This window comes from Stenotrophomonas sp. SMYL8 (genome assembly GCF_036320065.1).
Classification (GTDB): domain Bacteria; phylum Pseudomonadota; class Gammaproteobacteria; order Xanthomonadales; family Xanthomonadaceae; genus Stenotrophomonas; species Stenotrophomonas maltophilia_A.
Genome location: NZ_JAWIRR010000016.1, coordinates 1 through 55,499, shown reverse-complemented (window position 1 = coordinate 55,499; position 55,499 = coordinate 1). Strand labels below are relative to the sequence as shown.

General features: G+C 65.1%; 55 protein-coding genes and 2 pseudogenes (1 of these 57 running past the window's edge). 30 read left to right on the top strand and 27 right to left on the bottom strand.

The window, feature by feature from the left end; all coding sequences use genetic code 11:
* From V3B25_RS13815 to V3B25_RS13785, 7 genes are all read left to right on the top strand, one after another.
* Positions 1-324 carry the 3' end of an AAA family ATPase gene (locus V3B25_RS13815; protein WP_197599787.1) on the top strand. 1,257 nt of this gene lie to the left of the window's left edge, so only the last 324 of its 1,581 coding nucleotides appear in the window; its start codon lies beyond the left edge, outside the window; the stop codon is at positions 322-324.
* Positions 302-1,390 (top strand): UvrD-helicase domain-containing protein, encoded by a 1,089-nt coding sequence (locus V3B25_RS13810; protein WP_197599786.1) that lies wholly within the window; start codon positions 302-304, stop codon positions 1,388-1,390. Before V3B25_RS13815 ends, V3B25_RS13810 begins: the two co-directional genes overlap by 23 nt.
* Positions 1,391-1,513: 123 nt before the next feature.
* Positions 1,514-1,861, top strand: a complete 348-nt coding sequence (locus V3B25_RS13805) for a metalloregulator ArsR/SmtB family transcription factor (protein WP_099484974.1) — start codon at positions 1,514-1,516, stop codon at positions 1,859-1,861.
* Positions 1,858-2,388 (top strand): arsenate reductase ArsC, encoded by a 531-nt coding sequence (locus tag V3B25_RS13800; RefSeq protein ID WP_197599785.1) that lies wholly within the window; start codon positions 1,858-1,860, stop codon positions 2,386-2,388. The genes V3B25_RS13805 and V3B25_RS13800 overlap by 4 nt, the downstream gene beginning before the upstream one ends.
* A gap of 7 nt (positions 2,389-2,395) precedes the next feature.
* Positions 2,396-2,809 (top strand): arsenate reductase (glutaredoxin), encoded by a 414-nt coding sequence (gene arsC, locus V3B25_RS13795; protein WP_338322621.1) that lies wholly within the window; start codon positions 2,396-2,398, stop codon positions 2,807-2,809.
* Positions 2,806-3,531, top strand: a complete 726-nt coding sequence (gene arsH / locus V3B25_RS13790) for an arsenical resistance protein ArsH (RefSeq protein WP_005411450.1) — start codon at positions 2,806-2,808, stop codon at positions 3,529-3,531. The genes arsC and arsH overlap by 4 nt, the downstream gene beginning before the upstream one ends.
* A gap of 18 nt (positions 3,532-3,549) precedes the next feature.
* The gene (locus V3B25_RS13785) at positions 3,550-4,854 is read left to right on the top strand and encodes an arsenic transporter (protein WP_329810826.1); all 1,305 of its coding nucleotides are present in this window, start codon (positions 3,550-3,552) and stop codon (positions 4,852-4,854) included.
* 30 nt (positions 4,855-4,884) lie between these two features.
* Here V3B25_RS13785 and V3B25_RS13780 read toward each other — a convergent pair whose 3' ends face one another.
* The 5 genes and pseudogenes from V3B25_RS13780 to V3B25_RS13760 all read right to left on the bottom strand — a co-directional run bounded on the left by V3B25_RS13780 (position 4,885) and on the right by V3B25_RS13760 (position 11,408).
* Positions 4,885-5,163 (bottom strand): hypothetical protein, encoded by a 279-nt coding sequence (locus tag V3B25_RS13780; protein ID WP_109337117.1) that lies wholly within the window; start codon positions 5,161-5,163, stop codon positions 4,885-4,887.
* Entirely contained in the window at positions 5,160-8,357 is a 3,198-nt protein-coding gene (locus tag V3B25_RS13775; protein ID WP_197599784.1) for a CusA/CzcA family heavy metal efflux RND transporter, read from the bottom strand. The genes V3B25_RS13780 and V3B25_RS13775 overlap by 4 nt, the downstream gene beginning before the upstream one ends.
* An 8-nt stretch (positions 8,358-8,365) precedes the next feature.
* Positions 8,366-9,172, bottom strand: a pseudogene (locus V3B25_RS13770) (efflux RND transporter periplasmic adaptor subunit); the annotation flags it as partial.
* A 137-nt stretch (positions 9,173-9,309) separates the two neighbouring features.
* Positions 9,310-10,533, bottom strand: a complete 1,224-nt coding sequence (locus V3B25_RS13765; RefSeq protein WP_329810847.1) for a TolC family protein — start codon at positions 10,531-10,533, stop codon at positions 9,310-9,312.
* A 257-nt stretch (positions 10,534-10,790) separates the two neighbouring features.
* On the bottom strand, positions 10,791-11,408 hold the full coding sequence (locus V3B25_RS13760) for a cation diffusion facilitator family transporter (RefSeq protein ID WP_114618997.1): 618 nt from the start codon (positions 11,406-11,408) through the stop codon (positions 10,791-10,793).
* 104 nt (positions 11,409-11,512) lie between these two features.
* On the opposite strand from V3B25_RS13760, the gene V3B25_RS13755 reads away from it, so the two are divergent.
* Complete coding sequence (locus V3B25_RS13755; RefSeq protein WP_197599781.1) at positions 11,513-11,947, top strand: helix-turn-helix domain-containing protein; 435 nt, start codon at positions 11,513-11,515, stop codon at positions 11,945-11,947.
* Positions 11,948-11,998: 51 nt separating this feature from the next.
* Here the strand turns inward: V3B25_RS13755 and V3B25_RS13750 are convergent, their stop codons facing one another.
* Positions 11,999-12,463 (bottom strand): protein-tyrosine phosphatase family protein, encoded by a 465-nt coding sequence (locus V3B25_RS13750; RefSeq protein ID WP_231347569.1) that lies wholly within the window; start codon positions 12,461-12,463, stop codon positions 11,999-12,001.
* A 399-nt stretch (positions 12,464-12,862) separates the two neighbouring features.
* On the opposite strand from V3B25_RS13750, the gene V3B25_RS13745 reads away from it, so the two are divergent.
* A complete protein-coding gene (locus tag V3B25_RS13745; RefSeq protein WP_329810827.1) occupies positions 12,863-13,822 on the top strand; it encodes an NIF family HAD-type phosphatase in 960 nt (319 codons plus the stop codon).
* 155 nt (positions 13,823-13,977) lie between these two features.
* On the opposite strand, the gene V3B25_RS13740 is transcribed toward V3B25_RS13745, so the two are convergent.
* On the bottom strand, positions 13,978-14,247 hold the full coding sequence (locus V3B25_RS13740) for a helix-turn-helix transcriptional regulator (RefSeq protein WP_197599779.1): 270 nt from the start codon (positions 14,245-14,247) through the stop codon (positions 13,978-13,980).
* Between the two features lie 2,419 nt (positions 14,248-16,666).
* Here V3B25_RS13740 and V3B25_RS13735 point away from each other — a divergent pair.
* Genes V3B25_RS13735 through V3B25_RS13720 form a run of 4 tightly spaced genes read left to right on the top strand, consistent with a single transcriptional unit; the run spans position 16,667 to position 20,609 of the window.
* Positions 16,667-17,563, top strand: coding sequence for a TIM barrel protein (locus tag V3B25_RS13735; RefSeq protein ID WP_049422742.1), 897 nt, complete (start codon positions 16,667-16,669; stop codon positions 17,561-17,563).
* Between the two features lie 27 nt (positions 17,564-17,590).
* Positions 17,591-19,276 (top strand): GMC family oxidoreductase, encoded by a 1,686-nt coding sequence (locus V3B25_RS13730; RefSeq protein WP_049422743.1) that lies wholly within the window; start codon positions 17,591-17,593, stop codon positions 19,274-19,276.
* Positions 19,276-19,851: a gluconate 2-dehydrogenase subunit 3 family protein gene (locus tag V3B25_RS13725; protein WP_049422744.1), complete on the top strand. Its 576-nt coding sequence runs from the start codon at positions 19,276-19,278 to the stop codon at positions 19,849-19,851. The genes V3B25_RS13730 and V3B25_RS13725 overlap by 1 nt, the downstream gene beginning before the upstream one ends.
* A gap of 14 nt (positions 19,852-19,865) precedes the next feature.
* Positions 19,866-20,609, top strand: a complete 744-nt coding sequence (locus V3B25_RS13720) for a DUF1080 domain-containing protein (RefSeq protein ID WP_232528269.1) — start codon at positions 19,866-19,868, stop codon at positions 20,607-20,609.
* A gap of 30 nt (positions 20,610-20,639) precedes the next feature.
* Here the strand turns inward: V3B25_RS13720 and V3B25_RS13715 are convergent, their stop codons facing one another.
* The 5 genes and pseudogenes from V3B25_RS13715 to V3B25_RS13695 all read right to left on the bottom strand — a co-directional run bounded on the left by V3B25_RS13715 (position 20,640) and on the right by V3B25_RS13695 (position 25,272).
* The gene (locus V3B25_RS13715; RefSeq protein WP_049422746.1) at positions 20,640-20,936 is read right to left on the bottom strand and encodes a cytochrome c; all 297 of its coding nucleotides are present in this window, start codon (positions 20,934-20,936) and stop codon (positions 20,640-20,642) included.
* Positions 20,937-20,954: 18 nt separating this feature from the next.
* Positions 20,955-21,818 carry a sugar phosphate isomerase/epimerase gene (locus V3B25_RS13710; protein ID WP_329810828.1) on the bottom strand — a complete coding sequence of 288 codons (864 nt, stop codon included), beginning with the start codon at positions 21,816-21,818 and terminating at the stop codon, positions 20,955-20,957.
* A gap of 19 nt (positions 21,819-21,837) precedes the next feature.
* On the bottom strand, positions 21,838-22,962 hold the full coding sequence (locus tag V3B25_RS13705) for a Gfo/Idh/MocA family oxidoreductase (RefSeq protein ID WP_329810829.1): 1,125 nt from the start codon (positions 22,960-22,962) through the stop codon (positions 21,838-21,840).
* Positions 22,963-22,974: 12 nt separating this feature from the next.
* Positions 22,975-24,192: pseudogene (locus V3B25_RS13700) on the bottom strand (nucleoside permease).
* Positions 24,193-24,219: 27 nt separating this feature from the next.
* Positions 24,220-25,272: a sugar phosphate isomerase/epimerase family protein gene (locus V3B25_RS13695; protein WP_329810830.1), complete on the bottom strand. Its 1,053-nt coding sequence runs from the start codon at positions 25,270-25,272 to the stop codon at positions 24,220-24,222.
* Positions 25,273-25,367: 95 nt separating this feature from the next.
* Between V3B25_RS13695 and V3B25_RS13690 the strand changes: the two genes are divergently transcribed.
* The gene (locus V3B25_RS13690) at positions 25,368-26,375 is read left to right on the top strand and encodes a LacI family DNA-binding transcriptional regulator (RefSeq protein ID WP_049422751.1); all 1,008 of its coding nucleotides are present in this window, start codon (positions 25,368-25,370) and stop codon (positions 26,373-26,375) included.
* 104 nt (positions 26,376-26,479) lie between these two features.
* Positions 26,480-27,532 (top strand): sensor domain-containing diguanylate cyclase, encoded by a 1,053-nt coding sequence (locus V3B25_RS13685; protein ID WP_049398863.1) that lies wholly within the window; start codon positions 26,480-26,482, stop codon positions 27,530-27,532.
* Here the strand turns inward: V3B25_RS13685 and V3B25_RS13680 are convergent.
* Positions 27,520-28,251 (bottom strand): LysR substrate-binding domain-containing protein, encoded by a 732-nt coding sequence (locus V3B25_RS13680; RefSeq protein ID WP_204373793.1) that lies wholly within the window; start codon positions 28,249-28,251, stop codon positions 27,520-27,522. The genes V3B25_RS13685 and V3B25_RS13680 overlap by 13 nt on opposite strands.
* A gap of 271 nt (positions 28,252-28,522) precedes the next feature.
* Here V3B25_RS13680 and V3B25_RS13675 point away from each other — a divergent pair, with 271 nt between their 5' ends.
* From V3B25_RS13675 to V3B25_RS13655, 5 genes are all read left to right on the top strand, one after another.
* The gene (locus tag V3B25_RS13675) at positions 28,523-29,371 is read left to right on the top strand and encodes an isocitrate lyase/PEP mutase family protein (RefSeq protein WP_049398866.1); all 849 of its coding nucleotides are present in this window, start codon (positions 28,523-28,525) and stop codon (positions 29,369-29,371) included.
* Between the two features lie 135 nt (positions 29,372-29,506).
* A complete protein-coding gene (locus V3B25_RS13670; protein ID WP_012510371.1) occupies positions 29,507-30,532 on the top strand; it encodes an AI-2E family transporter in 1,026 nt (341 codons plus the stop codon).
* Between the two features lie 162 nt (positions 30,533-30,694).
* Positions 30,695-32,437 (top strand): GGDEF domain-containing protein, encoded by a 1,743-nt coding sequence (locus tag V3B25_RS13665; RefSeq protein ID WP_032127635.1) that lies wholly within the window; start codon positions 30,695-30,697, stop codon positions 32,435-32,437.
* A 72-nt stretch (positions 32,438-32,509) separates the two neighbouring features.
* On the top strand, positions 32,510-32,947 hold the full coding sequence (locus V3B25_RS13660; RefSeq protein WP_329810831.1) for a hypothetical protein: 438 nt from the start codon (positions 32,510-32,512) through the stop codon (positions 32,945-32,947).
* Between the two features lie 14 nt (positions 32,948-32,961).
* A complete protein-coding gene (locus V3B25_RS13655) occupies positions 32,962-33,462 on the top strand; it encodes a GNAT family N-acetyltransferase (protein ID WP_329810832.1) in 501 nt (166 codons plus the stop codon).
* A 3-nt stretch (positions 33,463-33,465) separates the two neighbouring features.
* On the opposite strand, the gene V3B25_RS13650 is transcribed toward V3B25_RS13655, so the two are convergent.
* The gene (locus V3B25_RS13650; protein WP_032127633.1) at positions 33,466-34,440 is read right to left on the bottom strand and encodes a LysR family transcriptional regulator; all 975 of its coding nucleotides are present in this window, start codon (positions 34,438-34,440) and stop codon (positions 33,466-33,468) included.
* A gap of 173 nt (positions 34,441-34,613) precedes the next feature.
* Between V3B25_RS13650 and V3B25_RS13645 the strand changes: the two genes are divergently transcribed.
* Positions 34,614-35,537 (top strand): alpha/beta hydrolase, encoded by a 924-nt coding sequence (locus tag V3B25_RS13645; RefSeq protein WP_329810833.1) that lies wholly within the window; start codon positions 34,614-34,616, stop codon positions 35,535-35,537.
* 36 nt (positions 35,538-35,573) lie between these two features.
* Here the strand turns inward: V3B25_RS13645 and V3B25_RS13640 are convergent, their stop codons facing one another.
* Positions 35,574-36,968 (bottom strand): DUF2867 domain-containing protein, encoded by a 1,395-nt coding sequence (locus V3B25_RS13640; RefSeq protein ID WP_329810834.1) that lies wholly within the window; start codon positions 36,966-36,968, stop codon positions 35,574-35,576.
* A gap of 24 nt (positions 36,969-36,992) precedes the next feature.
* Complete coding sequence (locus V3B25_RS13635; protein ID WP_004147836.1) at positions 36,993-37,304, bottom strand: metalloregulator ArsR/SmtB family transcription factor; 312 nt, start codon at positions 37,302-37,304, stop codon at positions 36,993-36,995.
* A 129-nt stretch (positions 37,305-37,433) separates the two neighbouring features.
* Here V3B25_RS13635 and V3B25_RS13630 point away from each other — a divergent pair, with 129 nt between their 5' ends.
* The 8 genes from V3B25_RS13630 (at position 37,434) to V3B25_RS13595 (ending at position 44,622) form a co-directional block, all read left to right on the top strand.
* The gene (locus tag V3B25_RS13630) at positions 37,434-38,015 is read left to right on the top strand and encodes a hypothetical protein (RefSeq protein WP_049398870.1); all 582 of its coding nucleotides are present in this window, start codon (positions 37,434-37,436) and stop codon (positions 38,013-38,015) included.
* 182 nt (positions 38,016-38,197) lie between these two features.
* A complete protein-coding gene (locus V3B25_RS13625) occupies positions 38,198-38,665 on the top strand; it encodes a DUF2975 domain-containing protein (protein ID WP_032127655.1) in 468 nt (155 codons plus the stop codon).
* Complete coding sequence (locus V3B25_RS13620; RefSeq protein ID WP_032127628.1) at positions 38,665-38,889, top strand: helix-turn-helix transcriptional regulator; 225 nt, start codon at positions 38,665-38,667, stop codon at positions 38,887-38,889. Before V3B25_RS13625 ends, V3B25_RS13620 begins: the two co-directional genes overlap by 1 nt.
* Positions 38,890-38,932: 43 nt before the next feature.
* Entirely contained in the window at positions 38,933-40,471 is a 1,539-nt protein-coding gene (locus V3B25_RS13615) for a TerC family protein (RefSeq protein ID WP_329810835.1), read from the top strand.
* A gap of 134 nt (positions 40,472-40,605) precedes the next feature.
* Complete coding sequence (locus V3B25_RS13610; RefSeq protein WP_329810836.1) at positions 40,606-41,742, top strand: metallophosphoesterase; 1,137 nt, start codon at positions 40,606-40,608, stop codon at positions 41,740-41,742.
* 41 nt (positions 41,743-41,783) lie between these two features.
* Positions 41,784-42,173 (top strand): hypothetical protein, encoded by a 390-nt coding sequence (locus tag V3B25_RS13605; protein WP_329810837.1) that lies wholly within the window; start codon positions 41,784-41,786, stop codon positions 42,171-42,173.
* Between the two features lie 97 nt (positions 42,174-42,270).
* Positions 42,271-43,284, top strand: a complete 1,014-nt coding sequence (locus V3B25_RS13600) for a hypothetical protein (RefSeq protein ID WP_329810838.1) — start codon at positions 42,271-42,273, stop codon at positions 43,282-43,284.
* Between the two features lie 78 nt (positions 43,285-43,362).
* Entirely contained in the window at positions 43,363-44,622 is a 1,260-nt protein-coding gene (locus V3B25_RS13595) for an MFS transporter (protein WP_049422767.1), read from the top strand.
* A gap of 4 nt (positions 44,623-44,626) precedes the next feature.
* Here the strand turns inward: V3B25_RS13595 and V3B25_RS13590 are convergent, their stop codons facing one another.
* Positions 44,627-45,574, bottom strand: a complete 948-nt coding sequence (locus V3B25_RS13590; RefSeq protein ID WP_329810839.1) for a nucleoside hydrolase — start codon at positions 45,572-45,574, stop codon at positions 44,627-44,629.
* Positions 45,575-45,725: 151 nt separating this feature from the next.
* Here V3B25_RS13590 and V3B25_RS13585 point away from each other — a divergent pair, with 151 nt between their 5' ends.
* Entirely contained in the window at positions 45,726-46,058 is a 333-nt protein-coding gene (locus V3B25_RS13585) for a hypothetical protein (RefSeq protein ID WP_049422768.1), read from the top strand.
* Between the two features lie 148 nt (positions 46,059-46,206).
* Here the strand turns inward: V3B25_RS13585 and V3B25_RS13580 are convergent, their stop codons facing one another.
* From V3B25_RS13580 to V3B25_RS13535, 10 genes are all read right to left on the bottom strand, one after another.
* Entirely contained in the window at positions 46,207-46,926 is a 720-nt protein-coding gene (locus V3B25_RS13580) for a GntR family transcriptional regulator (RefSeq protein ID WP_012510388.1), read from the bottom strand.
* Positions 46,927-47,031: 105 nt separating this feature from the next.
* Positions 47,032-48,399 carry an SLC13 family permease gene (locus tag V3B25_RS13575; RefSeq protein WP_032127621.1) on the bottom strand — a complete coding sequence of 456 codons (1,368 nt, stop codon included), beginning with the start codon at positions 48,397-48,399 and terminating at the stop codon, positions 47,032-47,034.
* Positions 48,400-48,503: 104 nt separating this feature from the next.
* On the bottom strand, positions 48,504-49,424 hold the full coding sequence (gene mdcH, locus V3B25_RS13570; RefSeq protein WP_329810852.1) for a malonate decarboxylase subunit epsilon: 921 nt from the start codon (positions 49,422-49,424) through the stop codon (positions 48,504-48,506).
* On the bottom strand, positions 49,421-50,278 hold the full coding sequence (mdcB, locus tag V3B25_RS13565; protein ID WP_329810851.1) for a triphosphoribosyl-dephospho-CoA synthase MdcB: 858 nt from the start codon (positions 50,276-50,278) through the stop codon (positions 49,421-49,423). Before mdcB ends, mdcH begins: the two co-directional genes overlap by 4 nt.
* The gene (mdcG, locus tag V3B25_RS13560; RefSeq protein ID WP_329810850.1) at positions 50,275-50,916 is read right to left on the bottom strand and encodes a malonate decarboxylase holo-[acyl-carrier-protein] synthase; all 642 of its coding nucleotides are present in this window, start codon (positions 50,914-50,916) and stop codon (positions 50,275-50,277) included. Before mdcG ends, mdcB begins: the two co-directional genes overlap by 4 nt.
* Positions 50,909-51,613 carry a biotin-independent malonate decarboxylase subunit gamma gene (gene mdcE, locus V3B25_RS13555; RefSeq protein ID WP_329810853.1) on the bottom strand — a complete coding sequence of 235 codons (705 nt, stop codon included), beginning with the start codon at positions 51,611-51,613 and terminating at the stop codon, positions 50,909-50,911. Before mdcE ends, mdcG begins: the two co-directional genes overlap by 8 nt.
* A 2-nt stretch (positions 51,614-51,615) precedes the next feature.
* Positions 51,616-52,524: a biotin-independent malonate decarboxylase subunit beta gene (locus tag V3B25_RS13550; protein ID WP_329810849.1), complete on the bottom strand. Its 909-nt coding sequence runs from the start codon at positions 52,522-52,524 to the stop codon at positions 51,616-51,618.
* Complete coding sequence (gene mdcC, locus V3B25_RS13545; RefSeq protein WP_049398883.1) at positions 52,521-52,841, bottom strand: malonate decarboxylase acyl carrier protein; 321 nt, start codon at positions 52,839-52,841, stop codon at positions 52,521-52,523. The genes V3B25_RS13550 and mdcC overlap by 4 nt, the downstream gene beginning before the upstream one ends.
* A gap of 10 nt (positions 52,842-52,851) precedes the next feature.
* On the bottom strand, positions 52,852-54,495 hold the full coding sequence (gene mdcA, locus V3B25_RS13540; protein WP_100437532.1) for a malonate decarboxylase subunit alpha: 1,644 nt from the start codon (positions 54,493-54,495) through the stop codon (positions 52,852-52,854).
* Between the two features lie 222 nt (positions 54,496-54,717).
* On the bottom strand, positions 54,718-55,499 hold a 782-nt coding region (locus V3B25_RS13535), incomplete at its 5' end, for a TonB-dependent receptor (RefSeq protein ID WP_329810848.1).

Sequence of the window (55,499 nt, the reverse complement as noted above, 5' to 3'; positions counted from 1 at the left end):
TTCTTGCAGATTGCGGAGCGCCTGCGTATTCAGGCCAGAGTCGTCACCGACAACGATGGTGATATCGCGCTGGTGCAAGAGCGATATGCCGACTTCCCCAATGCCATCTACTACGATTCTGACGAGAGCGCCCCATCGTTGGAAGATCAACTCATTAAAGCCAACTCATTGGACGAGCTGAACACCGTGCTGGTCAAGTCATTCGCCGACGAGGTGGCGTTGCTCAAGTACATGAAAGGTCACAAGACCGATACGGCCCTAGCCATTTTCAACAGCCCTCATTCAATCAGGTTCCCGGACTATGTCCAGCGTGCTATCGCCTAACCGGGTACTGCTATCGGCAGCCGGCTCTGGCAAGACCACCTTGCTGGTCCGCCAGGCCTTGGAGCGACCACAGCGCCGCATCGCTATGCTCACCTATACCTTGGAGAATCTCGAAGAAATTCGGCGCTCATTCGAGGCCCATGCCGGCGCGGTTCCCGCGAATGTTACGTTGTATAGCTGGTACGGATTTCTGCTACGCGAGTGTATTCGACCTTATCAGGCTGCACTGTGCCGCGAGCCACGGGTTGAATCGATTCAGTTCGTTGAAGGACGGACTAACAACCGGGCACCCCGCTCGCAGACTTCCCGCCACTATCTGGCAGGCGACAGGATGTACTCGGATCGGGCCTCCGATTTCGCCGTTCGTTGCGATGAGCTAACTCATGGTCAGGTCATCTCGCGCTTGGCGGACATGTACGACGAAGTGTACGTCGATGAAGTGCAGGACTTGGCTGGCTACGACCTAGATCTGATCGAGCGCCTGTTGAGGAGCCCGATCGGCATTACCCTGGTGGGCGACACTCGCCAAGCGACCTACGCCACCAACTACGCGCCTCGGTATAGCCAGTTCCGCGGACCGAACTTGGCGACCTTATTCCAGCTTTGGGAGTCGCACGGCTTGTGCCAGATCGATCACCGCCTCACAAGTTTGCGGTGCGTGCAGGCGCTATGTGATCTGGCCGACGCGCTCTATCCACAGATGCCTCGGACTCGATCAGGGAATGATCAGGTGACGGGTCACGATGGCATCTACCTTGTCGCGCCCCATCATGTGACCGCATACATGCAGGAATTTGCCCCGACCGTGCTGCGGCATGACCGACGGCAGGCGTGCGACGGCCTACCAGCGATGAACTTCGGTCAGTCCAAGGGACGCACCTACGGCCGGGTCCTCATCTTCCCTAATGGGCCTTTGACGCAGTACCTGCGCACTGCAGATGCGTCACGCATTACGGCGCCACCTAAGTATTACGTGGCCTTTACCCGGGCGAGGCAGAGTGTGGCGTTTGTGTATAACGGCACGTGCGCGCTTCTGGGCCACCAGCTCTATACGCCTCAATCCTAAACGCCTTAGCGGAGCGGTAGCTCGCAGGACTCGCAGCAGACCTCGATTCCGGACAGGTACGTCCGGAGATGGGATCGCCGGCCAGACACTTGCATCCTACAAGAATAGTTGTAGGATCTAGGCATGAAAGATGATTCCGCCGTCCTCGCACTCTCTGCGCTCGCCCAGTCTGATCGCCTAGCTGCATTCAGGATGCTGGTTCGTGCTGGCCCGGATGGCATGCCCTCCGGCGAAATTGCGGAAGCTCTCGCGATCGCGCCACCACGCATGAGCTTTCACCTCTCGACCCTGGAGCGAGCTGGCCTGCTGCGCTCGTGGCGAGACGGGCGGCGCGTGCTGTACGCCGCTAGCTATGAGCACATGCGCCAACTGCTCGCGTTTCTGACTGAGGACTGCTGCTCCGGGACTCCCGAGATTTGCGGTGACCTCTTCAAACTCGCCCGCCCATGTACCTCGGAGACCTGCGGATGAGCCTTACTCAGCCCTTCAACGTCCTGTTCCTATGCACGGGCAATTCTGCGCGATCGATACTGGCGGAAAGCGCCCTGCGGAGTATTGGCGATGGCCGTTTCAACGCGTTCTCTGCCGGCAGTCACCCCAAGGGCGAGGTCCACCCGCTGGCGATTGAGACGCTGTACGAGGCCAACTACCCGGTCGAAGGCCTGCGGTCCAAAGCATGGGAGGAGTTTGCCGCGGCAAGTGCCCCCCGCATGGATTTTGTCTTCACTGTCTGCGACCACGCTGCTGGCGAGGCGTGCCCAATGTGGCCCGGGCGACCATTGACGGGGCATTGGGGTATCGAGGATCCCATCCGCGAAGCTCACGGGGAAATGTGGCAACGCGCCGCCTTCCGAAAGGCGCTGATGTACCTGGAAAACCGCATCCGAGCCTTCGTCGCGCTGCCACTCCATACGCTGTCTCGAGCAGCATTGACAGCGCAAGTCTGCGCAATCGGCCAGCTCGAAGGCACTTCGTTCTCCCGACCAGACGTTGCTTGAGGGATCCATCATGACACTAACGATCTATCATAATCCGGCCTGCGGCACGTCCAGAAACGTTCTGGAAATGATGCGCCAGTCGGGCGAAGACCCGCAGGTCATCGAGTACCTGCAGTCACCGCCGACGCGCGAGAGACTTGTCGAACTAATTGCCGCAATGGGCATCACGCCTCGCGACCTCCTGCGCAAGAAGGGAACGCCATACGAGGAGTTGGGCCTGGACAACCCTGGCCTCACCGACGACCAGCTGGTGGACGCGATGATGGCTCATCCCATTCTCATCAACCGTCCAATCGTGGTCTCCGACCGTGGCGTTGCATTGTGCCGACCGTCTGAGAAAGTGCTCGCACTGCTGGCGAACCCCGTGTCTTCCTTTACCAAGGAAGATGGCGAGATCGTTACAACCGGGACGTCACCGTGATTGATCGCATTGCGGCAGATCTGCCAAACATCGACCCCACACAACTTGCGCCGATCGACGTAGACGCCCTCATCGGGCTTGGCGACCCGATCCATCCACCGCGGATGCTCATCCTCTACGGCTCACTGCGTGAACGCTCCTTTTCCCGCCTGCTCGCAGAGGAGGTCGGTCGGCTTCTACGCTGGTACGGCTGCGATGTGCGTATCTTCGATCCGCACGACTTGCCATTGCCCGACGGCGCGTCTCCCGATCATCCTAAGGTGAGCGAACTTCGCGAGCTCGCGTACTGGTCCGAGGGCATGGTCTGGGTCAGCCCTGAGCGTCACGGCGCCATGACCGCCATTATGAAGGCTCAGATCGATTGGATACCTCTGGCCGACGGTGCCAAGCGACCGACACAGGGCAAGACTCTGGCCGTCATGCAGGTTTCCGGCGGCTCGCAGAGCTTCAATGCAGTAAACCAGCTACGTGTCCTTGGCCGATGGATGCGAATGGTCACCATCCCGAACCAGTCGTCCGTGGCCAAAGCCTTCCAGGAGTTCGATGAGGCCGGGCGCATGAAGCCATCGGCCTACTACCAGCGTGTCGTTGACGTATGCGAGGAGCTAGTGAAGTTCACCTGGCTCGTACGAGGACGCGCAGCCTATCTCGTTGATCGCTATTCCGAGCGCGTTGAGAGCGCCGATGAGCTTTCCAAGCGCGTCAATCAGCGCTCTATCTGACTTCCAACGGTGGGTTACATGCTTGCTCTCGCGATTTTTATCGTCACTCTTGTTTTCGTGATCTGGCAACCTCGCGGGCTTGGCATAGGCTGGTCGGCACTCGCCGGTGCCGCCGTTGCTTTAGCCACTGGGGTTGTTGGGTGGAACGATGTTGGAACGGTGTGGGGAATTGTCTGGGATGCAACGTTCACCTTCGTCGCTCTTATCATCATCTCTCTCATTCTCGACGCAGCCGGTTTCTTCGCGTGGGCCGCCCTGCATGTGGCCCGTTGGGGCGGCGGCAATGGTCGGAAGCTTTTTCCGCTCATTGTCCTGCTGGGAGCTGCAATTGCTGCAGTGTTTGCCAACGACGGCGCGGCTCTTCTGCTGACTCCGATTGTTCTTGCGATCCTGTTGCGCTTGAATTTCCCGCCTGCCGGCGCGCTGGCATTTACGGTCGCCTGCGGATTTATCGCCGATACCGCCAGCCTTCCGCTCATTGTCTCCAACTTGGTCAACATCGTTACAGCGAACTTCTTTGACGTGTCCTTTGGGCGCTACGCCGCGATCATGGTGCCGGTGAACCTGGTATCGGTCGGAGCTACTTTGATCGTCCTATGGCTCTGGTTCCGGCGCGACATCCCCAGTAGGTATCCAGTCGAGGATCTAGAAGCGCCCCGCGACGCGATACGCGACGTGGCAGTTTTTCGCGCAGCGCTGCCTCTTCTAGTACTGCTACTGATTGCGTACTTCGTAACCGGGCCGCTCGGCGTTCCTATTGCTTTGGTGACGGGTGCAGCTGCACTAGTGCTGATGGGTATTGCAGGCCGCTGGGCGACTGGAGGCCGGGGCGCCACAATGGCTGTGACCAAGATCCTGTGTGACGCACCCTGGCAGATCGTGCTGTTCTCGATCGGCATGTATCTAGTCGTCTACGGACTGGGTAATGCCTGGCTGACTGACGCGGCGAGTGCAATCCTAGAGTGGTTGGCAACGCAGGGTAGCTTCGTGGCAACGATTGGTACGGGCTTTGCGGTCGCTGCTCTCGCTTCCATTATGAACAATATGCCTGCGACACTGGTCGGTGCGCTTGCTATCGATGGGGCGAACGTATCGACGGCCACTCGCGAGCTGATGATCTACGCCAACGTCGTGGGCAACGACCTTGGTCCCAAGCTGACCCCAATTGGGTCGCTAGCGACCCTGCTGTGGTTGCATGTCCTTGCCGGAAAAGGCCAACGGATTACGTGGGGGCAGTACATGAAGGTAGGGCTCATCCTGACGCCCCCCGTCCTGCTGACCACGCTCATCGCGCTTTGGATTTGGCTGCCGTTTACACGATAACTGCGTAGGCACTCAGGAGAGTCGCAGCGATCACAATTTCTTCAATGGCGCCGTCGTGGGTGGCGGCGGCGCCGGCCCAGGGTCGTTGAAAGAAAGCACTGCCTGCTCGATGCCGAATTGATCGAAAAGTACGCGGGCGATCACAGCGTGGACCACGTCAAGGTCCGCCGAGGGGGCAGCGACAGTGATCGTGGCCACAATCGCGCGGCCAGTTGCCGGGCCTGGGACCAGCCGCAGGCCGTCTACTGCTTTCACGCTCGGGTCCGTGAACATCGCTGCCCGGACCTCTTCCAAATTGATCTCGTTCATGAGGTTGAGGGCTCTTGGATAGCGCCATCGCCACGACTGCCGCGGTCGCGATGTAGCCAGCGGTACAGCACCGGCAGGACCAACAGCGTCAGCGCGGTCGAGGACACGATACCGCCGATTACGACCGTGGCCAGCGGCCTCTGTACTTCAGAACCAGCGCCTACGTTCAAAGCCATCGGCAGGAAACCAAGGGAAGCCACCAGGGCAGTCATCAAGACCGGTCGTAGTCGCCCCAGGGCGCCATCCCGGACAGCATCTTCGAGGGCGTCGCCTTGCTCACGCAGTCGGCGGATGAAGGCAATCATGACCAAGCCATTGAGTACTGCCACGCCCGAAAGCGCAATGAAGCCTACGCCCGCAGAGATTGACAGCGGAATTCCGCGTAGAGCCAAGGCGATTACGCCACCAGTCAATGCCAAGGGAACGCCACTGAACACGATGGCGGCATCCTTGGCCGAGCCGAAGGCCATGAACAGCAGGGCGAAGATCAGCGCCAATGTGACCGGGACAACCACCGCCAAGCGCTGGCTGGCCGAGATCAGCTGCTCGAACGTGCCGCCATAATCGATCCAGTACCCCTCTGGAAGCGGTACATCCTGGCCGATGCGGGTACGCAGATCGCCAACGAATCCGCCAAGATCACGCTCACGCACGTTGGCGGTGATCACCACTCGACGCTTGCCGTTCTCACGATTGATCTGGTTGGGCCCGCGCTCTACCTGTATCTTCGCCACTTCTCGTAGTGGAACAGTGCGAGGCCCACCGTTGGCACCAGCGGCTACACGGCTGGACTCATCGATACTGGTGCTCTCCGGCAGTGGAATGGGCAGGTCCGCAAGCACAGCCGGGTCTTGCCGCAGCGATTCGGGCAAACGCACCACCAGGTCGAATCGGCGGTCGCCCTCGATCAGCTGGCCAGCGACGCTACCGCCGATGGCGGTTGCCACCGTGTCCTGCACGTCACCCGGATTCAATCCATACCGCGCCAATGCCGCTGGATCTGGCGTGATGGTGAGCAGTGGTAGGCCAGTAACCTGCTCGGCCTTGACGTCTTCGGCGCCGGGGACCCCGCGCAGGACGCGCTCGACCCGGCTGGCCAGGCGGGTCAGCTGGTCAAGATTGTCGCCGTAGACCTTGACCGCAACGTCCGAGCGAACGCCGGAGATCAATTCGTTGGTGCGCATCTGGATGGGCTGAGTGAACTCGTAGTTGCTACCCGGGATCTCCTTGGCCGCCGCCTCCAGCTCTTCCACCAGCTCGGCCTTGGGTTTGCGCGGGTCGGGCCATTGGTCGCGGGGCTTGAGCATCAGAAAGGTATCGGCCATGGAGGGGGGCATCGGGTCGGTGGCCACTTCGGCGGTGCCGATCTTGGAGAAGATGTTGGCCACCTCCGGGAACTGGGCCAAGCGCTTCTCCAGCGTTTCCTGCATCGCCACCGACTGCTCCAGACTGGTGCCGGGGATACGCATGGGCTGCAAGGTGATGTCGCCTTCATCCAAGCTCGGCACGAACTCCGAGCCCAAACGGGTGGCCAGCACGCCACACCCCACCACCAGCACGGCCGCGCCTGTCAGCACTACGACCCGCCGCCGCAGCGCCCACTCCAGCAGCGGCGTGTAGCGGGCACGTGACCAGCGCATCAAGCGGTTGTCGTGCTCGGCCACACGGCCGCGCAGGAAGGTGGCAATGGCCGCCGGTACGAAGGTCAGCGACAGCACCATGGCACCGGTCAGGGCCAAGACCACCGTGATCGCCATTGGGTGGAACATTTTTCCTTCCACCCCGGACAGCGCGAAGATCGGCAGGTAGACCGCCGCGATGATGCCTAGACCAAACAGACTGGGGCGAATCACCTCAGCCGTGGCCGAGGCGGTCAGATCAAAGCGCTCTTCGTCGTTGAGCTGGCGGCCCAGTGCGTGCTGCGCCTCCCCAAACCGGCGCAGACAGTTCTCGATGATGATCACCGCCCCATCCACGATCAGGCCAAAGTCCAGGGCGCCCAAGCTCATCAGGTTACCCGACACGCCGCCACGCACCATGCCGATAATGGTGAACAGCATTGCCAACGGGATCACTGCCGCGGTGATCAACGAAGCGCGCACATTGCCCAGCAGCAGGAACAGCACCACCACCACCAGCAGCGCGCCTTCGATCAGGTTCTTGGACACCGTGCCAATGGTGCGATCCACCAGCGCGGTGCGGTCATAGACGGCCTTTGCATGTACGCCAGCGGGCAAGCTGGCGTTGGCGGCGTCCAGCTTGGCCGCGGCTGCCTGGGAGACTTCCCGGCTGTTTGCGCCGAACAGCATGAAGGCGGTACCGACCACGACCTCATGGCCATTCTGGGTCGCCGCACCCGTGCGCAGCTCCTTGCCTTCGCCTACGCTAGCGACGTCGCGGACGCGAATGGGCACGCCATCGCGCCGGTCCAGCACGATGTTCCCAATCGCGTCCAGATTGGCCAGCTGGCCGGGCACGCGCACCAGAAATTGCTGGCCGTTGCGCTCGATGTAGCCGGCGCCGATGTTCTGGTTATTGCGCATGACCGCTGCGACCACATCGTTCAGCGTAAAGCCCAGTGCCACTAACTGGGCCGGATCCGGGGTGATGTGGATCTGCCGCTCAAAGCCACCGATTGTGTTGACCTCGGTCACTCCAGGCGTGGTGCGCAGCTGCGGCCGGATCACCCAGTCCTGCAGGGTGCGCAGGTCCGTGGCGGTATACGGGGTGCCGTCGGGCTTGCGGGCGTTGGGCTCAGCCTCCACGGTGTACATGAAGATCTCGCCCAGGCCGGTAGAGATGGGACCCATCTCCGGGTCCAACCCTTCGGGCAGCTGAGATGCGATCTGCTGTAGCCTTTCGGCGACCTGCTGGCGGGCAAAGTACAGGTCGGTGCCGTCTTTGAAGACGACAGTGACCTGGGAGAGTCCGTAGCGCGACAGCGAGCGGCTGTAGTCCAGCTTTGGTAGCCCGGCCATGGCCGTTTCAATGACGAAGGTCACTCGCTGCTCGGCCTCCAGCGGCGAGTAACCCGGGGCCTGGGTGTTGATCTGGACCTGGACGTTGGTGATGTCGGGCGTGGCGTCAATGGACAGGTGACGGTAGCTCCACACGCCCAGTGCGACTAGCGCAGCGGTGAGCACCAGCGTCAGCCAGCGGTGGCGGATGGACAGACCAATGAGGCGTTCGAGCATGGCGGGCCTCATTCCTCTTCCACAGTGGATTTTTCGATGTCGGCCTTGATCAGGAAGCTTTGGGCCACCACCACTCGTTCACCCGCCTTGAGCCCTTCCAGCACTTCGGCGCGTTCGGCGTCACGGCGCCCCAGCTTGATCGGCCGGGTGTGGTACGTCTCGCCCTGCTGCACGTAGACAACGTCCTGGTCCTGTGCGGTCTGCAGGGCGGTGATCGGAACCACCAGCGACGCCGATTGGCGATCCACGGTGACCCGCGCCTTGACCGCTGAACCCGGCCGCCACAGCCCATCGGTGTTAGCTACGGTTGCGCGGGCAATAGTGCTTTGGCTGGCAGTGGCGGTGCCGGGCAGGACGCGCTCCAATGTGGTCTGCGCCGTGACGCCATCACTCAAGCGGGTGACCGTCACCGGCACGCCGGCACCGATGTGCTGGGCGTCGGCGCCGAAGATGTGCAGGTCCACCCACAGCGTGGACAGGTCAGCTACCTCGAACAGCGGGGCGCCCTCAGGCGCCGACATGCCCACGGCGGCCGTACGCGCCATGACCACGCCATTGATCGGCGCGGTAACGGTGTAGGTGGTCAGGCTGAGGTTGCTCTCCACTGTCGCGAGCACCTGGCCGGTGCGTACCTGGTCACCCACGCCCACTCGCACGGAACGGACCGGTCCGGGGAAGCGTGCAGTGACCTGCGCGATGCGCCCATCGATTGGGGTCAACAGCCCTTGTACCTCATGCTCATCGGCAATCTCACCGGGTCCAGCCGGCGCGACCTGGATTCCCGCCGCCTGCGCAGCTTTGGCCGAGATCTCGGTTTCCAGCGGCGCTTCCTCGTGCTCGCCGTGCTCTTCGCCCTCAGCGGCGTGGCCTCCTTCGGATGCTTCGTTGGGGGTCGACGCGTTGCAGGCCGCCAGCATCAGAGCCATGCCCAGTGCGGTCCAGGAAAAGCGATTCATGGGGTCTCTCCAGTGGAAGCGGCAGCCGGCGGCGTGACAAGCGCCTGGCCGGTCAGTCGTTGAATTTCGATCAGGGCGCGCTGCGCATCCAAGGCGACGTCCAGCTGTTGCTGGGCCATGGCGGTACGTTCGGACTGCAACTGTGCCCATTCCAGGTAACTGATCGCCCCAGCACGATAGGCACGCTCAGCGGCCTGCTCGGCTCGGGCCAGCTTCGGCAACACGTCGTCGTGCAGGCGCGCCACCTCGGCCTGTGCCACGGTGTAGCGGCCATGGGCTTCGACCAGCGTGGAGTACAGCGACAGGCCCTTGGCCTCGCGCTCGATCGTCAGGACCTGCAGCTCGGCTTCGCCGGCTCGAATCTCTGGCTGTGCGCGGCTGCGGCTGCCCAGCGGCATGGATAAGCTGGCGACCAGCGCGGTGTCATCGGTCTCCTGTAGTCGGCGCACTCCGAGCTGCCAGGACAGGTCCGGTGAGGCCGCTGAACGCGCCAGCTGCAGGCGTGCCTGCGCGATCCGGCGGGCGTCGGCAAACTGCGCCAATTCCGGAGTCCGTTCCAACTCATCGGCCAGCGTCTGCATGGAGGCGATCGCCGGCAGGGCCATCGGATCGGCCGGGACCACTTCGAAGGTGGGAGTACGTTCGCCCCACAAAGCAGCCAGATGCTGACGAGCAGCGAGTCGCTGTTGCTCGGCCCGATCACGCTTCAGCTCGGCCCGCGCAAGCGCTGCCTGCGCGGTGAGCAGCACCGACTCGGGTGAGGCGCCGGCCTGCAGGCGCTGCCTGGCGGCCACCACGGTTCGCTGGCGCTGGCCAACATCGATGTCCGCTAGGCTTCGTTGCCGGTCGGCACCAACGACAGCCAAATAGCGCTGCGCCGTCTCGGCTAGCAAGTCCAGGCGCCCGGTCTCGCGCTGCACGGCCAGCGCATCAATCCGGCTTTGTGCCAAGGTACGGCGGGCGTCGAGCTTGCCGCCGCGCTCCAGCACCGAACTCAGGCTCAAGGTTAGCTCGGCGCTGTCCAAGCCACCGGCCGCGCCGGTGCCCAGCGCGTTTTCGACCTCGGCACCGAGCGTCCACGGTGGACGCTGCATCGCCTTATCTCGCTCGGCAGCGAGGACAGTGGCTCGCGCATCGACCAGACGCAGCTCCGGATGGGTTTGGGCTACGCGTGCAAAGGCATCGTCCAAGGTCATCAATTCGGCCGCCACCGCAGGCATCGCTACTGCGCCCGTTAACAGCAACGCGGCCAAGGCCGCCCATCGCACAGACATGGAAGTACTCCGAAGGTTCTTGAGATCACAGGGATCGGCCTGCGCCTACATGCGTCACCCGGCAATTGGCGGTCGAAAGGGCGCGACCTGATGCTCATACGCATCTGTACGCGTTTCGGCCTCGATTTCAGGCAAATCCCGGCCGACAGCCAATTTCGCCAGCAGCAATCAGCGCAGGGAAAATCCCAGTTGGCCGCCCGCGGTCATGCAGGGGTCTTGCGCGCGTCGGCGCGTGCCCGGCGCGCGTCGCCCAATATTTCAAAGGCTTCCTTCATCACGTAGAGGCCGATAAAGGCACCGATTACGAAATCTGGATATGGACTGGCCAGCCACCACACCAGTAGGCCAGCCAGGATCACGCCCACGTTGGCTACCACATCGGCTCGGGTGAAAAGCCACGTTGCCCGCAGATGTACTTCGCCAGACTTCAGTGGCGCCAGCATGCGAAGGACCGCGAGATTGACCACTAGCGACAATAGAGCCGTACCGATCATCCACCCGCTTACCGGTTCAGCCCCGTGGAGTACGCGGCGGCCGACCTCGACCAGCACGCCAACGCCCAGAATCAGCAGCACGCTACCGCTAACCCAAGCAGCGTTGGCCTTGAAGCGCGCCGTCCGACCGATAGCGACCAACCCAATGGCGTAGGCCGTGGCGTCGGAGAGCATGTCCAGTGCGTCGGCAAGCAAGCCGGTGGAATGGGCGATCCAGCCGGCAATGCCGCCAATCACCGCCATTGCAGCGTTCAGTGCCAGAGCGATCCACAGCACGCGCCGTTCCTGCGCGTTCTTTGCCTCGTGGTGGCAGCCGCAATCACTCATCGGATCTTCTCCATCGCAGGGGAGCCGGGCCGGCGCGGTCCGCTGGCATGGCAGGGTCCATGAGGGTAAAGTCCGTAGCTACTACGGAGTCAAGCCTACTACGAATGAAAATCAGTGACGCCGCCGCCGCCAGCGGGTGCCATCTGGAGACGATCCGCTACTACGAGCGCATCGGCTTGCTCCCGAGGCCGGGACGATCAGGCAATGGTTACCGGGTCTACGGATTGCCGGACATTGAGCGCCTGCGCTTCATTGCCCGCGGTCGGGACTTGGGTTTCAGCCTGGAAGAGGTCCGTAGCCTGCTGCAGCTGGCCGGCGACGAGGGCCTGTCGTGCGTGGATGTGGATCGTCTGGCCCGCAGCCACTTGTCCGACATTCGCGCCCGGATGGCAGACTTGCAACGTATGGCCAACGAGCTGGAACGGGTAATCGCCAGTTGTCACGGCGGACAGCGAGCTGAGTGCACCATCCTGTCGACGCTGCGCCGGCCGGCTTCCGAGGACTCCCTACGTACGGAATCGAGCAAGAGCGCTACCTAGGCGCCCGCGGTCCAAAACCTATGCCTTTCGCAGTCCGACCGGTCGACGGTGTCAGTTGCCTGTAGCTTGGCTGCCCGGACCTGGACTCCAGGCGCGTATGAAGTCCTCCTGCTCACGCGTCTCGATCGCACCCGTCCTGACCTGACGAACCATGCTCATGGCCTGCTCACCTGTGGCAGCCGTGCCTGTTTCTAAAAGCAACAAGCACGCTACGGTGCCAGCTCGTCCTAGCCCGCCCTTACAATGAACAACTGCGCGGCTTCCGCGCAACAATTCACGACTGAGTGCTGGACCCAGCTCGCGCCATGCCTCCAAGAAAGAACTGTTCGGCGCTGCGCCGTCTACGATTGGAAGTCCGTACCATTTGATTCCCTGCGCCATCGCCCGCTTTGGCAGCGCGGCAATCCTAAGCTCATCGAACTCCCATGGCTCAATCAGGGAGATCAAGTACCCCGCGCCCCACTGGCGAATCGCGCAAAGATCCACGTCAATGTCACGACTCCATGGCCCCGTCATCGCGGCCTCCTGAAACTTCCCTGGCGCGAAAGTTACACCTACTGCGCCGCCACTGACTCCGACAGGGATCGTGGCGATATGCAGAGGATGTGTGTGACTGGTTCTGAACATTGTCGATCCCTCATCGCGGCAACAAAGAGAGCCGCAGCGCAGCGGCGACCACCCATGGCTCCTATGCCGATCCTTGAGCTAAACATTCCAGCCGACCAAGTGGTGCCGCCCTGCCGAGCAGCACAGCAAAGGTGATCCTTTTGTCAGTTGCAGGCAACAAGTACCAGTAGGCTCACGCTGCATGCGTACCAGTAGGCTCACGCTGCATGTGCACCAGTAGGCTCACGTGTTGGACAGCGAGAGTGTCCAGGAGCAAGGTGTACACACGCTCCTCGCTAGAGACAACACATGAAGCCGAGCATTCTGGCATTGGACCTCGAAGGGACACTCATTTCCAATGCGATAAGCCAGATTCCAAGACCCGGCCTCTGTCGGTTCTTGGAGGACGTCCGATCGCACTTCAGTCAGCTCATGATGTTTACGACTGTGCCGGAAGAGCGCTTTCGCAGCATTGCCGATTTGTTGGTTCGTGAAGGAAGCGCGCCTCCGTGGTTCGCGAGCCTTGAATACATCCATTGGACGGGCAGCACGAAGGATCTACGGCTAGCCACACCAAAATTAGGCGCGGCCTTGCTGCTTGATGATCATCGCCCCTATGTACACCCAGGACAGGAGCATCTGTGGGTTCAGATACCTCTGTTTGCGTCTCCCTACCCGTCAGAGGACGAGGGATTAGCGATCGCGCTTCGACTCCTGCTCGATCGCATCCACGCAACGGGCAATTTCACTGAAGCATCTCTCCAAGTACAGCTAAAGCCACAGGCAGAAGCAACGGGCGCACCACGGCGTTCCGACGCCTGCTCATCGGCCCAGAAGATCCTGTCCGACGCCGCCGTCAGGCGAGATGAACTTGCCGCACAGTGGCATAGCGCCGCCGAAGTCAGTTCACAGCTCGGCCCGTCATTGACCAGTGGTAGCGGCCTAGCCGGTCAGCTGCGCAGAGCCGGCCAGCTACTCGGGGTCTATGTAACGAAGCCTGTGCCCGGCTATCGCTACCCAGACTGGCAGTTTGGTGAAAATGGCGAACCCGTTGAATATTTGGCAGAAATCCTGTCAGTACTGCGTGCACTCGATCATTTCGAGATCGAGCCGGACAGGCTATTTCGCAGCACCGGATGGAGTGAGGCAGAGTGGTTTCTCTCACCGCACGCTCTGCTCAACGGCATGCCACCTGCCGAAGCCCTGACCTCTGATCCAGCTCGCGTGCTGCGGGCAGCCCGTACCGAGTTCGGGCAAGAGGACTCATAGCGTCCCCGTCAATCGACTTCGCTCAATGCACCCAAATCGCAGCTTGGAGACCGATCAATGGCAAGCGTTACGCCGGAATCGTAATAGTGATCAACTGACCACCAGCAACAGAAGGAGCAGTTCGCCCCTGATAACCGGGCGTTGGCCATCGCGCCTTAGCGAACTGGAGGGACGCGCATCGCCCTCCACTCTGACATCAAAAGCGAGCTTGCCTCTGCAGCACTCATGCCAAGGGCCGAGGTGAGCCTGAGGTACTCGAGCAAGTCCAATCTCCGGGCACCGGCCTCAATGGAAGAGATAGTTTGCTGCGGCCAATCCAAGTGCGAGGCAAGCGATACTTGGCTAATTCCCATAGCCTCCCGTCTCGCCCGAAGCTGCTCAACGAGACGCCGGTATGCTTCTTGGTAGATCGTCTTGGTTGCCATTCCGCCCGCTCGAGGAAGCGGACAGCAATCTATGGCCCAGTGCCGCGTTACATGAAAATCATGTAGACAATGCAACTGGCTGGTGGGTAAGATCGCTCACTGGTGGGAGCCCTTGGAACTGAGTGCGCCATGGACTTGATCAACTGACCCTATTGACTGCGAGGCCAGACTTGGCCTCACTGGTCGCGTCCCTTGGACCGTACTACTCGTGCCTGTGGTGTGCACTCGAAGACTCTGTTACAAGAAATGCCCCGGTCGCCTCAGATGACGGGCCTGTGTGGAGTTTGCTGCGAAACCTCCAGGCGGCGGGAGTACTGCTGACCGAGACCAGCGATTCACCATCCACTCGAAGGTCCCTTTACCACCCTTTCGCCTGGACATACTCTCCGGCGTGGCAGGCTCTCCCAAACCTTCGCAATGCGCTGGCAGTTGCACTAAATGGCTGGCAAGGGCCGGCCCATACAGAAGCTCGCGTCGCTCTGTGGGGGCGGCTTGTCAACGACGAGATATCCGCATACTTGGCGAACCTTCTTCGACGGCACCGAATAAGTCCTGAGCGAGCAAACGGAGTCATCGCAATGCAGGAGAGCCCGTGGTTCAACCTCAGCTCGGGCAGACGGCGATATGTCGCATGGTCGGGGATGCGTGTGGCAGCTAGTGTCATGTTGCAGACTGAGATGAACGAAGAGGCCGCCATGCAAGCACTTTGTAAAGAGATGCAGATCAGATCGCGATGGCTTCAGCGACGGGAGCAAGAAGCAAGACTCGGCCCGAGGGAGTTCTCCTTCTTGCCCAACGCCGACTGGCGCAGACCTATAGCTATTGAGGTCGCGCTAGGGAGCCTCTTGGGATCGGACAGTGACTACTGGACGCTTTGCCCTTCCGCGATACGTCTTACACATGCCGCAAGTTCTCGTCGCTAAAACGTTCCAGCATGCACCTGCTGGCTTGGCCTAGCGCACAGCCGAAGGCGGAGGCGGGTCGCGCGGCACCGAAGACCGCACACGTCGTGGGTCAGAGCTCCCGCCAGCCGATCAGCGCCTGGTTGAGAAGCAGCGATCTACCTCAGACGCTGAAGGGTAGAGACATCCTCGGATGAGAGCAGTTCCTCCCCAGTGGCGCTGTTGAAGACAGAGCGATCTAACCGAAGACCGAACCGACTGACATGGCGCTCGTTCAGTAACTTCTGTATCAACTCGGATACTTCGGTGTCGGATGGCCTCTCCTGCGCTCCAGCGACCAAGCCAAGGGAATCTCCTTCTCGCGTCCCGGAGATGAGCGCCTGCTGGAGCGAAACTGGCCTAAGGCCACGCAGTGTCTGTGAAAGACCAATCACCATCTGCTCGATCACGCTGAGCCTTTGCTCCAGCGACCGTACGTATGCGGCAACTCCCGTGTCGTCTGAACGCCAGGGATCAGCAGTAGCTGGCATCCGCAGATCTTGCCTAAGCTCCTCGGACCTTAGCTCAATGTAGATGGCTGAGCGGCTCCTTGGAACGGTTGCGAACGATCGACGCAACCCGATGCGGTCACCACCATTGGCCAGGTGGCATTGGCCTTCGAGCGCTACAGCGAGCACCATCGACATAGCGCTCTGCGCTTCCGCTCACCCCGGGAGTTTCGGCGCGCTATGCTAACCGGCGCGCAAGTAAGGAAACCTGTCCGCAGATACGGGGAGCATTCCACGGGATGAGTTAAAAAAATTATCCAAATTGTGCTGTGGCTCAATGCTATTTTCTTCGCTGCAATCTGGCTGTTCAGAATGTGGGTGGGGACAGCCCCGTGGCCGGCCGCAGCTCAGTCAATTTCCATAGCCATTGTCCTTTCTACGTTGACGCTGAGGCCTTCACGCCCTAGGTGTATTGGGACGACGCAGCTCTGCTACTAGGGTGCCTGCCTCGGCTTGCTTGAGCATGGCAATGATCTGGCTATCAAAAAATAGGGGCTTTCTCATGGAACCTCCTCGGGTCAGATTTCGAGGGAATTCCAATTTGAGGTCATCTGATTTGCGGGGATTGCCGGGACGCCGGTGAGTTGGAGCCTCTGCAGTGTTGAGAAAAATATAGGATTGAGGTCAGCGGGCACTCTTTCTCACCCAAATTTTCCATTTGGTAGAATAACTGGTGCTATCAATGGTGAATGAATTCCTAGAATGGCAGTGTTTTAGAGAGATTTCTAGTAATGAGGTATGCACAACATGTGTGCACAACCCTTCTGATCGAACGCTCGTTCGCAGCAGAAAAGAAAGCCCCGCTCATGCGGGGCTTTTCTTTATCCGGAATCCCTTCGGAGTTGTGCCCCGCAGCATCGGTTTTCGTGCACCGCGACTTGCAAACAGACAATTTCCTCCCCTATGGTGCAATCGATTGCATTGCTGTGAATCGTTGCGTTTGATACCGGTTGGGAGGCCGGCAGGTGGATGTCCATCCATTCGATCAGACCGGCCTCGGCGACGGGCCTCACGCGGCGCGATGCGTTGCGCATGGCGGTTGCTGGAGGCGTAGCTCTGGGTACTGCGGGTACGCTGCCCGCATTCGCCGCCATGGCGCCGCTCAAGGGTAACCTGAAGCATTCTGTCGCCCGCTGGACCTTCCCGCAGCTGTCCGTCGCCCAGCTTTGCGCGACGGTGAAGGACATCGGCTTTGCAGCGATCGACCTGGTCGGCCCGGAAGACTGGTCCACGCTGAAGGCGAATGGCGTGTACAGCTCGATGTGCAACGGCGCGGAGCTGGGCCTGACCAAGGGCTTCGCCGGCCGCGAATTCCACGACCAGCTGGTGGAGCGCTACACGCGGCACATCGATCTGGTCGCCGATGCCGGCTATCGCAACCTGATCTGCTTCTCCGGCAACCGCAACGGTATGGACCCCGCCGAAGGCATCGCGAATGCCGAGGCCGGCCTCAAGCGCATCCTCGGGCACGCCGAGAAGCGCGGGGTGGTGCTGGTGATGGAACTGCTGAATTCCAAGGTCGACCATCGCGACTACCTGTGCGACCACTCCGCATGGGGTGTGGAGCTGTGCCAGCGGCTCGGCTCGGACAACTTCGGCCTGCTCTACGACATCTACCACATGCAGATCATGGAGGGCGACATCATCGCCACCATCGGCAAGCATCACGCCTGCTTCAAGCATTACCACACCGCAGGCGTGCCCGGCCGGAACGAGATTGGAGACCAGCAGGAGCTCCACTATCCGGCCATCTGCCGCGCGATCCGCGACACCGGTTTCAAGGGGTATCTGGCGCAGGAGTTCACGCCTGCAGCGCCCGATCCCGTTGGCTCATTGCGCGAGGCGATCCGCCTCTGCGACGTCTGAAACGATATCCACCCAGGTGAGAAACCCATGGCAGATAATCACTACGACGCCATTGTTGTTGGCTCGGGAATCAGTGGCGGTTGGGCGGCGAAGGAGCTGACCGAGAAGGGCCTGAAGGTCCTGATGCTGGAACGCGGGCGCAACATCGAACACGTCAAGGACTACGTCAATGCGATGAAGGAGGCGTGGGACTTCCCGCACCGAAACCGGCCAACGCAGGCGATGAAGGCCGACTTCCCGGTGCTGATGCGCGACTACGGCCTGGCTGAGAACCTGGAAGGGATGTGGGCCAACGAACAGGACTCACCCTACATCGAGACCAAACGCTTCGATTGGTTCCGCGGCTATCACGTCGGCGGCCGCTCATTGTTGTGGGGCCGGCAGAGCTATCGCTTCTCCGACCTGGACTTCGAGGCGAATCTCAAGGACGGCATCGCAGCCGATTGGCCCATCCGCTATGCCGACATCGCGCCCTGGTACGACCATGTGGAGAAGTTCGCCGGCATCGCTGGCACCCGCGAAGGGCTGGACGTGTTGCCGGATGGTGAGTTCCTGCCGCCGATCCCGTTGAATATCGTCGAGAAGGACGTAGCTGCACGGATCAAGAAGGCCTTTGGCGGAACGCGCCATATGATCCACTCGCGCACCGCCAACATCACCAAGCCCATGCCCGAGCAGGGGCGCGTCAACTGCCAGTACCGCAACAAGTGCATCCTGGGCTGCCCCTTCGGTGCCTACTTCTCGACCCAGGCGGCGACGCTGCCAGCGGCGATGAAGACCGGCAACCTGACCTTGCGGCCGTTCTCGATCGTCAAGGAAGTGCTCTACGACAAGGACCGCAAGCGTGCGCGCGGGGTGGAGATCATCGACGCGGAGACTGGGCAGACCTACCAGTACACGGCCAAGATCATCTTCCTCAACGCGTCGTCGTTCAACTCGACGTGGCTGCTGATGAACTCGGCTACCGACGTCTGGGACGGCGGGCTGGGCTCATCGTCGGGCGAGCTCGGGCACAACGTGATGGACCATCATTTCGGTGCGGGTGCCTCCGGCCGCGTCGAGGGGTACGAAGACAAGTACTACTTCGGGCGTCGCCCCTGCGGCTTCTACATTCCGCGTTTCCGCAACGTCGCGGCCGACAAGCGCGGTTACCTGCGCGGGTTCGGCTACCAGGGCGGCGCCAGCCGCACGGGGTGGTCGCGCGAGATCGCCGAGCTCAACATCGGTGCCGATCTGAAGGAGGCGCTGACCGTGCCCGGTGACTGGCGCATCGGCATGACCGGGTTCGGCGAGATGCTGCCGCACCACGACAACACGATCCGCCTGGACCGCGACCGCAAGGACAAGTGGGGGCTGCCAGTGCTGGCGATGGACGTTGCCATGCGTGCCAACGAACTGGCGATGCGAAAGGACATGGCCGCCGATGCCGCCGAGATGCTGGAGGCGGCCGGCGTCAAGGACGTGAAGATGCACGACAACGATTACGCCCCGGGCAAGGGCATCCACGAAATGGGGACCGCGCGCATGGGACGTGATCGGAAGAGCTCGGTGCTGAACCAGCACAACCAGGTCTGGGATGCACCCAATGTCTATGTGACCGACGGTGCCTGCATGACCTCCAGCGCCTGCGTGAATCCTTCGTTGACCTACATGGCGCTGACCGCGCGCGCGGCCGACCACGCCGTGCGCGAACTGAAAGCGGGGAACCTGTGATGGATCGCCGCGAGCTGTTGAAGATGATCGTCGCCGCCACCGGTGCGGCCATGGTTGGATTGCCTGCCCTTGCGCAGGGTCAGGCGCCGGCGGGCGCTACCAAGATTCATTTCTCCGATACCGACGTCGCCACGCTGGACGAGATCGCCGAGACCATCCTGCCGCGGACCCGGACACCAGGGGCGAAAGACGCGGGCGCTGGTCTGTTCATGGCGACCTTCGTCAGCGACTGCTACACCGCCCGGCAGCAGGCGACCTTCCGCGCAGGGCTGGCCGATATCGACAAGCGCGCCGGTGGCCGCTTCGTGTCGCTCGCGCCGGAAGCCCGCACCGAATTGCTGCGCACGCTGGATGCGGAAGCAAAATCACACACGGCCGAGGTCACCGAGACCGGTACGCCTGAAGAGGGCGAGGCGATGCCGCACTACTTCACGATGCTCAAGCAGCTGGCCATCTTTGGCTTCTTCACCTCGAAGGTCGGCGCGACCGGGGTGCTGCAGTACGTCGCCGTGCCGGGGCGCTACGACGGCGATCTTGCCTATGTTCCCGGCACGCCCGCCTGGGGGACCAGCTGATGGAGCGCAACAGGATGATCAAGCCGCTGCTGATCGCGGCCACCGTGCTGGCCGCCGCACCCGTGTTCGCGCAGAACGGTGCCGACGCCGCGCGCGACCCGAAGAAGACCGAGGTGTGGACGCCGGTGCCTGCGACCGTGGCCACGCCGCCAGGCAGGGCCCCGTCCGACGCAATCGTGCTGTTCGATGGCAAGGATGTCTCCGCGTGGGAGTCGGAGCAGGGCGGAGGCGTGCCCTGGAAGGTTGCCGATGGCGCCATGACCGTCGTGCCCGGCAGCAAGGGCATTCGCACCAGGCAACGCTTCTGCGACGTCCAGCTGCATGTCGAGTGGCGCACGCCTACCGACACGAAGGGCTTCGACGGGCAGAACCGCGGCAACAGCGGCATCTTCCTGCAGGAGCTGTATGAGCTGCAGGTGCTCGACAGCTACAACAACCCGACCTATGCCAATGGCCAGGCGGGCTCGATCTACAAGCAGGCCATGCCGTTGGTGAACGCCTCGCGCGCACCGGGTGAGTGGCAGGCCTACGACATCCTCTGGAAGGCGCCGCGCTTCTCGCAGGGCGGTGGGCTTGTGTCGCCCGCGCGCATCACGGTGCTGCACAACGGCGTGCTGGTGCAGGACGACACTGTGCTGGCGGGCAAGACCGAGTACATCGGCGCGCCTTCCTACGCGCCGCATGCGTGTGCGCCGCTCTATCTGCAGGAACATGACTCCAGGGTCAGCTACCGCAACATCTGGGTGCGCGAGCTGTAGGGGCACGCGGCCAGCGTGGTCGCCGGCCGCTTACTTCGCCAGGTAGCTGGCGATGTCGTTGATCTCCTGCTGTGACAGCTGGGAGAAGGGCGGCATCAGCCCACCGCCCTTGCTGATCTTTTCCTTGATCTGTGCGGGTGCCATGCGCTTGCCGATGTCGGTGAGCGCCGGGAATGCGCCCGGCATGCCCGCACGATCCACACCATGGCAGGCCACGCAGTTCGCGGTGTAGAGCTTTGCACCCGCAGCCGGATCGTCCTTGCACCATGCTGCTGTCGCAACGCTCATGCCGCCCAGGGCCACGGCCATTGCCAGGATCATTTTCATGTGGGGCTCCTTGATGCGTCAGCGCTGCGCATGGGCAGGCGCATTCGTGGTCAGGTGTTCACGCAGATAGTCCGCACCGGTCTGGATGATCCTGGCCGGATCGCGTGGCTGGTCGTGCTCGATGATGTACCAATGCACGCCGGCGGCTGCCGCAGCAGGCAGGATCGCGTTCCAGTCCAGCACGCCCTGGCCCACCGCGGCGAATCCGCCTTCGTCCTGGGCCTGGCCCTTCGGTGCATTGTCCTTGGCGTGCACCGCGAATACGTGGCCGCGGAACTTTGCCAGCATCACGGCCGGGTCCAGGCCTGCACGCGCGACCCAGGCCAGGTCCAGCTCGGTCTGCAGGTCGGGGCCGGCGGCGGCGAACAGCAGCTCCAGTCCGGTCCTGCCGTCGAAGTCGGCCAGTTCGAAGTCGTGGTTGTGGTAGGCCAGGCGCATGCCCTTGCCGCGCACCTGCTTTGCGATGCGGCCCAGTTCCTGGCCCAGGGCGGTCCAGCCGGCGGCATCGCCCGGGCGATCCTTCTTGTCCAGGTACGGCACCACCAGCGTCGTGTTGCCGATCGACCGGTTGAAGGTCACCACCCCATCCAGGTTGCTGCGCAGCTCGGCCAGCGGCACATGCGATGAAATTGCCTTGATCGAATACCGGTCCAGCAGCTGCTTGAGCTCGGCGGCGCTGGTGTTCTGCGTGCCGACCGTTTCCACCGCATGGACGCCAGCGTCGTGGACGATCTTCAGCTGCTGCTCGAGCGAGCCGGCATCGCGCAGGGTGTACATCTGTACCGCGATCGGCTTCTGCGTGCTGACAGCTTCGACTGAAAAAGCGGGCAGGGCAGCGAGCAGCAGAATGAGGCTTGCAGTTCCATGGACAAGGGCTTTCATCAACAGATCCTCCCGGGTTTCAACCGATGGTGGTCCAGGCACGCGACCTGGCTGATGCAATGACACGATCGACGATCTGCGCCGAGCGCAGGCCGTCCTCGAAGGTGGGCAGGCCCTGCGGCCGCTCGCCCTCGATGGCGCGATAGGTGTCGGCGACAAACGCTTCGAAGCACTGGGCGTAGCCCTGCGCGTGGCCGGCCGGCAACACCGACAGCCGGCGCTGTTCGGCACCGCCGGCGCCCGGTCCGCGCACGAAGATCTCCTCGCGCTGGTCGGGCAGGCCGATCCACAGGCGCTCGGCGTCCTCCTGGTTGAAGGCCACACTGGCGTTGGCACCGTCGATCTCGAACCAGAGGCGGTTGTGGCGTCCGGCCGAGACCTGGCTGACCGTCAGAGATGCCAGCGTACCGGCGCCGGTCCTGAACATCGCCGCCGCTACGTCCTCGCTCGTTACCGCCTGCATTGCGCTGGCCGCGGTTGGCGTGCTGAAGCTCTGCCCGCTGACGGCGCCGCGCTCGGCGATGACCGTAGAGAACGCCGCGCTGACCTCGGCGAAGCGTTCGCCGCTGACCCATTCCACCAGGTCGCACCAGTGCGAGCCGATGTCGGCGAACACGCGCGATGCGCCACCCAGCGCCGGGTCCACGCGCCAGTTGTTGCTGGCCGGGTCCAGCAGCCAGTCCTGCAGGTAGCTGCCGTGGATCAGGTGCAGCGGCCCCAGATCGCCTTCGGCGATGCGTGCGCGCGCCTCGCGCACCACCGGGTGGTAGCGGTAGACGAAGGGGATCGTGGCAACCAAGCCGGTCGAGGCGGCCAATGCTGCAAGGGCCTGCGCATCGTCCAGCGTGGTCGCCAGCGGCTTCTCGCAGATCACGTGCTTGCCGGCTTCCAGCGCGGCCTGCGCCATCGCGCGGTGCAGATGGTTGGGCGTGCAGACGTGCACGACCTGCACCTGCGGATCGGCGATCACCTCCTCGATGTCCCGATAGGCGCGCGGGACATTCCACAGCTGCGCCATCTCACGCGCGCGCTGCGCTGACGAAGCGGCGACGCCGCGTACCTCGGCACCGGCGAGCAAGGCCGCCCGGCGGTGCACGGTGCCGATCATGCCGGCGCCGACGATGGCGATTCCAAGCTTTGGCATCGGCTGCGGTCCTCAGGGCGTGGAAGGCGCGGCCGCGGCCGCCGGCCGCTCGCGGAACAGCAACAGGAAGGCGACCAGCACGAGCAGTGCGACGCCGGCCGGGAACAGCCATATCTGCTGCCAGTCGGGGCCGGCCTCGGTGGTGAAGTGCTCCACCACCGCGCCGGACAGGAAGGTGCCGATCAGCATGCCCACGCCGTACGTGGCCAGGGTGATGAAGCCCTGCGCGCTGCTGCGCACGGCGGGGCCGGCATGGGCATCGGTGTAGATCTGGCCGGTGACGAAGAAGAAGTCGTAGCAGATGCCGTGCAGCACGATGCCGATCACCAGCAGCGAGAAGCCGCTGCCCGCATCGCCGAAGGCGAACAGGACGTAGCGCACCACCCAGGCCGCCATGCCGACCGCCAGCATCGTCTTGACGCCAAGGCGAACGAACAGGAACGGCATGGCCAGCATCAGCAGCACCTCGGAAACCTGGCCCAGCGACTGCAGGCCTGCGGCGCCGCGCACGCCCAGGTCGTTGAGATACGGATTGGTGAAGTTGTAGTAGAACGACAGCGGGATGCAGATGGCGATGGACGCCAGGAAGAACACCAGGTAGGCGCGCGACTTCAGCAGCCGCAATGAATCCAGCCCGAGGATCTGCCCCAGCCCGGCATCGCGCTGCTGTGCCAGTGGCGGCGTGTGTGGCAGGGTGAACGCATACAGGCCCAGTACCAGCGATGCCAGCGCCGCCATCCGGAACGTCAGTTCAAGCCGATGGGCCTGCTCCCAGCCCAGCCAGCCGATCAGCACGCCTGCGACAATCCAGCCGATGCTGCCGGCCACGCGTACCAGCGGGAACTATTTCTCGGGCGACTGCATGTGCCGCATCGCCACGCTGTTGGCCAGTGCCAGCGTGGGCATGAACAGCAGCATGTAGCCCATCACGCAGGCCGAGAACACACTGAAGCTGGTGGCGGTGGACGCCAGCCACATCAGTACCGCGCCGGCCAGGTGCAGCACCGCGAGGATGCGCTGCGCGGCGAAGTAGCGATCGGCGATCAGGCCGACCAGGAACGGCGCCACGATCGCGCCGATCGACTGGCTGAGGAAGGCGGTGGCCACCTGGCTGGCGCTGGCCTGCAGCGGGCCCTTTACCAGGTACGTCCCGAGGGTCACGAACCACGCTCCCCAGATGAAGAACTGCAGAAACATCATCGCGCCCAGGCGCGACATTGCGTGCGACATGGCTTGCCCTCCCGGGGCGGTAATGGCTCAGATTCCCAGCATGTGGTGCAGTGATGCGGCGTCCGTGCCACTGTCGGCAAAGTCATCGAAGGCGCGCTCGGTCACCCGGATGATGTGGTCGCGGATGAAGGCGGCACCTTCGCGTGCGCCGTCCTCCGGGTGCTTCAGGCAGCACTCCCATTCCAGTACCGCCCATCCGGGGAAGTCGTACTGGGAGAACTTGGAGAAGATCGCCTTGAAGTCGATCTGGCCATCACCGGGCGAACGGAACCGGCCCGGACGATCGATCCAGTCCTGGTAGCCGCCATACACGCCGCTGCTCGCGCTGGCGCGATACTCCGCGTCCTTGACGTGGAAGATGCCGATACGCGCGTGGTAGCGGTCGATGAAACCCAGGTAGTCCATCTGCTGCAGCAGCAGGTGGCTGGGGTCGTACAGGATCTTGGCGCGGGGGTGATGGTCCACCACGTCGAGGAAGCGCTCGAAGGTCGCGCCGTCGTGCAGGTCTTCACCCGGGTGGATCTCGAAGCACAGGTCCACGCCGCAGGCGTCGAACGCATCCAGGATCGGGCGCCAGCGGCGGCCGAGTTCGGCGAAGGCTTCTTCCACCAGTCCCGGTGGACGCTGCGGCCAGGGATAGAAATAGGGCCAGGCCAATGCGCCGGAGAACGTGGCATGCGCGGTCAGCCCCAGGCGCTGGCTGGCTTTGGCGGCCAGCAGAAGCTGCTCGACTGCCCAAGCCTGGCGGGCAGCCGGATCGCCGCGCTTGTCCGCCGGCGCGAATCCGTCGAACAGGCTGTCGTAGGCCGGATGCACCGCGACCAGCTGCCCCTGCAGATGGGTGGACAGCTCGGTGATCTGCACGCCATGACCGGCCAGCATGCCGGCGACGTCGTCGCAGTACGCCTGGCTGCGCGCGGCCTCGGCCAGATCGAACAGGTGGGGCGCGCCGGTGGGGACTTGTACGCCAGAATAGCCCAGACCCGCGGCCCATCCGGCCAGCGTGTCCAGCCGATCAAAAGGAGCTGTGTCGCCGATGAACTGCGCCAGGAACAGCGCTGGACCCTTGAGCGTCTTCAACGTGATTCGCCCTCGATGCAATCGATTGCATTATCCTAGCAGGGGCTCACGCAGGACCTGTTGTGCAGTGCACAGCAGACAGGAGAACTAACGCCATGGCCACCATCTACGACATCGCGAAGCACGTCGGCGTCTCCGCAGGCACGGTGTCGCGGGCGCTTTCCCGGCCGGACAAAGTGCTGCCGGCTACCCGCGCGCGCATCGAGCAGGCCGCCGCCGCACTGGGCTATGTGCCCAACACGGTGGCCCGCACGCTCAAGACCCAGCGCAGCGGCAAGATCCTGGTTACCGTCCCGGACATCGCCAATCCATTCTTCGCGCAGATCCTGCAGGGGGCGGAGGACGCCGCACAGGCGGTCGGCTATGCGGTTCTGCTCGGCGATACCCAGCATCAACCCGACCGCGAGGAGCGCTATGCGCAGATGCTCCGGCGCAACGAGGCTGACGGCATGATCGTGCTGGGGCACCGCCTGCCGCCCACGGCGCGCGAGATCGTCCAGCAGCGCGGTGCCGCCGCGCCGGTGATCAACGGCTGCGAGTTCGACCCCGCACTGGGCATTCCCAGCGTCCATATCGATAACGCCGCGGCCGCGCGCGTGGTGATGGAACATCTGTATGGGCTGGGACACGAGCGGATCGCCGTGGTCGGCGGACCGCCGGACAATCCGCTGCACCAGCAACGGCTGGAAGGGGTGCGGGCGGCTGGCAAGGCGCGTGGACGCCTGCGCCAGCTGAACATCGTGCCGGGTGACTTTTCGGTGGAATCCGGCCATGCGGCTGCCATGGCGCTGCTGGACGGCATGTCTGCACCAACGGCGATCTTCTGTTTCAGCGATCAGATGGCGCTGGGCACCCTGGCGGCCTGCCGCGATCTGGGCATCCGCGTGCCGGAGGACCTGTCCATCGTCGGCTTCGATGATCTGGCATCTTCCCGCTACCTCACGCCGCCGTTGACCACCATCCGGCAACCGATGCGGGAGATCGGTGAGCGCGCGGTCAACCTGCTGCTTGCCATCATCGAGCACATGGATGTGCCGCTGCAGCAGACGCTGGATTTCAGCCTGATGCTGCGGGGTTCAACGGCGCCACCCAGGCGTGGGTGAGGCAGGGTAACCGCCGTGAATCCTTGATCCCGAATTGACGCAGAGCTGTCAGACTCACCAGAGGCCGCCCGGCAAGGGCGTGCGATCGCGCAAGGGGGTCGGCAATGCCGTTCTTGACGGACTCGACGGAAGTCGCGGTCGAAGGCATCGGCGCGGCACGTCGCATCGGCTGGATGCGCTTCGTGGGCAATGGGCTGGGCGCGATTCCCATCGCCTCGATCATTCTTGAACGTCAGGACGGCCCGTGGGCCTGGGTGTTGCTGCTGCTCAACGCGCTGGCCTGGCCGGCGCTCGCGCTGGTGCTGACCCAGCGCTCACGGCAGCCTGCGGTGGTCCAGTTCCGTTGCATGGTGGTTGATTCCTTCTTTGGCGGTGGCTGGATCGCCTTCATGGGGCTCAGCGTGGTACCCAGTGCGTTGTTCGCCGCGCTGCTGGTCGCCGACAAGATCGCCGCCGGTGGGGTGAAGCTGGCGGTACGGGCCACACTGGCACTGGTGGTGGGGTTCGCGCTCACCTGGTGGGGGCTCGGGTTTCCTTACCAGCCGGTGTCATCGCAGCGCACGATCGTGCTCAGCGTGCCGTTCCTGTTCGTCTACGGCATCGGCCTCAGCATCCTCAGCTGGCAGCTGGCGCGGCGGGTGAAATCGCAGAACCGCCAGTTGAAGCGGCTGAGCCGCATGGACCCGCTGGTGGAGCTGGCCAACCGCGGCTTCCTGATCGTCCGTGCGCAGCAGGCACTGGACAAGGCGCAGGGGCAGGGTGGTTTTGCCTGCCTGCTGATGCTTGATGTGGATGACTTCAAGCGCATCAATGACTCGCACGGTCATCGCGCCGGGGACGAAGTGCTGCGCCATATCGCCTCCACCTTGCGCGCCTTCGCCCGGCCTGGCGATACCCCTGCGCGGCTGGGAGGCGACGAGTTCGTCGTGCTGCTGCAGGACTGTGCGCCCGTCGATGCGATGCATGTGGCAGAGCGGGTTCGGCTGCAACTTCTGGAGGCAGCACGGCAGGCAACCCCGGGCATCGAGTTCAGCGTCAGCATCGGAATCGCGGCGACGCCGCGCGGTGGCAGCGTCGAGGACTGGCTGGCACTGGCCGACCGCGCGCTGTACCACGCCAAGCGCCAGGGCAAGAACAACGCCAGCTATGGCGAATGAGGTGTTGCCAGGTCTCTGGCGCAGGCCAGCAGCTGGGCGGCCGTTGCCGGAGGCTTGCAGCGCACCGCCAACTGCAGCGTAGTGGTCGGCATGCCCAGTTCCAGCGCAACAAAAGCCAGGCCGCTGCGGTGCATGCTCTGCATCGAGGCCGGCACGATGGCGATGCCCATGCCGGCAGCGGCAAGGTTGATCGCCGAAGCCACCTGCGGCGCTTCCTGCTGGATGGTAGGCGCGAAGCCCTGGCTGCGGCAGGCAGCGACGACGTCTGCACTCAGGCCCTGGCCCGATTTCCGCGAGAACAGGATGAAGCGCTCGTCGCGCAGCTCGACCAGCGCGATGCTCGTCCGGCACGCCAACGGGTGATCGGCCGGCAGTACTGCCACCAGTGGTTCGGCACTGAGTTGCTGTGTCATCCGTTCACCGGTATTGGAAAACGGCGGGCGCACGATTACTGCATCGAGTTCGCCATCATCGAGGCGCCGGACCAGGGATTCACTGCCATCTTCTACCAGCCGCACCTGCACTGCCGGATGCGCCCGCTGGAAGCTGCGCATCAGCGCGGTGACCGCCTCGTTGTAGGTCGCCGATTCGGTCAGCCCCAATGTCAACGTACCGACCTCGCCGCGTGCGGCGCGCAATGCCTCCTCCTTGGCCTGGTCGACACGCGCGAGGATGTCCTCCGCGGCTCTCCAGAATACCTGGCCAGCATCGCTGAGCACGATGCCGCGTCCCTGCCGGTGGAACAGCGGTGCCGATCTCTTCCTCCAGGGCGCGGATCTGCTGCCCGAGCGGCGGCTGGGCGATATGCAGGGCCTCGGCGGCCTTGGTGAAGCTCTGCAGCTGGGCAGTCATGACGAAGTAGCGCAGGTGCCGCAGTTCCATTGGAACCTCAAACGTTCTGGTGCTGTACGAACACGGTATTGGACGGTCGCCGCTGGCGGCAACATCATCGGTATCCCACGGCAGATGTCCAACGACAAGGGAGACCACATGAAAAAGACACGTCAGTTGCGCGATCTGCTCCGCCAGGGCAGCGTGATTGCGCCAGGTGCATTCGATGGATTGTCGGCACGCCTGGTGGAGCTGGCCGGCTTCGATGCGGTGTATGCCAGCGGCGGCGCCATCGCGCGTTCGGCCGGCGTGCCGGACATCGGCCTGCTCGGCCTCAGCGAAGTGCTTGCGCAGGTTGAACGGATCGTCGATGCCTGCGATCTGCCGGTGATCGCCGACGCTGACACCGGCTTCGGCGGCACCGCGAATGTTGAACGCACGGTGCGCGCGTTCGAAAGGGCAGGCGTTGCCGCCCTGCATATCGAGGACCAGGCCTTCCCCAAGCGCTGCGGACACCTGGATGACAAGACGCTGGTCGACGCGGGCGAGATGTGCACGAAGATCCGTGTCGCCTGCCAGTCGCGGATCGACCCGGAGTTGATGATCATCGCGCGTACCGATGCCATCGCCTGCGAAGGCCTGGATGCGGCGATCGAACGGGCGCAGGCCTATGTGGACGCGGGCGCGGACATGATCTTCGTCGAGGCACCGGAAACGCTGGAGCAGATCGAGGTGATTTCGCAGCAGGTTCCCGGGCCGAAGCTGATCAACATGTTCCACAGCGGCAAGACGCCGCTGGTACCCGTGGCGCGGCTGGCCGAACTCGATTACCGGCTGGTGATCATTCCCTCGGACCTGCAGCGCGCTGCGATCCGGGCCATGCAGCGCACCCTGCAGGAGATCGCAGCGACTGGCGACAGCGGGCGTGTTGCCGGCGAGCTGGCCAGCTTCGGCGAGCGTGAGACGATCGTGCGCACGGCGCGGTATCTGGCACTGGACCGGGTGTGATCCGGGCGTGATTGCGGACGTGCCGATGGACGGAGAAGGGGCGGCGGAATCCGCGTGTGTTGCCTGTTCATCCTGCACCCGGAATCATCGCCGCCAATCCTCTACCATGGGCCACCCTGCCCGGACGTGCCGCCCATGCAAGACGCCCTCGTTGCCCAGCCCAAGCCCCCCGTCCCGAGGATCGCGGCCTGGCTGATGATGCTGCTGGGCATGTGGCTGGCGTTGAAGCTGGGCCTGGTGGTGACCCTGCTGTCGGGCCTGCTGGTGTTCCAGCTGACCCACCTGCTGGCCTCCACCGTGGAGGGCAAGCTGCCGCCAGGCCGGGCGCGGGCGATCGCGGTGATCGTGCTGTCAGCGGTGATCATCAGCGCGCTGGTGCTGGCCGGGATCGGCGTGGCGTCATTTTTCCGCAACGAGACCGGTGGACCGGACGCATTGCTGGCGCGGCTGATGGAGATCCTCAATTCGTCGCGGCACCAGGTGCCGGCGCTGCTGCAGCCGTACATCCCCGAGGACATGCCGGCGCTGCGCACGGCACTGAACGACTGGGCCGCCGAGCATCAGCGCCAGCTGGGCGTGGCCGGTACCTCGGTGGTGCAGGTGGGCGTACGCGTACTGATCGGTATGGTGCTGGGCGCGATGATCGCGCTGTATGACGAACTGCCGCTGCCGAAGATGGGCCCGCTGGCGCAGGAGCTGATCGGCCGCACCAGCCGCCTGGCCACTGCGTTCCGCCAGGTGGTGTTCGCGCAGGTGAAGATCTCGCTGCTCAACACCGTGTTCACCGCCATCTTCCTGCTGGGCGTGCTGCCGTTGTTCGGCGTGCACCTGCCACTGTCCAAGACCCTGGTACTGATCACCTTCATCGCCGGCCTGCTGCCGGTGGTGGGCAACATCATTTCCAACACCATCATCACCATCGTCGCGCTGTCGGTCTCGTTCTACGTGGCCGTGGCGGCGCTGCTGTACCTGATCGTGATCCACAAGCTGGAGTACTTCCTCAATGCGCGCATCGTTGGCGGCGAAATCCAGGCCCGCGCCTGGGAGCTGCTGTTGGCGATGCTGGTGATGGAAGCGGCGTTCGGCCTGCCCGGCCTGGTGGCGGCGCCGGTGTTCTACGCCTACGTGAAGCGCGAACTGGTCGACCAGCGCTGGATCTAGTACGGCAGGGTGTGACGCATTCGCCTCAGCCCGGCGCGGGGTGAGACCTTGCCGGCGCGTTCGCGGTGGCTGCGGTATACCCATGGTCACGGTTCGCGCGGCACTGGCTTGGCGCTGCCGGGACCGGCGGCTACAGTGATCCGCACTTCAGGGGAAATTTGCATGGCCGGCAAGGCATCGCCCATCGGACTGCGGACCTGGGTCTGGATCCTGGCGGGGTCGTTCGTGGTCTGTACGCTGCCGTTGATGGCCATCGCGCTGGTCCAGGGCACGCTGCGCTACAGCGCTGCCGAGGACAACCTGGTCAGCCTGCGCCAGCTGCGCCAGACCTTCGACCTGGCCAACCTGGTCTCGGCCGAACGCGGCCCGGCCAACAGCCTGCTCGGTGCCGACCCGGCCGATGCCAGCGAGCATGCGCGGCTTACGCTGCAGCTGGCGGTGGTACGCAGGCGTGTGGACACCGCGCTGCAGCAGCTGGATGCCGTGTTCACGGCTGATCCGGGCGTGGTGGATGAGCATGGGATGCTGGCAGACGCGCAACGTCGCCTGCAGTCGGCACGCGCGGGCGTGGACCGGGTGGCAGCGCAGCCGCGCGACGCACGACGCGTCGAAGACGTGGAGCGCGCGATCAGCGGCATGTTTGCCGTGGTCGACCGCCTGCACCTGCTGACCTCGGCACAGATCAACGTACTGGTCCGGGCCGACCGCGAAGCGGCGATTCCAGCCATGCAGGGGCAGGTGCTGATCGACCTGCGCGAGCACGGCGGGCGTCTGGCCTCCAACGTGATGGCGCCGGTGGCGGTACCCGGTGCCTGGCGCAACGAACAGGTGCGCGCGGCGCTGCAGACCGAGGGCCGCCTGCTGGAACTGTGGCGGCTGGCCGGCAGCCACGAATCGGTGTTCCGCAGTGATCCGACGCTGTCCTGGCATTGGGATATGGCGCGCCGGCAGTTCTTCGGCGAGTCACTGCCGATGATCGAACAGCTGATCGACGACGGACGGCGTGGCCTGCCGCCGCCGTGGACCGCTGCCGAGTTCACCACGCGCTACGTGCCGACCTTGCAGTCGCTTGAGGCGCTGCGTGACGGTTACCTGAGTGTGTCCATCGCCAGGTTCGAGCACACCCGCAACCGGGAGGCCACGCGGCTGGCGGTGCTTCTGGCCACCGCGCTGGGAACCCTGGTGGTACTGGGTGTGGCGCTGCGTATCGCGCATCTGCAGATCCTGCGGCCTCTGCTGCAGGCACAACGGCAGGTGATCCAGATTGCCTCCGAAGCGCCTGGGCCCGAGCAGCATGTGACCCATCCGCTGGCCGAAATGCAGCGCCTGTTCGATGCGATTGAAGTGCTGCGCGAGAAGTCGCGCGAACGCTCGGCGCTGACCAGCGAGCTGCGCCAGCTGGCCGGCACCGATGAATTGACCGGACTGCTGAACCGTCGCGCGCTGGAGGAACTGGTGCAGCAGCGCCACGACGAGGGGCGGATGAGCGCAGTGGTGATCCTGCTGGACGTTGATCGCTTCAAATCGATCAATGATGGTCATGGCCACGATGCGGGTGATGAAGTGCTGGTACAGGTGGCGCAACTGCTGCAGCGCCATCTTCGCCGCAGCGACAGCATTTCCCGCTATGGTGGCGAGGAGTTCCTGGTGCTGCTGGCCGACGGTGACCTGGCCGCTGGCCGACAGCTGGCCGAATCGCTGCGGCTTGCGCTGCAGCAGCTGGACATCGTGGTGGCCGGCGGTACCGTGCTGCGGGTGACCGCCAGCTTCGGCGTGGCCCGCGGTGCTACCGACGCCTTGGGCTGGCGGACCCTGCTGCGTGCCGCCGATGCGGCCATGTACCAGGCCAAGGCGCAGGGCCGCGACCGCGTGCGGGTCGCCGGTGGTGGGCGCATTCCACGCTGAAACATCATGTTCATCGCTGGCGCACGCATGGCTGCCTAGACTGGACCTTCGACCATTTGGCAGGAGCGCATCATGACCGTTCGCCCCGTCGTTGCTGCAGCGCTGCTGGCCGGGATGCTGGCCGGCTGTAGCTCCACGTCGTCGCAGACCGCTGCGGATGCGCCACGCCACCCCTCGGTTGCCGCCGACCTGAGCCCGGTGCCGGCTTTCACCGGCGGCGGTGCGGGTTGGAACATTGAGATCGCCTCCACCGGCCAGGGCAACCACGATGCCAGCCTCAGCGCTGACGGCCGTACCCACAAGGGCACGCTGCGCTATCCGGGGCAGCCGGCCGATGCACCGAGCTCGCTGATCGTGCTCAACGGCGAGCTTGGCGAGCAGCCCGCCATCGTCGAGATCAAGCGTGAGTCGTGCCGCACTGCCGAAGGTGTGGACACCCTGGCCAGCGTGCAGGTGACGATGGAAGGGCAGCCACAGCGCCGCGGTTGTGGCCACCTGGCGGTGTATTGAGGTCGCGCGACGGTATGCTCGAGATTCCCACGCTTTACACCGAACGCTTGCGGCTTCGCCCGCAACGGCTCGATGATTTCGAGGTCTACGCCGCATTCCTGGCGTCGCCGCGTGCGTGCGGCATGGGCGGTCCGTTTGGTGAGGTCGCCGCGTGGGGGCAGTTCTGCCACGACCTGGCCAGCTGGCAGCTGTTCGGCCACGGTGCGCTGATGATCGAGCGCGGCGACAGTGGTGCCTGCATCGGCCAGGTCGGTATCAACCACGGTCCGTTGTTCCCGGAAAAGGAACTGGGCTGGCTGCTGTATGACGGCCATGAAGGGAAGGGCTTCGCTACCGAAGCGGCCGGCGCGCTGCGCGACTGGGCCTTCGTGGTGGCGCAGCTGCCGACCCTGGTCAGCTACATGGCATCGGACAACCTGGCGTCGCAGGCCGTTGCACAGCGGCTGGGCGGCGTGCTGGACGATCACGCCGTGCGCAGTGATGCCGATGATCTGGTGTATCGCTACCCGCGCTGACGCCTAGCTGCCCGTGGCCGGGGCCTGTACCGTGCGGCCGAGCGCCTTGGCGACGCCTTCGCGCTTCTCGATCAGGAATTCCATCAGGGCGCGCACGCGCGGTGGCATCTGCTCGCGCGAAGGCACGTACAGGTAGAAGCCGGGGAACGGTGCCGACCACGCCGGCATCAGGCGGACCAGGCGCCCATCGGCCAGCATCGGCTGCAGTGACAGATCGATATGCTGCATCACGCCCAATCCCTGCAGCGCGGCGCGGATCATGCCCTCATCGTCGTTGGTGACATAGCGTCCGCGCGGTTCCACTTCAAAGTCATGACCGGGCTGGCCCGGCGTGCTGAATTCCCAGGCATAGACCCCGCCGCTGCCGGTCTGCCGGTAGCCCAGGCACTCGTGGGTGGCCAGTTCGGCGGGCGTGGTGGGCGTGCCATGGCGGGCCAGGTAGGCCGGCGAGGCGACCACCACCATTTCCAGCATCGGCGTGACCGGCACGGCGATCATGCCTTCGGCCAACCGCTCGCCAAGGCGGATGCCGGCGTCACAGCCGTCGGCAACGATGCTGGACAGGCCGTCGTCCATCACCAGCTCTATGCGCAGCTCGGGGTAGCGCGCGAAGAACTCCGGTAGATGCGGTTCGATCAGCGTCTTGGCAGTCAGGCGCGCGGTGTTGATGCGCAGCAGGCCGGACGGAGCGTCATGGCTGGCGCGCAGGTCGCGTACTGCGGTTTCGATGGTGCTCAGCGATGGCCGCAGTGCGTCGAACAGGCGCTGGCCTTCCTCGGTGAGCGACATGTCACGGGTGGTCCGGTGCAGCAGGCGTACCCCCAGCTGTTTCTCCAGGGTCTTCAGGCTCTGCGACAACGCCGGGCGCGAGACCCCCATCTCAACGGCCGCTTTGGTGAAGCTGCGGTGGTGGGCGATGTGGGCAAACCAGGCCAGCTGGGGCAGCAGGGCCGGGTTGATCGGGCTGGGGGCGCTCATGGGGCTCGGTCGGCAGGACGGCGGGAGAAGATGGCGGCACAGGTTGTCGCTATTTGGTAATTGCAGCTTACTACTTTGGTTGTGATTGGCCGCTTTTTCGGCCCCAATCCCGGGTCTATCGTGCTTGCAACGGCGACACCCGTCGCCTCCCGCCGCTATCGAGGAGCCGCAGCATGGAAACCATCAACATCCAGAATCCGGACATGGCCTGGCCGATCGCCGCCGACCTGCGTTTCCCGCCGGACTTCGACCGCAACCGGGTCTATCCCGCGATCATCAGCATGCATCCGATCGGCAGCTGCAAGGAGCAGACCGCCGGCAACATCTACGGTGAGGCCCTGGCTCGCGAGGGCTACGTGGTGATCGCCTATGACGCCAGCTTCCAGGGCGCCAGCGGTGGCGAGCCGCGTCGGGTCGAAGACCCGACCCAGCGCGTGGAGGATGTACGCCGCGTGGTCGACCATCTGGTCACCCTGCCGTACGTGGATGCCGAACGCATCGGCGTACTGGGCATCTGTGGCGGTGGTGGCTATGCGATCAACGCCACCATGACCGAGCGCCGCATCAAGGCGGTCACCAGCATCACCGGTGTCAACTTTGGCCGGCTCAGTCGTGAGGGCTTTGGCGGATTCGATCCGATCGGCACGCTGGAGGCCATCGCTGCCCAGCGCACCGCCGAGATGCGCGGCGGCGAGGCCCGTGTGGACCTGTTCCTGCCGCCTTCGGTGGAACAGGGGCGCGCCGCCGGCATCACGGATATCGATGTGCTGGAGGCCACGGACTATTACCGCACGCGCGAGCCGCAGCCCAACGGCGTGGTCAGTGCGCTGTTCTCGCATCGCGGTGCAGCGGTGGGCTGGGATGCCTTCCACCTGGCCGAAGTCCTGCTGACCCAACCGTTGCTGGTGGTGATCGGTGACAAGCCGGGTGGCTTTGGTGCCTACCGCGATGGCCTGGAGATCCATGGCCGTGCGGCGTCGAAGCACAAGCAGTTGAAGGTGGTGGAAGGCTGGTCGCATTACGACCTGTATGACAAGCCGGAGCCGGTGCGCGAGGCCCTGGCAGCGGTCGTTCCCTTCTTCAAGCAGCACCTGTGAGCTGATGTGGCAGGTGATGCCGGCCACGGGCCGGCATCATCTGTACGCGGAGTACTCCGCCCAGTCATCGAGATCGGCCAGTTCCGGCGCCAGCGCATGTTCGACCGCGCGGCGCAGCAGTGCCGGCGCGACGTAGTGCCGGTGCGCGGCATCGATCAGCGCCATGTACAGGCGGCCGAACGCATTGCGGGTCTGCACGCGCGAGCCGAGGCTGATCTCGACGTGGCCATCGGCACAGCGCTGCACCCGCACGCTGCTGCGGAAGCGCAGGTGGCGATCATCGGCACCGAGCAGCACTTCGGCGCAGGTGTCCCCGTCATCGATGTGCGCGTCCAGCACCGGGTAGCGACCGGCGAACAACCGGCTGCGGTCGGTCGACAGCAGTGACGATACCGGGCAGCCGAGCGGCGACGTACGCAGCCGCAACGGCGCCACGAGGCGGTTACGCAGTGCCATCAGGTGGCCCACGCCGGTGGGCGGATTTCGCAGGAAGCCTTCCAGTACATCGGCCAGCAGTACCGACGCGGAGTGATGCGCGACCTGCGCGCTGTCCAGGCACAGCGTGGTCTGGTCCTGGTAGTGGCTGTGCGGCAGCGCAGTGGCCAGCAGCCCGTCGCTGTGTGGTGCCTGCGACTGGACCGGGTAGGCCGGTGTGGCGCGTTCGACGAACCCGCGCAGCGGCCGCAGTGGAATCCGGCGCAGCGGACCGAGCAGGGCACGGGTACGCGCGCACAGCTGAGCACTCAGGCTGGGGGGTGCGGCCTGCAGCGACAGCTGCAGCAGTGGCGCTGCCGAGAGTGCAGTGGCCGATGGCCAGTGGGCATCGGGCAGTACCTCGGTCAGGCTGGGGATATCGGCCGCATTGCGTTGAACCTGTGCACGGGCCTGCTCATCCATCGCCCCGGCCAGCTCATTGCTGTGGCAGGACAACGCGAACAGCGCCGGATGTGTGCGATGGTTCGATGCGAACTGGTGCCACGTGCCGCCGCCGAAGCGCACGGTGAACAGGCAGTCCGGTGGAATGCGGATGCGCCGCAGCGTGCGTGCGAAGGCAGCGGGATCGCGCGCCAGCTGCGCGTCGGAGGCGGTGGCGAAGCGCAGCTCGGCGCCCGCGCTTCCGGCGATGGCGGTGAACGTGCGCGGGCCTGCATGGCGATGAAACGGGTGACCACCGGCACCGACGGTGAAGCTGTACAGCGAGGAGGCGTCGCCCTGCTGCAGATGCATGCCGCCCAGTCGCGCCGAAGGCTCGTCCAGCGCATCGATGAAGGCCGGGTGGTGGCGCTGGCGCTGGCTGGCGTCGGTCACCAGCGCATCACCGGCACCGATGCCGAGCTGCGCGATCAAGGTGACTTCGGTCGGGCTTCCGCCCTCCTGCCCCGGAAGCTGCACCCCTGGAAACGAACGGCGGTCGCGGGTCGAACCAGGCATGGTCATGCTCCTTGGCGGGGCGGTTCAGCGGGCTGGGGACTTGCGGCGCGCGCGTGCTTCGCGCTTCAGCGGGCCGCCGACCGGACACACTTCGGCTGCCCAGGAAAACAGCGTGTTGGCCAAGCGGTCGGGCACCTGCCGGAAGTAGACGAACTGGCCGCGCTTCTCGCGTTCGATCAGGCCGGCTTCCTCGAGGATGCGCAGGTGGCTGGACAGCGCCGGCTTGCTGAAGTCGAAGCGTTCGGCCAGCTCGCCCGCGCTCAGCTCACCGGCGCTGAGATAGGCCAGGATCTGGCGGCGGGCGGTGGAGGCGAGGGCTTCGAAGATACGGTCCATGGCGAGCTAATTAACTAATTCGTTAACTGATACTCCTCCCGCCAGCGGCGGCTGTCAAGCCATGACCCGTTGCGCGTGGCGCCCGGGCTTTGCCATCCTCCCTGCTGTTTTCCGTAGCGTGGAATCCCGATGCGTCCTGTGTTCTGGCTGGCTTTGGCCCTGCTGCCCACCCTGGCGGTGGCGCAACCTGCGCGTACTGCAAAGGCCAAGGCCCCTGCGCAGGATCCCTTCAGCGAGCTGTTCGATACTGCCTGCATGCAGCACATCGGTGCCCCGGCGCGGTTGCAGTCGCTGATGGAATCCAATGGGCTGTCGCCGTTGCAGCCCGCCGAAGCCGCGACGCTGTTGCAGGGGCAATCGGGCGTGGCCTGGATGGTGCCTCTGGCCAGTGGCCGCTATGCGGTGAGCTGGGCTGACGATGGCACGTGTACGGTCTACGCCGAAAAGGCCGACGCGGCGGTCGTGCAGAAGGGATTCGCCCGGTTGGTGCAGGCCGCACCGAAGCCGTTGCAGGTGCGGTCGCTGCCAGGGCGTGGGCCGCTGTCGGCCGATCAGGTGGCCATCCAGTACGGCTGGGCCACGCCGGGGCAGGGCAAGCTGCAGGTGCGATTCCGCCTGGTCACACGGCAGGCGGCCGAAGCCGGCGTGCAGGCGATGGCCTCGGCGGCCCCGGGCGAAGCGATGCTGGCGCAGGGCGCGCCTGGGCCCTGAAGGGCCCACGCTCGCGATTCAGCCTTTCACGCGGCAAGTGGTATATCGTTTATCGATAAATTCACCCGGGGCGGCGAGGCCACCCCAATGCCGGAGGCCGCTTGACCGCTCGTCCCGCCCGCGCCAGACCCGCGCGAGGCTTGTTCACCCTGGCCCAGGCCGCCGTACAGGCGGTGCGGGCGATGTGCTGGCTGGGCATCCTGGCCGCACTGCTGGCCGTGCCGCTGGTCGCCCACGACCGCAGCTGGCTGCTCGACAGCATCCACGATGCTGATGCCGCTGCCGTGCATGGCAGCGACCTGTTCCTGCATTTCTGCCTGGGCCTGGGCGCGATCGTCGCGCTGCTGGTGCTGTGCCTGATGTTCCTGCGCCACCTGCTGCGGCTGTTGAAGTCGGCGGCGCGCGAGCGGCCGTTCACCCACGCCAATGCACAGCGCCTGCAGCGCATGGCCTGGCTGATGCTGTCGATGGAGGTGCTGTCGATCCTGATCGGCGCCTACGCCGCCTGGATGGGCCCGGACTTCACCTGGATGGAGGTGGGCGGCGGCATGTCGATCACCGGCCTGGTCGCGGTACTGATGCTGTTCGTGCTGGCACGCGTGTTTGCCGTGGGTGCGGCAATGCGCGATGACCTCGACGGTGTCATCTGATGGCGATCGTCATCACCCTGGACCGCATGCTGCAGGAACGGGGCATGACCCTGTCCGAGCTGGCCGGGCGCATCGACATCACCCTGGCCAACCTGTCGATCCTGAAAACCGGCAAGGCGCGCGCCATCCGCTTTTCCACACTTGATGCGATCTGCCGTGAGCTGCAATGCACGCCCGGTGACCTGCTCGGGCATGACCCGGCGCAGGCGCAGGAGGCTGACTGAGTGTTTCCCCTTTTCCCTTACCTACTGACGAAACGGACCTGAAATGGAATGGTTGGCTGACCCCTCGATATGGATGGGCCTTGCAACCCTGGTCGTGCTGGAGATCGTTCTCGGCATCGACAACCTGGTGTTCATCGCGATCCTGGCCGACAAACTGCCGCCGCACCAGCGCGACCGCGCGCGGGTGATCGGCCTGGCGCTGGCCCTGCTGATGCGGCTGGTGCTGCTGGCCGCGCTGGCATGGATCATGAAGTTGACCGAACCGCTGCTCACGCTGTTCGACCACAGCTTCTCCGGGCGTGACCTGATCCTGCTGGGCGGTGGTCTGTTCCTGCTGTTCAAGGGCACGATGGAACTGCACGAGCGGCTGGAGGGCCGCGAGCATCACGAGGATGGCAAGAAGGTCTACGCCAGCTTCGCGATGGTGGTGGCTCAGATCGTGGTGCTCGACGCGGTGTTCTCGCTGGACTCGGTGATCACTGCGGTCGGCATGGTCGACAACCTGGGCGTGATGTACGCCGCGGTGACCATCGCGATGGCGCTGATGCTGGTGGCCAGCAAGCCGCTGACCCGCTTCGTGAACAAGCATCCCACGGTGGTGGTGCTGTGCCTGGGCTTCCTGTTGATGATCGGTTTCAGCCTGGTGGCCGAAGGCCTGGGCTACAAGATTCCGAAGGGTTATCTGTACGCGGCGATCGCCTTCTCGATCCTGGTTGAAGCCTTCAACCAGTGGGTGCGCTTCAATCGTGAGCGCAACGAGCGTCGCCAGCCGTTCCGCCAGCGTACCGCCGACGCCGTGCTGCGCATGCTGGGCGCGCGCCCGGCCAATGGCCACGACGACGAAAACGCTGACGAACACGTCGATGCCGAAGAGCGGTTGCAGCCGGCCGAGCACGAGATGATCCGCAGCGTGCTGGGCCTGGCTGATCGCCCGGTGTCGAGCGTGATGACCGTGCGTGCCGACGTGCAGTGGATCGACCTGGCACGTGGGCAGGAGGATGTGGTGGCACGCCTGGTGGCATCGCCGCACACCCGCCTGCTGGTGGGTGATGGCGACCTGGACAGCCTGCGCGGCGTGGTGCAGAGCCGCGACCTTCTGGCCGACCTGCTGCAGGGCAGGCCGCTGCAGCTGGAGGGCAACCTGCGCGAGCCGCAGTACGTGCTGTCCAGCGCCAGCGCACTGCAGGCGCTGGAACTGATCCGCCAGCACCCGGTGCCGTTGGCGGTGGCGGTGGACGAGTACGGCAGTGTGGAAGGCCTGGTGACCGCCAACGATCTGCTGGCGGCCATTGCCGGTGACCTGGTCGACACCCAGGACGAGCGCTATGGCGTGGAGGCGCAGGGCGAGAACCAGTGGGAGGCCGACGGTGCGCTGACCCTGGACGACCTGCAGCGCCTGGCCGGCGTGTCGCTGCCGCGCAGTGCCGACTACATGACCATCTCCGGACTGGTACTGGAGCAGTTGGGTCGCCTGCCGGACATCGGTGACACGGTGGAGATTGCGGATGTACGCATCACCGTACTGGCAATGGAGAAGCGTCGCATCGCCCGCCTGCGGGTGGAACGCATCGGGCTTTCGTAGAGTCGAGCCATGCTCGACTGGCCCTCTGTAGAGTCGAGCCATGCTCGACTGCTTCCTGAGCAGCCGGGTACGGGCCCGGCTCTACACAACACTGCCGGCAACCGTCACCATGGCGGGCCCGCTTTCTTTCCAGGATGGTTGCAGTGCTGAGTACGATCGGTTTGTTGATGGGCCTGTATGTGGCCTGGCGCCTGTTCTGGCCACTGCGCATGCCCATCTGGATGAAGGTCGTGCTGTCGCTGCTGCTGGTGAGCGTTGCCGTGCAGCTGCGCATCGTCGCCATGTTCTGGGGCACGATGGCCTCGCCGGAAATCCCGAAGCTGGCCATCGCCTCGTTGGCCACGGGTTCGACTGCCGTACTGCTGCTGGCGCTGTTCCTGCTGGTGCTGGACGCGGGCCTGTTGGTGTCGCGCATCCTGCGCAGGCCACGTGCTGTATCGGCGTTGCGCGCGCCGAAGCTGCGCCCGGCGGCGGGTGTGCTGGCGCTGCTGGTCAGTGGCTATGGCGTCAGCCAGGGCATGGCCGTCCCCAAGCCTCGGCAGATCGAGGTGAGCATCGCCGGCTTGCCGGCCGCGTTCGATGGCTATCGCGTGCTGCAGTTGACCGACATCCATGCCAGCCGCCTGCTGACCGGCGACTGGGTGCGCAGGGTGGTGGAGGAGAGCAATGCGCTGAAGCCGGACCTGATCGTGATCACTGGCGATCTGATCGACGGCAGTGTCGAGGCCCGTCGCGACGACGCGCGTCCGTTGGCCGACCTGCAGGCGCCGGATGGCGTCATTGCCATCACCGGCAACCACGAGTACTACGCGCAGTACCAGGACTGGATGCAGGCGTTCCGCGCGCTGCACATGCAGGTGCTGGAGAACAGTCATCTGCAGGTACGACGCGGTGACGCGGCGCTGACCATCGCCGGTGTCACCGACCCGGTGGCGGCACGCTACGGCCTGCCGTTGCCGGACCTGGAGGCCGCGCTGGCTGGCGCCGATCCGGGCGCGCCGGTGATCCTGCTCGACCATCGCCCGCGCAACGCACGCGAGGCTGCCGCGCGTGGGGTGAAGCTGCAGTTGTCGGGGCATACCCACGGCGGGCAGATCATCGGCATGGACCAGCTGGTGAAGCGCGCCAATGGCGGTTATGTGTCCGGGCGTTACGAGGTGGATGGCATGACACTGTACGTGAGCAATGGTGCTGGCCTGTGGGCCGGTTTCCCGGCACGCATCGGCGTTCCTTCGGAGATCACCCTGATCACCCTGCGCCGCGCCCCGTGACCCCTGACAAACCACAGGGAAGGAACCATCCCCGCGCACCCATGGAACGTCTGATCCGCGCCAATGCGGACGAGATCAATCGGCTGCGCCAAGCCATCCGCGAAGCCGCTGGCGCGCGCTGGCGTGGCCCGGAAGAAATGCAGCGGCACACAGCAGCCTGCGCGGAATACAACCAGCGCTATGAACAGCTTGCTTTCCCGGGTGGCTACGCCAATGCACTGAAGCAACTGGCTGAGCAGGATCCGAATACGGTGGATGTCGTGCTGACCTTCCTTGAGGTGCGCCCGTACTTCTTCCGTTCCGGATATATGTGGAAGACGCTGCTGAAGCGTGTGCAACGGGCACCGATGGGTGTGAAGCAGCAGGCCCGGATGCAGAAGATCCTCGATGCCTACACCGCTTACAGAGCGGCAAGCCAGCACACCGGGTAGCTCCACGCCATGCGTGGAGGTCGCGCAGCACCCAGCGTCCCAGCCGGCCCGGGATCGGCGATCATCTGCACTGAGTTCTGAAACCAGGAAACACGCAATGCAGGGAGCGCATCATTCAATCCGGCGTCCGCGCCACGTCGCGCTGCTGGTTGGTCTGCTCGCGCTGGCGGCATGCCAGCGCACAACGGATGCGCCGACCGGAGTACCCGCAGCGGGCACACCGCTTGCCGCCCCGGCCATGGCAGAAGACCTCTCTCCGCTGCTCGATGCGCTGCCGAGCTGTGCGCTGGACGGCTGGTACATCGACGTTCAGACCGAGCGTCCGGCACATCCCTGGCTGGCCACGAATACGCCGAAGCCCTGCAAGGAGGACGAGGAGAACGAGATCGCCACGTTCTGCGTGCAGGGGCAGTGGAAGGGACTGCCGGTGGAGGAGGTGATCCTGCCGACGATGACCTTCGTCTCGTTCCGTGGCGTGAAGATCGGCCTGCCGCTGGAGAAGGCGCGTCCCATCGTCCGCCAGCGCTTCGGGCAGGAATTTCCGGGCGGCGCGTCTTACGAGCAGGGCCGCGAACCGAAGCTGATGGCCGATCCTGAAGATGCGCAGCGTTCGTGGCTGCTGTGCAGCACCCCGGAACTGGGCCACGACGTGGACAGCGAGGGGAGCATCAGCTATTCCGGCATGAACCTGCCCTACGACCACGACGGTTGCAGCTACCGCTACAGCCCGGTCGATTTCTGCGATGCGCAGCACCGCGCCGCCATTGAAGATGCCCTCCAGCACCAGAAACCCGATTTCAACCAGCACTATCTGCTGGTGCAGGTCGATGATCGACCCGAGTACTTCCAGCGCACGCTGGTGCTGGTCGATACCCGCACGGGCAGGGCGACGCCATTGCCGTTCGATGCCTTCACCGGGCCGGCGGGGAAGGGCGGAGACGCCACCGGCTACGGGACCCTGGAAACGGGTGTGGACCAGCAACAGTTCTGCCTTGATGGTGCGTTGCTGGTCTACCGCGTGTTCGAGGAAGGACGCTTCTGCTTCGGCTTTGACGGTGAGCGATTCACCGGCCATGAAACCCAGTACATGCAGGCGACGGACAGCCGATGACCGGTATTTCACCCCGGCCGTGACATCCTGCCCCGAACCTGCGCAACCGGGATCGAGGCTGTTGAAGGCGAACACGCAATGACTGCCGAGCGGCAGCGCTCGATGTGGGTGGCCGGCCTGTCCACGGTGGTGGAGTGGTACGACTTCACCTTGTACCTGTACTTCGCCACGGTGCTGTCGCGGGTGTTCTTCGGTGGTGGCGAGCAGGCGCTGCTGGTCACCCTGGCCGGCTTTGCGGTGTCCTACCTGATGCGCCCGCTGGGCGCACTGTGCTTCGGCCACCTGGGGGACCGGCTGGGCCGGCGCTGGATGCTGCTGGCATCGATGGCCCTGATGGCAGCGGCGATGCTGGCCACCGCGCTGCTGCCGACTGCGGCCACGGCGGGCACTACGGCGGGCGTGCTGCTGCTGGTACTGCGCTGCGTGATGGCATTTTCGGTGGGCGGTGAGTACACCGGCGTGGTGGCGTACCTGCTGGAAAGCGCACCAGCACGGCGACGCGGCCTGGTGACCTCGCTGGCATCGGCGGCCAGCGAGGTGGGCGCGCTGCTGGCGGTGGCGATCTCGGCGCTTACGGTTGCGCTGCTGCCCACGGCGCAGCTGGACAGCTGGGGCTGGCGCATTCCGTTCTTCTTCGGTGCCGCGCTGGCACTGGTGATCCTGGTTGCGCGCTCGGGCATGCACGAATCGCCGGAGTTCGAACGCCAGCGTCGCGAGGGCAGTATTCCGGCTACGCCGCTTCGCCACGTATTGCGTAACCACCCGCTGGCGGTAGCGCGCACGTTTGCGATCTCGGCGCTGGGATCGATCACTTATTACGTCGGCATCACCTATGTGCCGGCATTCCTGCATGCGCAGGGTCATGACGAAGGTGATGCACTGTGGCTGTCGACGATTGCGGCAGTGGCGGTCATTGCGATCACGCCGCTGTGCGGCGCATTGTCCGACCGCGTCGGGCGACGGCCGATGCTGTTGGGCCTGACCGTGCTGGCAGCGCTGCTGCCGCTGTCCCTGTTCGCGTGGATGGCACAGGCGACGGCGCTGGGCATCGCGCTGGCGGCGGTGCTGCTGGCCTGCGTGGCCGGTGGCGTGAGCGCGGTCGCGGCCCCTGCCACGGCTGAACAGTTCCCCGGCGAAGGCCGGGTCAGCGGGCTGGCACTGGGGGTGACCATGGCCACCGCCTTCTTCGGCGGCGCAACACCCTGGCTGGCGCAATGGTGGGTGGAGCGCAGCGGCTGGGCAGCGGCGCCGGGCGCGATGATCGCGCTGGTGGCGGTGCTGGTGCTGCCGGTGCTGTGGACCCTGCCCGAGACGGTCCCGGGCAGGGCCAAGCGCTAGCGGGTCAGACCTTCAGGGTCTGCTCGATGTCGGCCAGTACCGCGGCCGCATCCACGCCGATGGCAATCGACTGCACCACGTGGCCATCCCACACGCTGGGACCGAACGCCAGGCCTTCCGGCTTGGGAATGGTCATGCCGCGGGCGACACCGTCGGTGGCCACGCGCACGCTGGCGCGCTCGAACTGGAACAGCTCCGGGCGGGTCAGCGCGATGCACGCGCAGCAGTCGTGCACGACCATGCCCTTGTGGCCGGCCTGCAGGTAGAAGTCCACGTAGTCCTGCGACAGCGCACGGACCAGCTCGGCGTCGGCACCGCCGATGGCAGCCAGCGTGTCCAGGCCGTCACGGTCCATTTCCACGCGGGTGGTCACGTCCAGACCGATCGCAGTAACCGGCCAGCTGGCAGTGAACACCACGTCGGCGGCTTCGGCATCGCCCCAGATGTTGGCCTCGGCGGCCGGGGTGATGTTGCCGTTGACGTGGAAAGCGCCACCCATGATCACCACGCCGCGCACCAGGCCGGCGATGTCCGGGGCCTGCTGCAGGGCCAGGGCCAGGTTGGTCATGCGGCCGACCGCGACCAGGGTCACCTCGCCCGGATGGGCGCGGACCAGGTCGATGATCAGCTGGTGGGCCGGGCGCGCATCGGCGGCCACGTCCAGGCTGGCCGGCACCGGGTGATTGCCCAACCCGTTGTGGCCATGGATGTGCACCGGCCAGGCTTCCGGGGTGGCTTCCGGCTGCAGCGGGCCACCGGCACCGCGCGCGACCGGAGCGGCAAAGCCCCAGGCCTGCTTCAGGTACAGCGCATTGTGCGTGGTCGACTCCACCGAGGCGTTGCCGAAGGTGGTGGTGACGCCGATCAGGTCGATCTGGGTGTGCTTGTGCAGGTACAGCAGGGCCAGGGCGTCGTCGACGCCCGGGTCGGTATCGAAAATGACTTTCAGCATGTTGTTGTTCTTCTTCTTCCGTGTGGTGCGGGGGGCGCCGGCGGCCACGGGGCAGGCCGGCGCGCCCTACATTGTCCCATCTTCATGACAGGCAGGGCCATTGCCGGGGTGGCAGGCCATAATGCCCCCAGTCCAGGCACGGAGTCGCCGAATGCTGATCGTTGCCCTTCTGCTGGTCCTGCTGGTGCTGGGCCTGAACGTGGTGGCTACCGTGGTGATCGTCAGGCGTGATGGCCTGTCGGTGGGCGGCCGGACGGTGCAGCTGCTGCTGGTCTGGCTGCTGCCGCTGGTCGGCGCGATCCTGTGCATGGCGGTGGCCACGGCCGATGGCTCACCCGCGCGGAGCGATGGCAGTGGCGGTGGGCCCGCCGATTTCTCCGGCGGCTATTCCGGGGACAGCCACAGTCATCACAGCTACAGCAGCTCCGACTGTGGAAGCGACGGCGGCAGCAGTGACGGTGGTGGTGGCAGCTGCAGCGATTGAGGTCTCTGTAGAGTCGAGCCATGCTCGACTGCACTTCGCTCCAACGCCGCGGTGCCTGATCGAAAGGCAGTCGAGCATGGCTCGACTCTACAGAACAGCGGTTGGCTGCGGCCGGTAGTGCCGGCCGCTGGCCGGCAACCTCAACAGCTCAGCCGCCGCCTTCGGTCGGCAACGGCGCTGGCACATTCAACAGCCCGCCCGCCGCGACATAGGCGGCCAGTGCCTGGCCCTGGCTCAGCAGATGGCGTTCCATGGTGCGTTCGGCGGCCTGCGCGTCGCGGCGGCGGAAGCATTCCATCAGCTCGCGGTGTTCGGCCAACGACTGCGCGGTGCGGCCCGGCGTCAACAGCTGGCGGCCACGGTGCATCTTCAGGATGCGGTGCAGGTCGTGGGTGATGCGGATCAGCCACGGGTTGCCCGCGTAGTGCTGCACGGTTTCGTGGATCAGGTAGTTGTTGCGGTAGTACTCGGCGATGTTGCCCTCGGCCGCCGCTGCTTCCATCGCTGCATGCAGGTCTTCCAGCTGCTGCACGCCGGCGTCGTCGATGTGCTTCACCGCCTCATGCGCGCAGCGGCCTTCCAGCATCGCCATCACCGGGAACAGCTGGTTGAGGTCTTCCAGCGTCAGTCGCGTGACCCGGCTGCCACGACCCGCATCGATCTGCACCAGGCCTTCGGCGGCCAGCAGCTTCAGCGCCTCGCGCAGGGGCGTGCGGCTGATGCCCAGTTCTTCGCACAGCGCGGGCTCGTCGATCCATTCTCCCGGCGGCAGCCGGTAATCGTAGATGCGCTCGCGCACGTGTTCGGCCACCTCTTCGTACAGAGGCGCGCGCTTCTTCGGTGACCGCGGGGCAGGGGCAATGGCCATGGTGGAAGTGTACCGCCAGGTAGTGCCGGCCGCTGGCCGGCAACCCATGATTGCTGGATGGCTTCATGAGAGTGCCGGCCAGCGGCCGGCACTACCGTTGGGTGGTTACATCCAGCCTGGCACCACGAACACCAGCCAGGCCAGCAGCGGCCCTAGCGCCACCACCAGTCCGCTGTAGACCAGGAAGCGGCGGAACAGGGTCTCGCGCTCTTCCTTCGCTGCCGAGGCCACCACCAGTGCGCCATTGGTCGAGAACGGGCTGACATCGACAATGGTGGATGACACCGCCAGCGCGCAGATCACGCCGGCGGCGCTGAGGTGGCCCTGCATCAGGAACGGCACCGCCAATGGGATCGTCGCACCGAGTACCGCTGCCGACGAAGCGAATGCGGAAACGATGCCGCCGACGTAGCAGACCAGCAGCGCACCGAGCAGCGGGATGCCGATGTCGGAGACACCGTTGCCGATGAAGTCCACCGCGCCGGCATGTTCCAGCACGCCGATGTAGGTCACCACGCCGCAGATCAGCAGCACGGTGGACCAGCTGATGCCATCGACCGCACCCTTCTGGCTCTGCGGGGACAACAGCGCCAGCGCCACCGCCACGGTGATCGAGACCAGGCCGACGTTGAGGTTGTAGATCAGCGCGGCCACGCCCAGGCCGAGCAGGCCGATCAGGGTGAACAACCGCTCGCGGGTCAGGTTCACCGCATCCAGTGCCACCGGATCATTGCTGAGCGTGCCGCCGCCTGCCGCGACCAGCGCGCCATGACCTTCGATCGCGAACTGGCGCGACGACGCCTGCGGGCCACCGGCCATCGCCAGCTCGGCATTGCCGAGTGTTCCTGCTGCGGTGATCGAGCCACGGCGCAGCAGGGCGATGCCACCAAAGGCGAAGAAGCAGATCGTCGCCATCATGAAGTTGAAGCCCAGACTGGTCAGGAACACCGCCATCTCGGTCACTTCCAGCCCGGCTTTCTGCACCACGCCATTGGTGATGCTGCCGTACACGCTGATCGGCGAGAAGCCGCCCGCCTGCGCACCATGGATGACCAGCAGGCCCATCATCAGTGGATTGATGTTGTACTGCTTGGCAAAGCGCAGCGCGACCGGGCCGATGATCGCGACCGCCGCCGGGCCCAGTGCACCGAACGCAGTGAGGACCGCGGTGATCACGAACATCACCCACGGAATGGCCACGATATGGCCGCGCACGGCTTTCACTGCCCAGTGCACCAGCAGGTCGATGGTGCCGTTCTTCTGCGCGATGGCGAACAGATAGGTGATGCCGACCAGGGTCAGGAACAGATCGCCGGGGAAGCCGGCCAGCACCTCTTTGCCGCCCATGTCGACCCACAGCCCGCCGATGATGAAGGCCAGCGCGAAGGCGACGGCGCCCATGTTGATCGGCATCGCGGTGGCAACGATGAACATGATCACCAGACCGATGATCGTTGCGATTTGTGGACTCATGCGCCCTCCCAGACACGTGACTCACGTACAGCGCGGATGGAGACCCGCCATCCCGGGGTAAGGCGACGTACTGCGTGTTGCGTGATACGTACTGCTCGAACCCGTTACTGCAGCCGCTCCAGCGCACTGCGAACCCATGCCGCCGCGCCTTCAAGGCTGTGGAACTCTTCCACCGCGCGCACCTCGCAGCACGGATAGGCCGGCGCGACCATGCGTGCCAATGCGTTGCCCGGGCCCAGCTGCAGGAACACCCGCGCGCCACGCTCGAAGGCCTGGCGCATCACCTGCGCCCATTCGATGGTCTGCGCGAGCTGCGCCGACAGCGTGTGGACTGCCGTTGCGCGGTCCCGCACCGGTCGCGCATCGATGCCGGCCAGCAGCGGCAGGCGTGGGACCTGCAGTGGCGAGGCGTCGAGTGCGGCAGCGAACGGTGCGACCGCCGCTGTCAGCAACGGTGTGTGTGCAGGCACGTGCACCGGCAGTGGACGGATGTCCGCACCCTGCGGCCGCGCGGCATCGGCCAGCCGCTGCAATGAGGCGTGCGTGCCGCCCACGATGAAATGGTCCTGCCCGTTGGCGATGGCCACGTGCGCTCCGTGCAGATCGCACAGCGGCTGCAGTACATGGCGTTCCAGGCCAAGCACTGCCTGCAGGCCTGCATCGGCGGGGCTGGCACTGTCCATCAACAGCGCGCGCTGCGCAGCCAGGGCAAGGCAGGTGGCCGCATCGACGCCGCCGGCGATGGCATGTGCGGCCAGCTCGCCGATGCTGTAACCCGCGATCACCGTCGGCGTTGGCAATACCTCGCGCAGGCCCTGCCAATGCGCCAGGCTTGCTGCGCACAGCAGTGGTTGCGCCCGCACATTGTCGAAGCGGTCGTCGGCCGCCGCAGCGGCGAATACATCGCGGCCGAGCAGTTCGCTCGTGGCATCGAGCACCGGCCGCGCGGCAGCTAGATCGCGCACGCGATCGAACATCGCCGCGTGCTGCGCGCCTTGGCCGGGGCAGAGCAGGGCCAGGCTCATGCCTGCTCCTGCTGCAGCAGGAACACGCTGCAGGCCAACAGGTCTGCGCTGCCGCCCGGGCTCAGCCGGCGCATGACGAAGCCGTCACCGATGCGACGCAGATGTACCTGCCAGTCCGGCGCGAAGGTGCCACCGGCGTCCAGGAAGGTGCGTGCCTGCCGCTGGGCCCAGCGCAGGCCGTCGGCGCCGCCGCGGTGCAGCAGGTTGAGGTCATCCACGCACGCGATCAGCTGCATCAGGGTCTGGCACATCGCGGCCTCGCGTGGCAGGCCGCTGGTCAGTGCGTGGCGCAGGGCAGGCAGTGCCACTTCGCGCAGCAGCGGGTAGCCGGCGGCCGCTTGTTCGCGCACACCTTGCACGCCGTGCCGTGCACGCGCGCGCTGGCCAGGGCTGTTCGCATCCAGAGGCGCGTCGGCGAGCTCGGCCGTCCAACGGCGCACTTCCTGGCAGACCTGCTCGGCTGCGGCGACACGGCCCGCGCGGCCCCAGCAGGCAGCGGACGCGGCCACCAGCAGGCCAAGGCTGAAGATCGCACCGCGATGGGTGTTGATGCCCGCAGTGGCGTGCAGCATCGATATCTCGGCAGCGATGCCATGCCGGCGCAGCGTCTGGAACGGCGCCGCGCTGGCACCGGCGTCGGCCACGGCGATGAAATAGTGGCGCAACGCGAACAGGCTGCGCAGGAAGGTGCCGGCATCCATGTCGTGGTGGCTGCCGCGATCGAACGGTGTAACCAGTCCCGGTTTGGGGGCAAGGGCCAGTTCGGCGTGCAGGCTGGCGATGGCAAGGCGCCCCAGGCGCGCGCTGTCCACCGCCGGGGTGGACCGGGCGACGCGCTTCACGACAGCGTTCATGCGACAACTCCAGTGGCGTTGAACAAGGCCTCGCGCAGTTCCAGAGCGGCACCATCAATGCGTTTGACCAGTACTTCGCGGCTGCGACCGGCGTATTCGCGCCAGTTCACCGCGCCACCATCCACCAGGCACAGTTCGCCATCTACGCGATGCCCGTAGGCGCTTTCCCAGTGCTGCAGGCGTTCGACCAGCAGGTCGGCCTGGCGCGCGTCATCCACCTGCCACAGCAGGTCGATGTCCGAGCGCGGGTGCACATAGGGCAGTCCGCTGAGGTGCTGCCATGCGAAGGCGCCGAATACGCGGGCTGGTGCAAGCCGCAGCATTGCCTGCAACGCCGCCTGCCAATCCGCCGGAACGCCGCCGGCGAGAACGTGATCCAAGGGAGGGGGAGGCTGCAGCTGCTGGACGTCCTGCAGGGCCACGCGCAGCGCCAGCCGTTGCTTGCCTTCGCTTGGCGGTAGCGGTACCCCCAGGCGCAGCCGAGGGTCGGGGTCGTCCGCCGCACAGCGCGCCACCATGGCCGGTAGGCCCTGCGCGAACCACGCTGCCAGGCGTGGTTCCTGTGCAGTCACGTCAGCCCGCCAGTCGGCATCGGCCGACAGCCAGGCCAGCGTGTGGCGGGCGGGCCGCTCAGGCATCGCCGTGGGCCACCGCAGTCGAAACCCCTGCCGCCAGGGTACGACCGCCGCGATGTGCGCCGCGTGCGGCACGCAGGTCGCCTTCGGCGGGCGTGCGCAGCGCCTGCAGCAGGTGCTGGGCAAGATCGCCCTCCCACAGCGATTCCACCGCACCCATCGCCACGTAGTTCTCCACGCCCGGCGCGAACACCGGCGAGGTCTGGCTGAGTGCCTGCAGTTTCTCCAGCGGTTGCTTGGTCACCCGCGCCATCGCGCGCAGGTCCATCACCCGCACCTGTGCATCGGGCAGGGCGTGGATGTGGTCGGCCATCAGGCCGAACGACAGAAAGCCGCCGCTGACCGACTCGCCATAGACCAGGGTCACCAGCCGCGCACCGCGTCGGCGTGCCAGATCCAGCGTCTGCGCCAAGTGAGCGAAGTAGCCGTTGATGCCAAGCAGTTCGTCACGCCGCGCCAGGCGCTGGCCAGCGGTGTCCACCAGCATCACGATCGGTCGCTGTGGAAGCGCGGCGGTGCTGGCAAGCACGGTTTCGGCCAGTGCCAATGCGTGGTCCACGCCGACTTCGAGTTTGTCGGCGGTACCGATCACGGTCACCTCGCCATCCTCGGTGGTGGCGCTACCGGTCAGCACCGAATCGTTCACCGCAATGGCATGCCCATGCGGGAACAGGGCATCGAGCAGGGTCTGCAGCGGCATGCTCATGGCAGGCTCCGGTCGGCGGTGGCGATGAGGAACGCATCGGTGTCGAGCAGCGGCAGTCGCTCGGGGGTAGTGATACCCAGCCGCGCCCAGATCTCCAGGCCATCGCGGCAATCGCCCCAGGCCTGCACGCGCGCCTTCAGTGCCGCATGGCGTTCCTGCAGCGCGGCCAGTGCAGTATCTGGATCGGTGCTGCTGGTATCGGGCTGCAGCGCATTGCTGGCAGCCTGCGCGAACGCCTCGATGGCATCGGGCACCAGCACCTGTGCCTGGTCGATCAGGTAGCGGTGCTTGCCTCCCGTTACGCGCCAGACCAGCGCGCGATCGCGGGAATCGAACTCTTCCACACCACGCACGGTCTCGATTACTTCCGGCCCGGACAGTGACAGCCGGCCTTCCTCGGACATGACCAGCGTGCTGCAGCAGCGGGCGACGATGCCCATGCCACCGAATGCGCCGTTGCCGCTGCCGATCAGCGCCACCACCGGCACGCCTGCAGCGCGCGCATCCAGCGTGGCGCGCATGATCTCGGAAATGGCGATGAGCCCTGCATTGGCTTCGTGCAGGCGCACGCCACCGGTATCGAGCAGCAGCAGCACACCGTCAGGTCGGGTTTCCGCTGCACGGTGCAGCAGCCCGGTCAACTTGGCGCCGTGCACCTCGCCCACGCCGCCGCCCATGAATTCACCCTGCTGTGCGGCCAGCAGCACGCGTCGGCCGCGCAGTGTGGCTTCGCCGACAACGATGCCGTCGTCGAACGCCGCGGGCTGGTCGAGCTGTGCCAGGTGCGGGCTCATCATCCGCCGCGCTGGGCCGAGGAATTCACGGAACGAGCCGGCGTCGATCAGCCCGGCGATGCGCTCGCGTGCATCGGCTTCGTAGTAACTGTGGCGCTGCGTCCGGTTCATCGTGGATCTCCAGCAAGCAGCGTTTCCACCGCCTGGTCCAGGCGCAGGCTGACCACCGCCGGGGTTGCGCCGGCGTCGTTGATCGAGACGCGTACATCGCGCAGTGGATGGCGCTGTGCGAAATCACCGATCACCGCCTCCCAGACGCGGCCAAAGCCCTGCGCGGCGGTGATGATGCGCACCGTCATCGCGCCGTCCAGTGCGGCCGGTTCCAGCAGGATTTCCAGATTGCCCGAGGCCAGTACGCCGACCAGCACTGCATCGCGCGGAAACTGCACCGCCGTGTGTCCTTCGAATCGATAGTCGAGGGTTTCCATGCTCAGCCCCTTACCAGTTGCGGAAGCGCTTGGGCGGGTCGTACAGGCCGCCGGACCAGCGCACCAGGTCCTTCACCGAACGCGCCGCAAGCAGGTCACGGCTGGCATCGCGCACGGAGATGCCGAGGTCATCGGGACGGCGGATCACGCCGCGGTCGCGCAGGTTCTCCACCATCGCGCGGTCGCGCCCCATGCCCACGGCGGTATAGCCGGACACGCCGCGGATCGCTTGTTCGCGTTCCTCAGGAGTGCGGCACAGCAGCAGGTTGGCGATGCCTTCCTCGGTCAGCACATGGCTGACGTCGTCGCCATAGATCATCACCGGTGGCAGCGGCATGTCCGCGCGCTCGGCCAGCTCCCAGGCGTCCAGCCGATCGACGAAGGCCGGTGCCATGTGTTCGCGGAAGGTTTCCACCATCTGCACCACCAGCTTGCGGCCACGCGGCATCTCACCGGGGCGTGCGGCCTGCTGGCCGGCCTTGATCCAGGCCTCGCTGGCATGGCGGCGGCCACGTGCATCGGAGCCCATGTTCGGTGCGCCACCGAAGCCGGCGATGCGGTCGCGCGTGGCGGTGGAGCTGTTGCCCTGCAGGTCGATCTGCAGGGTGGAACCGATGAACATGTCACACGCATACAGGCCCGCGGTCTGCGAGAACGCGCGGTTGGAGCGCATCGAGCCATCGGCGCCGGTGAAGAACACATCGCTGCGTGCGGCGATGTACTTCTCCATGCCCAGTTCGGAACCGAACGAATGCACCGATTTGACGAAGCCCGATTCGATCGCCGGAATCAGTGCGGGGTGTGGATTGAGCGCCCAGTGCTGGCAGATCTTTCCCTTCAGCCCGAGCGATTCGGCGTAGGTCGGCAGCAGCAGCTCGATGGCCGCGGTGTCGAAGCCGATGCCATGGTTGAGGCGGTTCACGCCGTACTCGGCGTAGATGCCCTTGATCGCCATCATCGCCATCAGCACCTGGATCTCGGAGATCTGCGCCGGGTCGCGGGTGAACAGCGGCTCGATGTGGTTCGGCTTCGGGGCCTGCACTACGAAGTTGACCCAGTCAGCAGGGATGTCGACGCGGGGCAGGGTGTCGACGATCTCGTTGACCTGGGCGATGACGATGCCGCCACCGAACGCGGTGGCCTCGACGATGACCGGGGTGTCTTCGGTGTTCGGGCCGGTGTAGAGATTGCCGTGGCGATCGGCGGCCTGCGCGGCGACCAGCGCTACGCGGGGCGTGAGGTCGATGAAGTAGCGGCCGAACAGTTCCAGGTAGGTGTGGATGGCACCGATCTGGATGCGCCCTTCGGCCACCAGGTTGGCCAGCCGCACCGATTGCGGGCCGGAGAACGAGAAGTCCAGTTTCGAGGCGATGCCGCGTTCGAACACATCCAGGTGCGAGGGCAGCGACAGCACCGACTGCACCATGTGCAGGTCATGCACCCGCGCGGGATCGAGGTCAGCCAGGCACTGGGCGAGGAAGTCGGCCTGCTTCTGGTTGTTGCCTTCCAGGCAGACCTTGTCGCCCGGCTCCAGCAGTGCGTGCAGCAGCTCGCCCACGTCGGTGGCGGCGACCTCACGTCCCCGGGCCCACGGCGCGGCACGTTCCAGGCGGGCCTGGCGGCTGCGTTCCAACGTATCCCAGCTCGGGTTCATCGACCGGCTTCCGATTGGTGTCGATGTAATTACGGCATAATTACAGTCGAGCATGCAACCCGCACTGCAGCAAAAAGCAGGGCCCGCGCGAAGGCGGGCCCATTCAGATTGAAATGGAGGATGACCCGCATCGATCGGGGTAGTGCCGGCCGCTGGCCGGCTCCGCGTCATCGATGCATCGCTTGGAGCCGGCCAGCGGCCGGCATTACCGTTTCTGGTGGCTCAGAACTTCCAGCGCAGGCTGGCCGACACGAAGCGCGGTTCGCCGTAGTTGTTGTAGTCCAGATTCGCCCAGTAGGTCTTGTCCAGTGCGTTGCGCACGCTCAGGGTTGCCGTCCAGTTGTCGCTGATGCGGTAGTTGGCGTTGAACTGCACCAGCATGTAGGCCGGCTGGTTCACCGTCACCGTGCCGCCCAGCGGGTAGGCGATGTTGTAGCCCTGCACCCTGCTCTGCCACTGCACGCCACCGCCAACGCTCAGGCGTTCCAGCGCACCGCGCAGCTGCAGCTGGGTGTTGAGCTGCAACAGATCCTCCGGCGGGTTGGCGTACAGCAGATCGGTGGCGGCGCGGGTGACCTTGACGTGGGTATAGCCGGCATTGACCGTCCAGCCCGGCAGGATCTCGCCATTGACGTCCATCTCCCAACCGCGCGCCTTGGTGCCGTTGACGCCGACGTAGGCGGAGGTGCCATCGCTCAGCGAACCCTCCGGCACGCCCATGTCACGCACCGCGTAGTTGTCCTGCTTGGCTTCGAACACGGCGGCATTGGCGGTCAGGCGGCCATCGAACCACTGCGTCTTGATGCCCGCTTCCAGGTTCGAGCCCTGTACTGGCGCCAGCAGGTTCTCGTTGCGGTCCTTGAAGTTCTGCGGGTTGAAGATCTCGGTGTAGCTGGCATACGCCGAGACGTTCGGCGTGATGTCGTAGACCAGGCCCACGTACGGGGTGACTTCATCACTCACCTTGTACGCACCGCTGGTGCCGGTGTAGGCGCCTGCGGCGT

Excerpts from the sequence above, each read along its gene's own strand:
- V3B25_RS13810 (WP_197599786.1), top strand. The coding sequence starts at position 302 with ATGTCCAGCGTGCTATCGCCTAACCGGGTACTGCTATCGGCAGCCGGC.
- V3B25_RS13805 (WP_099484974.1), top strand. The coding sequence starts at position 1,514 with ATGAAAGATGATTCCGCCGTCCTCGCACTCTCTGCGCTCGCCCAGTCT.
- V3B25_RS13800 (WP_197599785.1), top strand. The coding sequence starts at position 1,858 with ATGAGCCTTACTCAGCCCTTCAACGTCCTGTTCCTATGCACGGGCAAT.
- V3B25_RS13785 (WP_329810826.1), top strand. The coding sequence starts at position 3,550 with ATGCTTGCTCTCGCGATTTTTATCGTCACTCTTGTTTTCGTGATCTGG.
- V3B25_RS13780 (WP_109337117.1), bottom strand. The coding sequence starts at position 5,163 with ATGAACGAGATCAATTTGGAAGAGGTCCGGGCAGCGATGTTCACGGAC.
- V3B25_RS13775 (WP_197599784.1), bottom strand. The coding sequence starts at position 8,357 with ATGCTCGAACGCCTCATTGGTCTGTCCATCCGCCACCGCTGGCTGACG.
- V3B25_RS13765 (WP_329810847.1), bottom strand. The coding sequence starts at position 10,533 with ATGCCTGCGGTGGCGGCCGAATTGATGACCTTGGACGATGCCTTTGCA.
- V3B25_RS13760 (WP_114618997.1), bottom strand. The coding sequence starts at position 11,408 with ATGAGTGATTGCGGCTGCCACCACGAGGCAAAGAACGCGCAGGAACGG.
- V3B25_RS13755 (WP_197599781.1), top strand. The coding sequence starts at position 11,513 with ATGAAAATCAGTGACGCCGCCGCCGCCAGCGGGTGCCATCTGGAGACG.
- V3B25_RS13750 (WP_231347569.1), bottom strand. The coding sequence starts at position 12,463 with ATGACGGGGCCATGGAGTCGTGACATTGACGTGGATCTTTGCGCGATT.
- V3B25_RS13745 (WP_329810827.1), top strand. The coding sequence starts at position 12,863 with ATGAAGCCGAGCATTCTGGCATTGGACCTCGAAGGGACACTCATTTCC.
- V3B25_RS13740 (WP_197599779.1), bottom strand. The coding sequence starts at position 14,247 with ATGGCAACCAAGACGATCTACCAAGAAGCATACCGGCGTCTCGTTGAG.
- V3B25_RS13735 (WP_049422742.1), top strand. The coding sequence starts at position 16,667 with ATGTCCATCCATTCGATCAGACCGGCCTCGGCGACGGGCCTCACGCGG.
- V3B25_RS13730 (WP_049422743.1), top strand. The coding sequence starts at position 17,591 with ATGGCAGATAATCACTACGACGCCATTGTTGTTGGCTCGGGAATCAGT.
- V3B25_RS13725 (WP_049422744.1), top strand. The coding sequence starts at position 19,276 with ATGGATCGCCGCGAGCTGTTGAAGATGATCGTCGCCGCCACCGGTGCG.
- V3B25_RS13720 (WP_232528269.1), top strand. The coding sequence starts at position 19,866 with ATGATCAAGCCGCTGCTGATCGCGGCCACCGTGCTGGCCGCCGCACCC.
- V3B25_RS13715 (WP_049422746.1), bottom strand. The coding sequence starts at position 20,936 with ATGAAAATGATCCTGGCAATGGCCGTGGCCCTGGGCGGCATGAGCGTT.
- V3B25_RS13710 (WP_329810828.1), bottom strand. The coding sequence starts at position 21,818 with ATGAAAGCCCTTGTCCATGGAACTGCAAGCCTCATTCTGCTGCTCGCT.
- V3B25_RS13705 (WP_329810829.1), bottom strand. The coding sequence starts at position 22,962 with ATGCCAAAGCTTGGAATCGCCATCGTCGGCGCCGGCATGATCGGCACC.
- V3B25_RS13690 (WP_049422751.1), top strand. The coding sequence starts at position 25,368 with ATGGCCACCATCTACGACATCGCGAAGCACGTCGGCGTCTCCGCAGGC.
- V3B25_RS13685 (WP_049398863.1), top strand. The coding sequence starts at position 26,480 with ATGCCGTTCTTGACGGACTCGACGGAAGTCGCGGTCGAAGGCATCGGC.
- V3B25_RS13675 (WP_049398866.1), top strand. The coding sequence starts at position 28,523 with ATGAAAAAGACACGTCAGTTGCGCGATCTGCTCCGCCAGGGCAGCGTG.
- V3B25_RS13670 (WP_012510371.1), top strand. The coding sequence starts at position 29,507 with ATGCAAGACGCCCTCGTTGCCCAGCCCAAGCCCCCCGTCCCGAGGATC.
- V3B25_RS13665 (WP_032127635.1), top strand. The coding sequence starts at position 30,695 with ATGGCCGGCAAGGCATCGCCCATCGGACTGCGGACCTGGGTCTGGATC.
- V3B25_RS13660 (WP_329810831.1), top strand. The coding sequence starts at position 32,510 with ATGACCGTTCGCCCCGTCGTTGCTGCAGCGCTGCTGGCCGGGATGCTG.
- V3B25_RS13655 (WP_329810832.1), top strand. The coding sequence starts at position 32,962 with ATGCTCGAGATTCCCACGCTTTACACCGAACGCTTGCGGCTTCGCCCG.
- V3B25_RS13650 (WP_032127633.1), bottom strand. The coding sequence starts at position 34,440 with ATGAGCGCCCCCAGCCCGATCAACCCGGCCCTGCTGCCCCAGCTGGCC.
- V3B25_RS13645 (WP_329810833.1), top strand. The coding sequence starts at position 34,614 with ATGGAAACCATCAACATCCAGAATCCGGACATGGCCTGGCCGATCGCC.
- V3B25_RS13640 (WP_329810834.1), bottom strand. The coding sequence starts at position 36,968 with ATGCCTGGTTCGACCCGCGACCGCCGTTCGTTTCCAGGGGTGCAGCTT.
- V3B25_RS13635 (WP_004147836.1), bottom strand. The coding sequence starts at position 37,304 with ATGGACCGTATCTTCGAAGCCCTCGCCTCCACCGCCCGCCGCCAGATC.
- V3B25_RS13630 (WP_049398870.1), top strand. The coding sequence starts at position 37,434 with ATGCGTCCTGTGTTCTGGCTGGCTTTGGCCCTGCTGCCCACCCTGGCG.
- V3B25_RS13625 (WP_032127655.1), top strand. The coding sequence starts at position 38,198 with ATGTGCTGGCTGGGCATCCTGGCCGCACTGCTGGCCGTGCCGCTGGTC.
- V3B25_RS13620 (WP_032127628.1), top strand. The coding sequence starts at position 38,665 with ATGGCGATCGTCATCACCCTGGACCGCATGCTGCAGGAACGGGGCATG.
- V3B25_RS13615 (WP_329810835.1), top strand. The coding sequence starts at position 38,933 with ATGGAATGGTTGGCTGACCCCTCGATATGGATGGGCCTTGCAACCCTG.
- V3B25_RS13610 (WP_329810836.1), top strand. The coding sequence starts at position 40,606 with ATGGTTGCAGTGCTGAGTACGATCGGTTTGTTGATGGGCCTGTATGTG.
- V3B25_RS13605 (WP_329810837.1), top strand. The coding sequence starts at position 41,784 with ATGGAACGTCTGATCCGCGCCAATGCGGACGAGATCAATCGGCTGCGC.
- V3B25_RS13600 (WP_329810838.1), top strand. The coding sequence starts at position 42,271 with ATGCAGGGAGCGCATCATTCAATCCGGCGTCCGCGCCACGTCGCGCTG.
- V3B25_RS13595 (WP_049422767.1), top strand. The coding sequence starts at position 43,363 with ATGACTGCCGAGCGGCAGCGCTCGATGTGGGTGGCCGGCCTGTCCACG.
- V3B25_RS13590 (WP_329810839.1), bottom strand. The coding sequence starts at position 45,574 with ATGCTGAAAGTCATTTTCGATACCGACCCGGGCGTCGACGACGCCCTG.
- V3B25_RS13585 (WP_049422768.1), top strand. The coding sequence starts at position 45,726 with ATGCTGATCGTTGCCCTTCTGCTGGTCCTGCTGGTGCTGGGCCTGAAC.
- V3B25_RS13580 (WP_012510388.1), bottom strand. The coding sequence starts at position 46,926 with ATGGCCATTGCCCCTGCCCCGCGGTCACCGAAGAAGCGCGCGCCTCTG.
- V3B25_RS13575 (WP_032127621.1), bottom strand. The coding sequence starts at position 48,399 with ATGAGTCCACAAATCGCAACGATCATCGGTCTGGTGATCATGTTCATC.
- mdcH (WP_329810852.1), bottom strand. The coding sequence starts at position 49,424 with ATGAGCCTGGCCCTGCTCTGCCCCGGCCAAGGCGCGCAGCACGCGGCG.
- mdcB (WP_329810851.1), bottom strand. The coding sequence starts at position 50,278 with ATGAACGCTGTCGTGAAGCGCGTCGCCCGGTCCACCCCGGCGGTGGAC.
- mdcG (WP_329810850.1), bottom strand. The coding sequence starts at position 50,916 with ATGCCTGAGCGGCCCGCCCGCCACACGCTGGCCTGGCTGTCGGCCGAT.
- mdcE (WP_329810853.1), bottom strand. The coding sequence starts at position 51,613 with ATGCCGCTGCAGACCCTGCTCGATGCCCTGTTCCCGCATGGGCATGCC.
- V3B25_RS13550 (WP_329810849.1), bottom strand. The coding sequence starts at position 52,524 with ATGAACCGGACGCAGCGCCACAGTTACTACGAAGCCGATGCACGCGAG.
- mdcC (WP_049398883.1), bottom strand. The coding sequence starts at position 52,841 with ATGGAAACCCTCGACTATCGATTCGAAGGACACACGGCGGTGCAGTTT.
- mdcA (WP_100437532.1), bottom strand. The coding sequence starts at position 54,495 with ATGAACCCGAGCTGGGATACGTTGGAACGCAGCCGCCAGGCCCGCCTG.